Source organism: Streptomyces sp. NPDC089919 (assembly GCF_040684615.1).
Lineage (GTDB): Bacteria > Actinomycetota > Actinomycetes > Streptomycetales > Streptomycetaceae > Streptomyces.
This window is the reverse complement of record NZ_JBFBGK010000071.1, coordinates 1-45,948: the sequence shown is the minus strand read 5'-3', so window position 1 is coordinate 45,948 and position 45,948 is coordinate 1. Positions and strand designations below refer to the sequence as shown.

The following is a 45,948-nucleotide window of genomic DNA, read 5'->3' as shown; positions in this document are numbered from 1 at the left end:
CCCTGCGGCAGGCCCACCCCTGGGACTTCGCGGCTTCGCCGTGCCCTTCGGGCATCCCAGGCCCGGGCCTGCCTCCGGACCAGCCTGCCACCCCCTGTCAAGGGGCTCCCCCACACACCACGGACGGCCTGGGGAGGCGTAGAGGGCCGAGGTACGCGTACCGGGAAGCGGTCAGGCGAGGGCGGCGGCGCGGAGGGCGGCGGCCGTGAGGCGGTCGTTCTCGGGGGCCACGCCGCCGGGGAAGGCGAACCGCCGCCGGGTGTAGGCGTAGGCGACCCCGGTGGCCGGGTCCGCAAAGGCGTTCGCCCCCGCCGCACCGCTGTGGCCGAAGGCCACCGGCCCGGCCGCGGGCTGGCGCTCGAAGCCCAGCCCGAAGGCGTCCTTCCCGCCGGTCACCGCGTCCGTGCCGGGCGTCCCCAGGGCACCCCAGACCGCGGCCGTCGCCGGCTCCAGCAGCCCGTCCAGGATCGCCGCGTACATCCCGGCCACGCCCCGGGCCGTGCCCACCCCGCCGGAGGAGCCGGGGCCGAGGGCCCGGACCCGGGGGTCGTTGCCGAACTCGACCGAGTCCACCGGCACGGCGCAGTGCCAGTTGAAGGCCACCTGCATCAGTTCGGCCGGCGGCCCCTCGGCGGCCCGCTGCGCGAGCTGGGCCTCGGTCGGCAGCATCGGCAGGATCGGCGCCCAGCGCTCCTCCAGCTCCGCCGGCAGCCCCAGGTGGAAGTCCAGCCCGAAGGGCGCCCGGACCCGCTCCTCGAAGAGCTCCTGGACCGTGCGCCCGGTGGCCCGCCGGACCACCTCGCCGGTCAACGCGGCGATGACGTAGGCGTGGTAGCCGTAGCGCGTGCCGGGTTCCCAGTACGGCGCCGCGCCCGCCAGCCGGTCCGCCAGCAGCCGGTCGTCCGCGAGCTCCGCGACGGTGAAGCCGTCCGGTACGCCGATCAGCCCGGAGCGGTGCTCCAGCAGCCCGCGCAGCGTCAGCCGCTCCTTGCCGTGCCCGGTGAACTCCGGCCAGTAGGACGTGACCGTGCGGTCCAGGTCCAGTACGCCGTCCTGCACCAGCAGGGCGACCACCAGGTGTGCGGCGCCCTTGGTGACCGAGTAGACGGAGCCGAGGGTGTCGCCGTCGGTGTGCTCGCCCGACCAGAGGTCCACCACCCGGCGGCCGTGGTGGTGGACCACCAGCTGCGCCTCGGGGGAGTGGGCCTCGCCCGCGACGAAGGCCGCGAGTTCGTCGCGTACCGGCTCCCAGCCCACCGCCACCGTGCCCCGTACTGCCGTGCTCATGCCCTGAACCCCTGTCGCCCGATGAGGTGCCGCCGCCCTTGCGTGGACCGTACATCCGGAACGGGCGGTGCGCCGGGGGGAGTTCCGTCCGGGGCCGCCACGGAACGGGAATGTCCGGATCCGGACCCTGCGCGGCCGAACGGGTGAATGCGGCGGAGGTGCAGTTCCGGCCCGGGCGACGGGCCGTTGTCCCGGGTATGACGGCTCCCTCGCGCCTGCGCCTCGCCCTGCTGACCACCGCCGCCGCCACGGCCCTGCTCGCCGCGGCCGGCACCTCGGCCGGGACGGCCACGGCCGCGCCGCCGGACCCGTACACCCAGGACCCCTCGGGCGGTGACAAGTCGATGCGCTCGGTGCTGAGCGAGGACGGCCACCAGCGGCTGGAGGGGCAGTTCCGCTTCCACCCCGGGCTGGTCTACAAGAACAAGCCGCAGGGCGAGTGGGGCGCCGAGACGATGGACCCGGCCACCATGGCCTACGCGCCGCGGTTCGAGTTCGCGTACAAGGTCTACAGCGGCCGGCTGCTGGGCAAGCAGCTCACCACCCAGAAGGGCAAGCACGACGTCACCCTCGACGCGGAGATCGTCCCGGAGGGGGACCGGCGGGCCCCGGTCGCGCAGTTCCACGAGGCCCGGGCGGGCCGGCACCACACCCTGCGCGAGACCCACGCCGCCGGCAAGCGGATCGCCTGCGACTCGGGGAAGTACCAGGTGCGTTGGGCGGTCACCCGGACCGGCCCGGCGGGCGGCACGGTCACCGTCCGCGGCACGCTGCACTGGGACGCGAGCTGCACACAGCTGCGGGACGCGCTCCAGGGCGCGCGGTAGCGGGAGGAGGGGGGTGCCCGCGGGCGCCTTGTGGGCGCGGGGCGGGCGGGGCCGGGGGCATCGGGTCGACGCCGCGGCCGGCCGGTGTGCTGCGGGGCGGGCCGGTCAGCCGCGGGAGGCTGCGCGGGCCTTCTCGGCGATGTCCTCGAGGACGGCCTTCGGGTCGGCGTCCGGTGCCACGGCACGGCCGATGTTGCGCTTGATGGTGTCGCTGACCGCCAGCCAGGACGGTGAGTTCACCGGGTAGAGCTGGGCGCCCCGTAGCGCGGTCAGGAACTGCGCGTCCGTGCTGTCGGCCCCGGCCAGCTTCGAGGCGGAGGTGGCGCTGGTGGTGGAGGGCAGCAGGTCGTAACGCCGGGCGAACTCACTGAGGTTCGCGTCCTCGTAGACGAAGTCGAGGAAGCTGCCGATGCGTTCGCCGTTGCCGTTCTTCTTGAAGGCCATCATCCAGTCGGCGACGCCCATCGTCGGCGGGGTCTCGCCGGAGGAGGCCACCCAGTCGGCGACCGGCATCGGGACGCTGCCCACCTGGATGCCGCGGCGGCCGGCCTCGTGGGAGAGCGAGGGGTAGCCGTTGAGCATGCCGACCTCGCCGCGCAGGAACGCGTCGAAGGCGTCCTGCCGGTTGACCGAGGCGGGCGGCCGGGGGCCGGTCAGACCGGGGGTGACCAGGTTGTCGCGCAGCCAGCGGAAGGTCTGGATGTTGGGCTCGGAGGCGATGCTGTAGCCGCCGCTGCTGTCCGCCCAGCCACCGCCGTTGGCCAGCTCCCAGATCATGGACTCGGCGTGGGCCTCCTCGGGGCCCAGCGGCAGCGCGTACGGGACCGGCACGCCCTCGCGCTTGAGCGCCTTGGCCGCGGTCTTGAGCTCGGACCAGGTCTTCGGCGGCTCGATGCCGGCCTTCGCGAACAGCTTCTTGTTGTAGAAGAGCAGCCGGCTGCTGGCCACGAACGGCAGGCCGTACATCGTGCTGCCGATCGAGCCGGCCTCGGCCAGCGGGGGCAGGAAGTTCGCCTCGGCGGACACCGACAGCAGCTCGCTGGCGTCGTAGAGCTCGCCCTGCACGGCGAAGTCCGAGTACGCGCCCATCAGCGCCATGTCCGGCGCGTGGCCGTCCTTGACCATCTTGGTGACCTCGCGGTCCACGTCGGTCCAGGGCAGCAGGGTGACCTGGACGGTGGTGTCCGGGTGCTGCGCGTGGTACGCGGCGGTGATCTTGTCCCAGTACGCCTTGGCGCTGGTGGCCGGGGTGTCGCCGTATTCGGCGGCGACGAGCCGGAGGGTGTCGCCACCGTCCCCGGATCCGGCGGACGTGCCGCAGCCGGTGAGTGTCGTGCCGAGCAGGCCGAGGGCCGCCGCCGTCACGGCGGCGCCGAAGAATCTTCGTCGCACGGTCGATGTCCCCTGAATTTCTTTCCGGTTCGGAGGCTGCTTTTGGGCAGCTCTGTGTCGCTCAGGGTTGCCGTGTCCCGCGGTGGCCCGTTGCGCCGGAATTCTCTCCCGGGAATCAGGGGATGGCTGCTTTTGGGCGGCAGGTGTGGGCAATGCTCCAACCACCGGAATTGCGGCTGGTGTTTTCCGATATGTGATCGGCATTCCCGACGCGCGTAGACCGTCCAGCAGGTGAGAACGGCCGGGAACGAGGGCGTCGAGGGTCAGCCCTGGGCGCCGGCGTACGGGTCGGGTTCGCCGGTCTCCGGATTCAGCCCGGCCAGCCAGCGGCGCTGCGCCTCGCGCCAGTTCACGAAGGACTGCGGGCGTTCGCTGTCCCAGAAGACGAGACTGACGGGATTGACGTCGAATTCGTCGGCGAAGAGGCGGCGCAGGAACTCGGCCATGCCGTACGGATAGAGGGCGAACTCCTCGGCGGTGTGCCGGCCGCACACCAGGACCGGCCAGCGGTCCGGGTCCGGGTCCTCGGTGTGCCAGCACAGTATGTCCGCGCCCGCGGTGACGCCCCAGGCGAGGATGTGCTCGGGCGCCGACTCGAAGGCGGCCCGGCCGCCGACCGCGGACCAGGCGGTGCGGGCGTTGGCGGTCTCCTCGGCCATCTGGTCCGGGTCCCACTGGGGGCCCTGCTTGGCGAGCGGCAGCAGGATGTTGGCCTCGCCGTTGATGCCGCCGGCGCCGAAGCGGTGCATGAAGGCGACGTAGTCGGCCGGGAAGCGGGTGCCCCAGGTGGCCTCGGCGGCCCGCCAGTCGATCTCCTCGTCGGCGCCGTGGGTGGCGGGCATGATCCGCTCCAGCGCGTCGACCTGCGCGTTGCCCGTCATGACCACTCCCCGCACGCCGCCCGACCCAACCGCGCCAACTTACCGTGCCCGCCCCCTCCCCCACACCGCCCCACCGGCCCCGCCGGCCGCCCGACCCGCTCCGCTAGCGGGTGATCGTCACCACCGTGCCCCGCCGGAGGCCCCAGGCGGTGAGGCGGCCCGCCTCGGCCTCGAGGACGTGCCGGGAGCGGAGGCGCGGCAGGCCGAGCCGGCCGGGCGGCATCGTCCGGACGGCCAGCACCCGCAGGCTCCCGTCCAGGTACGCCACGTCGATGGGGAAGCGCATCCGGAAGGTGTGCACGCTCCCCGCCGGCGTCAGCAGCAGCGCCCCCTCGATCCCCGACCGCCCCAGCAGCCCCCGCGTCCGCGCCCGGTAGGAGGCCGCGACCTCCAGCGGCACCTCGCCCGCCGGCGCGCCCAGCGTCCCCGCCCCGTCCTGCCACTTCCGCCCCATCGACCCCTCCTCGTCCCGCCACCCTCGCCCCAGCGGCCCCGCGAGGACCGGTGGGCCCCCGGGCCCATGACCGTGCCCCGTCAGCATCCCTAGGGTCGGGGGGTGAGCGGAAGACTGCTGGACTCTCTCCTCGCCGCCGCGCCGGCCGCGGGCTACGGCGCCGGGGCCGGCCGGCTGCTTCCCCGGATGGCCTACCGGCTGGCGGTGGAGCCGGGCGAGCCGTGGCGGTCGGACTGCCCGCAGGGCCACCCCCTGCCCGGCTGGTTCGGCACCGCCCGCTGCCAGGGCCGCCCCTACGGCCCGGGCCCCCGCCGCACCGCCGTCCTGACCGCCGTCGTCTGCGCCCTGCTCGCCGGGGCCGCCGGGGCCGTGCCCGAGGCCGCCGTCTGGGCGCTGCTGGCCCCCTGCGCGGTGCTGCTGGCGCTGGTGGACCGGGCCGTGCACCGGCTGCCGGACGTCCTGACCCTGCCGCTCGGCGCCGCGGCCGTGGCCCTGCTGGGCGCCGCCGCGCTGCTGCCCGGGGCCGCCGGGTCGTGGCGGGGCGCGCTGCTGGGCGGCCTCCTCCTCGGAGCGGGGTACCTGACGCTGTTCCTGGTCCACCCGGAGGGCATGGGCTTCGGGGACGTCAAGCTGGCGCTCCCGCTGGGGGTCGCTCTTGGGTGGTACGGGTGGGGGGTACTGCTCGCCGGGGCCTTCCTCGGCTTCCTCTACGGCGCCCTGTACGGCCTCGCCCTTGTCCTGCGCGGCCGGGCGGGCCGCCGGACCGCGCTGCCCTTCGGTCCCTTCATGGCCGCCGGGGCCTTCACCGCGCTGTTCCTGGGCGGTCTCGGAGCGTAGTCGTGGCGCGCCGGTGCACGCAGGACGCTTTACGAAGGGTTATGGTGGAACCCCCCCCTCGGGCCGGTCCGTATCCCCCCCACGGACCGGCCCGTTTTTTCTTTTCCGGTGCCGCGGGCCGCCGGGCCCCCGCCACCGTCCCGCCGTGTCCCGGGAAACCGCAGCTCAGCGGCCGAGGGCAGCGGGAGCAGGGGAGGGCCCCCGGACCGGCTCAGCCGCGCTGGGCCCAGATGTTCGTCCCCGGCGTCGAGACCGCGTACGAGTCGATCTCCTTCAGTTCCTCCTCGGACAGCGCGGCGCCGCTCAGCGCGGCGATGTTCTCCTCGAGCTGCGGGACGCTGGACGCACCGATCAGCGCCGAGGTCATCCGCTCGTCCCGCAGCACCCAGTTCAGCGCCAGCTGGGCCAGCGACTGGCCGCGGCGGGCGGCGATGTCGTTGAGGCCGTTCAGGCGGCGGGTGACCTCGTCGGAGAGCAGGTCCGGGTCGAGGGACTTGCCCTGGGTGGCGCGGGAGCCGGCCGGGATGCCCTTGAGGTACTTGCCGGTCAGCATGCCCTGGGCCAGCGGCGCGAAGGAGATGCAGCCCATGCCCGCCTCCTCGAGGGTGTCGAGCAGGCCGTCCTCCTCCGTCCAGCGGTTGATCATGGAGTAGGAGGGCTGGTGGATCAGCGCCCGGACGCCCATCTCGCCCAGGATCCGGGCCGCCTCGCGGGTCTGCTCGGCTGTATAGGAGGAGACGCCGACGTAGAGCGCCTTGCCCTGCTGGACCGCGGAGGCCAGCGCGCCCATGGTCTCCTCGAGCGGGGTCTCCGGGTCGAAGCGGTGCGAGTAGAAGATGTCGACGTGGTCCAGGCCCATCCGCTCCAGCGAGGCGTCGAGGGAGTTCAGCAGGTACTTGCGGCTGCCCCACTCGCCGTATGGGCCGGGGTGCATGAAGTACCCGGCCTTGGTGGAGACCACCAGCTCGTGGCGGTGGGCGGCGAAGTCCTGGGCGAAGATCTTGCCGAAGTTCAGCTCCGCCGAACCGGGCGGCGGACCGTAGTTGTTCGCCAGGTCGAAGTGGGTCACGCCCAGGTCGAAGGCCCGGCGCAGGATCGCGCGCTGGGACTCCAGGGCCCGGTCGTCGCCGAAGTTGTGCCAGAGGCCGAGGGAGATGGCGGGGAGCTTGAGGCCGCTGCGGCCGGTGCGCCGGTACTCCATGGAGTCGTAGCGGGAGGCCTGCGCCCGATAGGGATTGTTATCAGTCACGTTGTCCTCCCTATCACGGACTTGTGACGTCCCGGGTTGGGCCGCCCGTCCGTACGCGCAGTAATGTGGCGCAGTCGGGGGACAGCGATTCGCACGGGGGCAAAGCACGGAGGGGCTGGAAGAACGTGAATCTGCGCGACCTGGTGTACGGGCTCTACGCACGCCGAGTGGAAGGCCGCCTGGATCACGCTGCGGTGCCCAAGCACATCGGCGTCATCCTCGACGGCAACCGGCGCTGGGCCAAGGCCTACGGCGGCAGTCCGGAGCAGGGCCACCAGGCGGGTGCGGACAAGATCTCCGAGCTCCTGGGCTGGTGCGAGGAGACCGACGTCGAGGTCGTCACGCTCTGGATGCTCTCCACGGACAACCTCGACCGCCCCGAGGTGGAACTCCGCCCCCTGCTGAACATCATCGAGAACACCGTCCGGGGCCTGGCCGCGGACGGCCGCTGGCGGGTCCACCACGTCGGCAACCTCGACATCCTCCCCTCCGGCACGCAGTCCGTGCTCAAGGAGGCCATGGAGGACACCCGCACCGTCGACGGCATACTCGTCAACGTCGCGGTCGGTTACGGCGGCCGGCAGGAGATCGCGGACGCGGTCCGCTCGCTGCTCCTGGAGCACTCCCAGAAGGGCACCTCCGTCGAGGAGCTGGCCGAGGTCATCACCATCGACCACATCTCCGAGCACCTCTACACGCGCGGCCAGCCCGACCCGGACCTGGTGATCCGCACCAGTGGCGAGCAGCGCCTCTCCGGCTTCATGCTGTGGCAGAGCGCCCACTCCGAGTACTACTTCTGCGAAGTCTTCTGGCCGGCCTTCCGCAAGGTCGACTTCCTGCGCGCGCTGCGCGACTACGCGGCCCGGCACCGGCGGTACGGCACCTGACGGGTTCCGGCCCGGCGCCACGCCGGTCACCTGCCCTTTCCCCCTGAGGCCTTCACCAGGACTTCACTCCGCGTCCGTCATATGCCATGGCATGGCCGAGGGTGTTCGAGGGAATATTCCTGGCAGGTCGACGCCCGATCCACGGGTGTCGAGTCCTCAGCGGACGGCACCCCGCCGTTCGCCCGGGAGGCCCTTTGCACCAGGACGCGCGTGCGGACCGCACGTACGAAGCGGAGGGCCGGTACTCGGCCCTGGCATTGCGGCCGATGACCGGTCCGGTCTTCATGGCCCGACCTCACTCGAGGGGGTACGTCCTTCCGTGGTGACCAGCACAAAGCGCCGCACGCCCGACAGGCGCACCTACGTTCTCGACACCAGCGTCCTGCTGGCCGATCCGCACGCCTTCAACCGCTTCGAGGAGCACGAGGTCGTGCTCCCCATCGTGGTGATCACGGAGCTGGAGGCCAAGAGGCACCACCCCGAACTCGGCTACTTCGCCCGGCAGGCGCTGCGCCTGCTGGACGACTTCCGGGTCCGGTACGGCCGCCTCGACGCCCCCATCCCGCTCGGTGACCTCGGCGGCTCGCTCCGTGTCGAGCTCAACCACTCCGATCCGGGCGTACTGCCCGCGGGCTTCAGGCTGGGGGACAACGACTCGCGGATCCTCGCGGTCGCCCGCAACCTGCAGGCCGAGGGATACGACGTCACGGTCGTGTCGAAGGACCTTCCGCTGCGCATCAAGGCCTCGTCGGTGGGGCTGCTCGCCGAGGAGTACCGCGCCGAGCTCGCCATCACCGACGCGGGCTGGACCGGCATGAGCGAGCTCGCGCTCTCCGGCGAACAGGTCGACCTCCTCTTCTCCGAGGAGCGGCTGTACGTCCCGGAGGCCGCCGAACTGCCGGTGCACACCGGACTGGTCCTCCAGTCCGAGCGGGGCAAGGCCCTGGGCCGCGTCACCGCGGACGGCCAGGTGAAACTGGTCCGCGGCGACCGGGAGGCCTTCGGCATCCACGGCCGCAGCGCGGAGCAGCGGATCGCCCTGGACCTGCTCCTCGACCCGGAGGTCGGGATCATCTCGATGGGCGGCCGGGCCGGTACCGGCAAGTCCGCGCTGGCGCTGTGCGCCGGCCTGGAGGCCGTCCTGGAGCGCCGCCAGCACCAGAAGGTGATGGTCTTCCGGCCGCTGTACGCGGTGGGCGGGCAGGAGCTGGGCTACCTGCCGGGCTCCGAGGCCGAGAAGATGAGCCCCTGGGCGCAGGCGGTCTTCGACACGCTCTCGGCGGTGGCCGGGCGCGAGGTGATCGAGGAAGTGCTCCAGCGCGGGATGCTCGAGGTGCTGCCGCTCACCCACATCCGGGGCCGCTCGCTGCACGACGCCTTCGTGATCGTGGACGAGGCGCAGTCCCTGGAGCGGAACGTCCTCCTGACGGTCCTGTCCCGGATCGGGGCGAACTCCCGGGTCGTACTCACCCATGACGTGGCACAGCGGGACAATCTGCGCGTGGGCCGGTACGACGGAGTCGTCGCGGTGGTCGAGAAGTTGAAGGGGCATCCGCTCTTCGCGCACATCACCCTCAACCGCTCGGAGCGGTCGCCGATCGCGGCCCTGGTGACGGAGATGCTGGAGACGATCTGACCGCAAAGGGGTAAAGCGGACAGTCGAGTTGGCGCCGCCCGGCAAGGCAGAGGAGCCTAGCCGGGCGGCGTCGTGCCGCACAGGGGATTTCCCAAACCTACGACCCCGTAAGCGGTGTGAGCTTTCACACGCAACGGAGAATTGCCTTGCGGCGTCAACCTCCGGCAGAGTCTTGCTTCCGTCAGGCCCCGCATACGGCACACGTGTACCTCCACCGAGGCGCACACGCAGTACCGCTAACTCCACAGACGACGCCGTATGCCGCCCGGAAGCACCACGCGGCACTCCTCTCAGGGGAGTTGTCCACGGGCCCGCACCTCCAAGTGACCGATGGCAAGTGGAGGTCAGCGCCAGGGGCACTCTTGCGTTCGCCCGGTCACCCGTGAGCGCTGCTGGAAGGAAACCGTGTGAGCCGGATCTCGGTCCGGGGATTCGCAGTGGCCTCGGCCACCGCGGTCACCACCGTCGGTGCAGTCGTCGGCGTCGCCGCCGGCGACCCGGGCGCCTCGAACGACCTCGAGACGACCGCCGCCGGGACGACTCTCCTCACTGACATCCCGGTCGGCGAGCAGGCCCAGGTCCAGACCGCGTCCGTGACGCAGCAGGCCGACGCCCTCGCCTCCGCGGCCGACGCGGACGCGAAGAAGTCCGCCGAGGAGACCGCGCGCCTCCAGGCCGCCAAGGACGCCAAGGCGAAGAAGGAAGCCGCCGAGGCCAAGGCCAAGGCCGAGCGCGAGGCCAAGGAAGTGGCCAGCCGCTCCGCCACCCGCGACCCCGACTCCTTCACGCCGCAGAGCTCGTACTCGGTCTCCGAGGTCAAGGCGATGGCCCGCCAGATCGTCGGCGCCGGCCAGTTCCAGTGCTTCAGCAACATCGTGAACCACGAGTCCACCTGGAACTACCGCGCGGTCAACGCCAGCTCGGGTGCCTACGGCCTCGTCCAGGCGCTTCCGGGTTCCAAGATGTCCTCGGCCGGTGCCGACTGGCGCACCAACCCCGCGACGCAGATCAAGTGGGGCCTGAACTACATGAACGTCCGCTACGGCAGCCCGTGCGACGCGTGGAGCTTCTGGCAGGCCAACCACTACTACTAGGCCGGCCCGGCGCCGACCTCCTCGAGGGAGCGCCCACCCCTGCTCGGCGAAGCCCCGCACCGTCCTTCGGTGCGGGGCCTTTCGCGTGTACGGTCGAGCGAGTGCGCGTCCGGGTGGGGGAAGGGAACGAGATGTCGAAGAAGCCTGGCTGGCTCCGCCGGCTCGGCCACGGTCTGGACCGGGTCGAGGCGGTGCTCGACGAACGCCGGGCCGAGGTGGAGGCCGAGACCGCGCAGCCCGAGCCGGCTCCGGCACCCGCCGCCCCGCCGCCGGACGCCGCCCCCCACCCGCAGGGTCCCCGGCCCGAGCCGGCCAGCGTGGTGCCCTGGGGCGTGCGGGTGGCCGCCGAGGCGAGCTGGCGGCTGCTGCTGGTGGCCGCGATGCTCTGGGTCGTGATGCGGGTGATCAGCGAAGTCCGGCTGGTGGTGCTCGCCTTCACCGCCGCGCTGCTGGTGACCGCGCTGCTCCAGCCCTTCGTCGTCCGGCTGCGGCGGCTCGGGGTGCCCCGGGGGCTGGCCACCGCGATCACCGCCGTCTCCGGCTTCGTGATCCTGGGGCTGGTGGGCTGGTTCGTGGTCTGGCAGGTCATGGAGAACCTGGACGACCTCTCCGACCGGGTCCGGGACGGCATCGACGAGCTGAAGCGGTGGGCGCTGGACAGTCCCTTCCACGTCACCGAGAAGCAGATCAACGACATCGCGAAGAACCTCCAGCAGACCATCACCACCAACACCGACGAGATCACCTCGGCCGGGCTCCAGGGTGTGACGGTGATGGTGGAGGTGCTGACCGGCATCCTGCTGATGATGTTCTCCACCCTCTTCCTGCTCTACGACGGCAAGAAGATCTGGGAGTGGACCCTCGGCCTGATGCCGGCCATCGCCCGCCCCGGGGTGGCCGGCGCCGGCCCCCGCGCCTGGCGCACGCTGACCGCCTACGTCCGCGGCACGGTCATCGTCGCCCTGATCGACGCCATCTTCATCGGCCTGGGCATCTACTTCCTGGACGTGCCGATGGCCGTCCCGCTGGCCGTGTTCATCTTCCTGTTCGCCTTCATCCCGCTGGTGGGCGCGGTGGTCTCGGGCGCGCTGGCGGTGGTGGTGGCGCTGGTGACCCAGGGCCCCGGCACCGCGCTGGCCGTACTGATCGTCGTACTGGCCGTGCAGCAGATCGAGGGCCACGTCCTCCAGCCGTTCATCCTGGGCCGGGCGGTACGGGTGCACCCGCTGGCCGTTGTGCTCTCGGTGGCCGCGGGTGGGATGATCGCCGGGATCGGGGGCGCGGTGGTCGCGGTCCCGCTGGTGGCGGTCACCAACACGGTGGTGGTCTACCTGCGGGCGTACTCCCGGGAGCACGAGCTGCGGATCGGACCGGGCCCGCACGGCGCCACGGCGGTGGCCGCGGCTCCGGCCGGTCAGGGGGAACCGAACGGTGATATCCGAGCCTGAGCTCGACGACTTCGAGCCGCCGGCGGGCGAGCGCCCGCTCCGGTACGAGGACCCCGCGGACCCGCCGCCCGCGGCCCGGCCGCGGCGCCCGCGGGGCCCCTGGGTGTGGGCGCTGGCCGGCGCGGTGCTGGCCTCGGCCGGCTGGGCCGGCGCCCTCTACGCGACCGGCTACGGCCGGGACGAGGGCAAGCCGCCGCTGGCGTACCGGGTCCCGGGGGACCTCTGCGAGGAGGTCAAGGCCGCGGCGCTGCTGCGGGCCTTCGGGCGCCCGATGGACGGCACCAACCACTTCGACGTGCAGCACCCCGCCGTGGACTGGTACTCCTGCGTCGGGCAGGCGCAGGGCAAGGAGACCAAGGGCTGGTTCGCGGCGTACGAGTACGACTTCACCCTCGCCGTGCACAAGGAGACGGATCCGCGGCCGGAGCTGGACGCGGACGCGGACCGCAGCTTCTGGGGCGCCGGTGAGCCGATGAAGCGGGAGGAGGTCCCGGGCCTGGGGGAGTACGCGGTCATGCTGACCGGCTCCGACGAGGGCAACCCCGAGCTGCGGGTGGTCGACGGCGGCGCGGTCTTCACCGTGCGGGCGAGCGTGAACTGGTCCTGGAACGGCGACAAGGAGCCCCAGGAGGAGCACCCGGCCGACAGCATCGACACCACCGCCCTGCAGGCAGCGATGATCGAGGACCTGCGCTCCCTGATGGCCGGCCTGCGGAAGAAGTAGCCGGGAACGGCGGAACCCCCGGCCCGCGGAGGCGGGCCGGGGGTTCACGTCCGGTGCGGGGCACTACTCGGCGAGTACGGCCTCCGCGTCGAGGGTGACGCCGACGGCCTGGATCACCGAGGCGACCTTGACGGCCTCCTGGACCGTCTCGCGGTCCACGCCCGCCTTGCGCAGCACCTGCTCGTGCGAGTCGAGGCACTGGCCGCAGCCGTTGATCGCGGAGACTGCGAGGGACCAGAGCTCGAAGTCGACCTTCTCCACGCCCGGGTTGCCGATGACGTTCATCCGCAGACCGGCCCGCATCGTGCCGTACTCCGGGTCGGAGAGCAGGTGGCGGGTGCGGTAGAAGACGTTGTTCATCGCCATGATCGCGGCGGCGGACTTGGCGGCGGCGTAGGCTTCGGGCGACAGCTTCGCCTTGGCCTCCGGCTCCAGCTCGCGCAGCACCCGCGGGGAGCGGGCGGCGATGGCGCAGGACAGCACCGCGCCCCAGAGCTGCTGCTCGGTGAGCAGGTCCTGGTTGCCGATGACCGAGCCGAGGTTCAGCTTCAGGTCCTTGGCGAAGTCCGGTATGGCGGACTTGAGCTCATCGAGCGCCATGCTCACTCACCGGCCAGGAGGGCGCCGGCGTCCAGGGTGTCCTCGCCCTTGGTCCAGTTGCAGGGGCACAGCTCGTCGGTCTGCAGGGCGTCGAGGACCCGCAGGACCTCCTTGGGGTTACGGCCCACGGAACCGGCGGTCACCATCGAGAACTGGATCTCGTTGTTCTGGTCGACGATGAAGACGGCGCGCTGCGCGAAGCCGTCGGCGCCCTGCACGCCGCAGTCCTTCATCAGCTCGTGCTTGGAGTCGGCCAGCATCGGGAAGGGCAGGTCACGCAGGTCGGCGTGGTCCTTGCGCCAGGCGTGGTGGACGAACTCGGAGTCGCCGGAGACGCCGAGGATCTGGGCGTCGCGGTCCAGGAACTCGTCGTTGAGCTTGCCGAAGGCGGCGATCTCGGTCGGGCAGACGAAGGTGAAGTCCTTCGGCCAGAAGAACACCACGCGCCACTTGCCCTCGTAGGTCTTGTGGTCGATCTGCGCGAACTCCTTGCCGGCCTCGAGGGAGACGCAGGCGGTCAGATCGTAGGTGGGGAACTTGTCACCGACAGTGAGCACAGATACTCCTGGAGCTGTGGAAAGGAACCCTTTTGGGGGCTTTCCTGAGGGGTTGGACTGTCTCACATGCTGGCACAGCCAGCATTGATTGCGGAAATAGCTAAGCTCGTTCCCTGTGATCGGAGGTACCTATCAGTGGCCGTGGGTAATAAGGGACAGAAGCAGCCGACCCTGGCGCAGCTGCGCGCCTTCGCGGCGGTGGCGGAGCACCTGCACTTCCGCGACGCCGCCGCGGCGATCGGAATGAGCCAGCCGGCCCTCTCCGGCGCGGTCTCCGCACTGGAGGAGGCGCTGGGGGTGCGGCTGCTGGAGCGCACCACCCGCAAGGTGCTGCTCTCGCCGGCCGGCGAGCGGATCGCCGCCCGGGCCCGGGCCGTACTGGACGCGGTCGGGGCGCTCACCGAGGAGGCGGAGGCGGTCCGCGCGCCCTTCACGGGCCTCCTGCGGCTGGGGGTGATCCCGACCGTGGCGCCGTACCTGCTGCCGACCGTGCTCTCGCTGATCCACCGGCGCTTCCCGCGGCTCGACCTCCAGGTCCACGAGGAGCAGACCTCCTCGCTGCTGGACGGGCTGGCGGTCGGCCGGCTGGACCTGCTGCTGCTCGCGGTCCCGCTGGGCGTCCCCGGGGTGACCGAACTCCCCGTCTTCGAGGAGGACTTCGTCCTGGTCGCGCCGCGCGACCACCCGCTCGCCGGGCGCCGGGACATCCCCCGCGAGGAGCTGCGGGAGCTGCACCTGCTGCTGCTGGACGAGGGCCACTGCCTGCGTGACCAGGCCCTGGACATCTGCCGGGAGGCCGGCCGCACCGAGGGGGCGGACGTCACCACCACCGCGGCCGGCCTCTCCACCCTCGTACAACTGGTCGCCGGGGGACTGGGGGTGACGCTGTTGCCGCGCACCGCGCTGCGGCTGGAGACCACCCGGAACGAACACCTGGCCACCGGCTACTTCGCCGAGCCCGCGCCGATGCGCCGGATCGCCCTGGCGATGCGCACCGGCAGCGCCCGGCAGGAGGAGTTCGGCGCCCTGGCGGCCGCGCTGCGCGAGGCGGTCCGGCCGCTGCCGGTCTGGCCGACCGACTGACCGCGCCCACCCGGCCGCCACGACCGGATGGGGTGGCCGCGTGCCGTACCCGCGCCCGGTCGCGCCCGGGGACGCGGACGGCCCGCGGAGCGGTGGGCTCCACGGGCCGTACGGGACCGGCGTACCGGGCGGCTACTCGGTGCGCAGGCCGTCCGGGCGCATCAGCCGCAGCAGCGGCGGCAGGCTGAGCGCGGTCACCAGCAGCACCACGCCCGCGCCGATCCCGGCCATGCCGGCCACCGACGTCCAGTCCACCGAGACCGGGACGGCGGTCATCCGCATCAGGACGGCGCCCAGGGCCAGGCCGGTGGCGGTGGCGAGGGCCAGGCCCAGGCCGATCGGCAGCGCCGTCTGCCAGAACACCGACAGCGTCAGGGTGCCGCGCCGGGTGCCGAAGGCGACCAGGGCCGACAGCAGCTTCTTGCGCTCGCGCAACTGCTCCAGCTGGGAGACCAGCATGCTCGCGCCGATCAGCAGCAGGACCAGCACCGCGCCGATGTAGAGACCGGTCCGGATGCTCGCGAAGCGGTTGCTCTGCTCGGTGCTCTTCAGGGTCATGACGGTGGCCAGCGGGTCGGCCTTGAAGGCCGAGGTGCGGGCCCGCTCCACCGCGTCCGGCGCGGCCGGGTCGAGCTGGAGGTACACGGAGGTGTACCCGGAGACCGCCGAGCCCTTGGGCGCCGCGGCCGGGGTGGCCAGGATGCCGCCGCGCTTGGTGCCGCCCGGGTCGGGCCGGCTGGTCGCGGTGCGCAGCCCCTTCGGCACGGTCCAGGCCACCGGCCCGGCGGTGTCGTTGCCGCCCACCAGCAGCTGGGTGCCCGGCTTGGACAGGGCGCGGGCGTTCGGGTCGTCGTACCCGCCCTGCAGGAGGAAGGTGTCGCCGTCCTTGCAGGAGGGCAGATCGGCGATCTCGCGCAGGGACGCGCAGCCGGCGACGGTCAGTTCGGTCGTCTTGTCCGGGTCCTTCCGGGCGGCCGCGGTGGTGGTGGTCAGCGGGGTGACCCGGGAGACGCCCGGGGTCGTCCGCAGCTTCTCCGAGACGGTGTCGGCCTGCTGGAGGATGCCGGTGTCGGACTGGCCGCCCCGGATCCACACCGACAGGGCGGCGCGGGCCGGGTCCTGGCCGGTGCGCCTGGTGTAGTCGCCCTCGACGCCCGCGAAGAGCATCTGGAGGGCGATGGCCCCGGCCACCGCGACGGCGATGCCGTTGACCAGCCGGGCGGCGGTGCCGCTGCTGAGCTGGAGCCGGCGGACCGCCAGCTGCCAGGAGACCCCGCCGCCGGAGAGCCGGGCGACGACCGCCTCCACGAGCCAGGGGAGGATCGCGGTGACGCCCACCAGCAGCAGCACCACCCCGCCGATGACCTGCCACTGGTTGAAGTCGCCGCTCTCGCGGCCGCGGCCCATCAGCGGGGCCAGCAGCCCGAGTCCGGCCACCGGGAGCACCAGCCGCCACCAGATGCGGCGGCGGGCGGGCTTCGCGGTGCGCACCACGCCGAGCGGTTCGATCACCACGCCCCGCAGGGTGAGCAGGGTGACCGCGACGGCCGCCGCGGGCACCGCGAGCACCACCAGGGCCGCCAGCCAGGGCGTCGGCGTGAGGTCGGCCGGGAAGACGCTGCGGTCCATGACGGTGAAGTGGCCGGCGAACTGCCGTACCGCGTAGAAGAGTCCGGCGCCCAGCGCGAGGCCGGCCACGGCCCCGGCCAGCGCCTCGCCGGCCGCGATCCGCCGGGTCATCCGGGCGTCGGCGCCGACCAGGCGCAGGGCGGCCAGCCGCCGGTCGCGGCGCTCGCCGCCGAAGCGGACGGCGGCGGCGACGAAGACGGCCACCGGCATCAGCAGGGCCACGAAGACCATGACCAGCAGCAGCATCAGGACCGGGTCGAGCCGTTCGGGCCTGACGTCGTTGGCGAAGCCGGTGATGCGCTTGACGGAGCTGTCGTCGCGCAGGGTGTCGGAGCCCATGTAGAAGGCGAGTTCGCCGGGGCCGATCAGCCCCTCGTCGCCGATGGTCTGGGTGACCGGGCCGTCCAGCCGCTCGCGCAGCAGCTTGCCCTCGGGCGAGCCGAGCAGGTCCTTCAGGGCGGGGGAGACGGCCAGTTCGCCGGGGCCCGGGAACTTCTTCAGGCCGGGCGGCAGCGGGGCGTCCGGGCCCTCGGGCCGCAGCTGGCCGCCGTACAGGTCCTCGCCGTGGAAGGAGGTCTGCACCTCGGCGAAGAGCAGGGTGCCGGGGCCGGCCTTCTCCGCGGTGGGTGCGGTCCAGGTGCTGCGGGCGTCCGAGCGCTGGTCGCGGGCGGCCAGCGCCCCGGGCAGCGCGGTGGTGAGCAGCAGCAGGGCCACGCCGAGGCCCACCCCGACCCCCGTGAGCAGGGTGCGGGTCCAGCCCTCCCGGCCGCCGCCGAGGGCGAACTTGGCGCCCATGCGGAGGTCCTGGAGCCAGGTCCCCACGGAGGCGCGGGGGCGTGCGGAACTCATATGGCCCGCTCCATGTCACGGGACTTGCCGTCGCGGACCACGATCTCGCGGTCGGAGTAGGCCGCGACCCGGGTCTCGTGGGTGACCAGCACGACCGCGGCGTTGGTGGCCCGGGCGGCCTCGGTGAGCAGCTGCATCACGCGCTCGCCGTTGAGGGAGTCCAGGGCGCCGGTGGGCTCGTCGGCGAAGAGCACGCGGGGGGAGGTGACCAGCGAGCGGGCCACGGCCACGCGCTGGCCCTGACCGCCGGAGACCTCGCCGGGCCGCTTGCCGGCCAGGTCCTGGACCTCGAGCTTGGCCATCCACTCCAGTGCGGCGGCCTCGGCCGGCTTGCGCTTGGCGCCGTTGAGGCGGAGCGGCAGGGCGACGTTCTCCACGCAGGTCAGCTCGGGCACGAGCTGGCCGAACTGGAAGACGAAGCCGAACTCGGAGCGGCGCAGGGCGCTGCGCTCGGCGTCGCTCATGCCGGTCAGCTCCCGGCCCTGGTAGGTGATGGAGCCCGAGTCGGGGGTCACGATCCCGGCCAGGCAGTGCAGCAGGGTCGACTTGCCGGAGCCCGAGGGCCCCATGATGGCGACGACCTCGCCCGGGTGGATGGAGAACTCCGCGCCGTCGAGGGCGGCGGTTGGGCCGTACGCCTTGCGCAGGGCGGTGGCGGCCAGCAGTGAGCCGGCCGGGTGGGTCTGGGGGAGGCTCATCGGCGTACTTCCTGGGCGAGCTGGTCGAGGCGGGCGGTGGTGAGCTCCAGCCAGCGCAGATCGGCTTCGAGGTGGAACAGGGCGTGGTCGCACACCAGCTGGTCGGCGAGGTCGCCCTTGCGCTTGCGGGTGGTGAGGATGCGCATCAGGCGCAGGTGCTCGGCGCGCTGGGTGTCCAGCAGGTCGGCGGCGCTGCGGCCGGTGAGCAGCGCGAGCACGACCTTGGTGTACAGGGTGGACTGGAGGTAGGGCTCGGGCTTCTCCGGCTGGGCCAGCCAGGCCTCGACGTCGGTGATGCCGGCGTCGGTGATCGCGTACCGCTTGCGGTCCGGGCCGCCGCCGCTCTCTATGCCGTCGACCTCGACCAGGCCGTTCTTCAGCAGGCGGGACATGGTCGAGTAGACCTGGCCGTAGTGCAGCGGGCGGTCGTGCCCGAACTTCTCGTCGAAGGCGCGCTTGAGGTCGTAGCCGTGGCGCGGGCCGGCCTCGAGGAGGCCGAGGAGGGTATGGCCGATGCTCATGCCGACGACTGTACATGCGGTGTATACCCACGCTGTATACACCGGGTGCATACTGCCGCTGATGGGGCTCGTCTTCGCAGGTCAGAGCGGTTTGTCACAATCCCGAACGGCCCCGGGGAGCGGCGAAGACCCCCGCGGGGAGCGGGGGTCTTCGAGGGCTCGGAACGGTACGGGGCCGCGCCCGGGATCAGGCGTCGGGGGCCTTGCGGGGGCGGCCGCGGGGCGCGATGGGACGCGCGTCCAGCGGGAGTCGCCCCGACTCCGCGAGGGCCTTCCGCAGCAGGAACTCGATCTGCGCGTTGGCCGACCGCAGCTCGTCCCCCGCCCACCGCGCCAGCGCGTCGTACACCTGCGGGTCCAGCCGCAGCAGCACCTGCTTGCGCTCGGCCCGCCGCGGCTTCGCCGCCCGCCCGGCGCCGGACCCGTCACCCGGTCCGGGCGCCGGGTCCGGCTCGGGGGGCACCTCCCGCGCGCCGGTCACTGGTAGAGCGTGCCCGTGTTGACGACCGGCTGGGCCGCGCGGTCCCCGCACAGCACCACCATCAGGTTCGACACCATCGCCGCCTTGCGCTCCGGGTCCAGTTCCACGATGTCCTCCTCGGCCAGCCGGGTCAGCGCCAGTTCCACCATGCCCACCGCGCCGTCGACGATCTGGCGGCGCGCCGCGACCACCGCGCCGGCCTGCTGCCGCTGGAGCATGGCCGAGGCGATCTCGGGAGCGTACGCGAGGTGGGTGAAGCGGGACTCGACGATCCGCACGCCCGCCGCCTCGACCCGCGCGTGCAGTTCGAGGGCCAGCTTCTCGGTGATCTCCTCGGCGTTCCCCCGCAGCGAGAGCGCGTCGTCCTCGTGGGCGTCGTAGGGGTACTCGATGGCGATGTGCCGGACGGCCGCCTCGGTCTGCACCGAGACGAACTCCTCGAAGTCGTCCACCTCGAAGACCGCCTGGGCGGTGTCCTCGACCCGCCACACCACGACCGCCGCCAGCTCGATCGGGTTGCCGTAGGCGTCGTTGACCTTCAGGACGGCCGTCTCGTGGTTGCGCACCCGGGTGGAGATCTTCTCCCGGGAGGTGAAGGGGTTCACCCAGCGCAGGCCGTCGGTGCGGATGGTGCCCCGGTAGCGGCCGAAGAGCTGGACCACCCGGGCCTCGCCCGGGGCCACCGAGTTGAGGCCGCCCATCATCACGAACGCGGTGACGCCGATCACGATGCCGAGGATGATCAGCGTCACCTTCACTGCGTCCTCGCCGCTGAGCGCCCCGCCCACCACCAGGCCGGTGCCGGCCAGCAGGCCCAGCAGCCCGCAGGTCAGCGCCAGTCCGCCGCCGACGCTCTTCGCCGGGTACTCCCGGATGCGTTCGTTGTCGTTCGTCATGATGTGCCCCGTTCCGGTCAGTGGTCCGGCAGTGCGACTGCCTAGCAAAGTGATATCACTTTTTCGGCTCACAGCAACCCCGGGCACACTCCTGGCGTCGGTTCCAGGTGGGGTGGGTGCTCATTCTCACGTCCTGAAAAGCAGGGATTGGCGGACCTTTGTCCATTCCCGCGGTGTTAGCTTCGTGAGCTGACGTCGGGGGGTTACCGAGCGGAGCAGGAGCGATGGGCCGAGCAGAAGCGCGACGCGCGCAGAAGCAGCGCGGGGCGCGGCGGGCACCACGTGCCCGGCAGCGGGACAAAAAGACCGGCATACGCCGGTTCTTCACGTGGAAGAAGGTGCTCGGCACCTTCTTCGGCCTCGTCCTCCTCGGCATGGCGGCCGCGGTCGGCTTCTACTTCTACCTGCCGGTGCCCCAGGCCAACGAGCAGGCGACCCTCCAGAGCAACATCTACCGCTGGTCCGACGGCTCGGTGATGGCCCGCACCGGCGACGTGAACCGCGTGATCCTGCCGATCGAGGCGATCCCCCGGCAGATCCAGAACGAGTTCATCGCCGCCGAGAACATGTCCTTCGAGAAGGACCAGGGCGTCGACGTCAAGGGCCTGGCCCGCGGAGTCCTGAACACCGTCACCGGCAAGGGCAAGCAGGGCGGCTCGACGATCACCCAGCAGTACGTCAAGAACTACTACCTGAACCAGGAGCAGACGGTCACCCGGAAGCTCAAGGAACTGGTGATCTCGCTCAAGGTCGACCAGCGGATGAAGAAGCCGCAGATCCTGGCCGGCTACATGAACACCAGCTACTACGGCCGCGGCGCCTACGGCATCCAGGCCGCCGCGCAGGCGTACTACGGCGTGGACACCGGCAAGCTCACCGTCGAGCAGGGCGCCTACCTCGCGGCCCTCCTCCAGTCGCCCAACGGCTACGACTGGGCCATCGCCACCGACCGCGGCAAGGCCTACGCCAAGGAACGCTGGAACTACGTCCTCAACAACATGGTCAAGATGGGCGAGCTGGACCCGGCCAAGCGCGCCGCGATGCAGTTCCCGGTCCCGATCAAGCCCAAGCCGGCCCCCGGCCTCGAAGGCCAGAAGGGCTACCTGGTCCAGGCCGCGGACGCCGAGCTGAACCGGCAGGGCATCACCGACGACCAGATCAAGGCCGGCGGCTGGGACATCACGCTCAACATCGACAAGAAGCACCAGGCCGCGCTGGAGAAGGCCGTCGACGACGAGCTGGAGTCCAAGCTGGACCGCAAGGGCCGCAAGGTCGACGCGGCCGTCCAGGCCGGCGCCACCTCCGTCGACCCGGAGACCGGGAAGATCCTCGCGATGTACGGCGGCCAGGGGCTCAAGGAGCACTGGATCAACAACGCCACCCGCGCGGACTTCCAGCCCGGCTCGACCTTCAAGCCGATCGTGCTGGCCTCCGCCATCCAGAACGGCGCCACCACCCAGGACGGCCGCCCGATCACCCCGAACACCACGTACGACGGCACCAGCCGCCGCCCGGTGGTCGGCAGCGACACCCCCTTCGCCCCGCAGAACCAGGACGACCAGGACTACGGCAAGAGGATCACCGTCCAGAAGGCCACGAACTCCTCGGTCAACTCGGTGTACGCGCAGATGCTGGTGGACGTCGGCCCGGCCACCGTCAAGAAGACCGCGCTCGCCCTCGGCATGAAGGACCGCGGCGCCTTCGACGAGAAGCCCGCGATGGCCCTGGGCTCCATGCAGTCCACCACCGTCGACATGGCGGGCGTGTACGCGACCTTCGACCACCACGGCAAGAAGGTCACGCCCACGATCGTCGCCTCCGCCAAGCACGAGGTCCGCAGCTTCCACAAGGTGCAGGGCGTCGGCGACCAGGCCATCAGCCGGGAGACCGCCGACACCGTCACCAAGGTCCTCAAGGGCGTGGTCGACAACGGCTCCGGCCGGGCGGTGGACTCCAGCGCCTACGAGGCGGCCGGCAAGACCGGCACCACCGAGTCCAACAAGGCCGCCTGGTTCACCGCGTACACGCCCGAGCTGGTCACCGTGGTCGCGATGTTCGGTGAGGAGCCCGGCACGGGCACCCAGGTCACCCTGACCGGCACCGCCGGCGGCGGCCGGGCCGGCGGCTCCAGCTTCCCGGCCCAGATCTGGCGGTCGTACACGCTGGCGGTCCTGGAGGGCACCGAGACCTCGCGGTTCGACCTCTCCGACGCCCTGATGGGCAAGCAGGAGGAGCCGGACCCGACGCCCAGCGCCTCCCGCTCCAAGAAGGACGAGGACCCGAGCCCGACGCCCTCGCGCTCCCGCCGGACCGAGGACCCGGACCCGACGCCCAGCCGCTCCCGCGAGCCGGACCCGGACCCCTCGCCCAGCCGCTCCCACAAGCCGCCCAAGCCCACGCCCACACCGAAGCCGACCAAGACGGACGGCGGCGGCGACAAGCCGGAGGACGACGGGCCCGTGGAGGAGTAGCCACCAGCCACGGAGGAAGGGCCGGACCCCGCGGGGTCCGGCCCTTCCTCCGTGTGCGCTCCGGCCGGTCAGCCGTCGGCGCGTCCGGTCGGCAGCGGCAGCTCGAACCAGACGACCTTGCCGCTGCTCAGCCGGGTGGCACCCCAGCGCCGGGCCATCCGGTTGACCAGGAACAGGCCCCGGCCGCCCTCGTCGGTGTCCCGCGCCCGGCGCTGCCGCGGCAGCTGCGGCGAGTCGTCGCCCACCTCGCAGCGCAGCACGTCCGTGCGCAGCAGCCGCAGCGTCACCGGTCGCTCGGCGTACCGGACGGCATTGGTGACCACCTCGCTGACCAGCAGCTCCAGCGAATCGCTCAGCTCCTCCAGGCCCCAGCGGGCCAGCGCCCGGCGGGCCAGCCGGCGGGCCCGCCCCGGGGCGGTCTCCTCCGGCTCCAGGAACCAGTACGCGACGTCGCTGGGCGCGATCCCGTCGAAGCGGGCGGCCAGCAGCGCGATGTCGTCGTCCCGGTCGCCCGGGCCGAGCATGTCCAGCACGTCGTCGCAGAGGGCCTCCAGCGGCGGCGGGTGGTCCAGCCCGGTCAGCTGGGCGGTGGTGGCCAGCCGCTCCCGCAACTGCTCGATGCCGGTCCACACGTCCCGCAGCCGGGACTCCACCAGGCCGTCGGTGTACAGCAGGAGGGTGGCCCCGGCGGGCGCGTCCAGCTCGACCGCCTCGAAGTCCACCCCGCCCACGCCGATCGGCGCGCCCGGCGGTACCCGCAGCACTTCGGCACGCCCGCCCAGGTGCAGCAGGACGGGCGGCGGGTGACCGGCGTTGGCGATGGTGATGCGGTGCGAGACCGGGTCGTAGACGGCGTACAGGCAGGTGGCCATCCGGTCCGAGCCGAGCCGCTGGGCCTGTTCGTCGAGGTGGTGCAGGACCTCGGCCGGGGGCAGGTCGAGCTGGGCCAGGGTCTGCGCGGTGGTGCGCAGCTGGCCCATGATCGCGGCGGAGGTCATGGAGTGGCCCATGACGTCGCCGACCACCAGCGCCACCCGGCTGCCCGGCAGCGGTATGGCGTCGTACCAGTCGCCGCCGACCCGGGCCGTCTCGGCCGCGGGCAGGTAGCGCGAGGCCAGCCGCACCCCGGTGGGCTGGGGCAGGCTGTGCGGCAGCATCGTGCGCTGCAGCTCGTCCGCGATGTACGCCTCGCGGCCGTAGAGCACGGCCTTGTCGATGCCCAGGGCGGTGTGCGTGGCCAGTTGCGCCGCCACCAGCAGGTCGTTCTGCTCGAAGGCGGGCCGGTCGGGACGGCGCAGGAAGACGGCCGCGCCGATCACCCGGCGGCGGCCGCGCAGCGGCGCCAGCACGGCCCGCTGGCCGCGCGGCACCGTCACCTCGGAACCCAGCAGCTCCGGCAGGGCGGCCCGCGCGGTGGGCGCGGACCCGAAGACCGGGCGCACCCCGCGCAGCACCTCGGCCAGCGCACCGCCGGCCCGGATCTCGCAGAGCTCCGCGGCCGGCAGGTCGCCCTGGGGGCCCAGCAGCGGCAGCTGGCTGAAGTCGATCTCGGCACCGGCCGCGGCGGCCTCGGTCAGGTCCTCGATGGGCCGGAGCCGGTCGGTGCGGCGCAGCCTTAAGACGACGGGCCCCACCGGGCGTTCGTCGCCCACCGGGAGCGGGTCGCGCAGGTACACCAGGATCGCGTCGGAGAAGGTCGGGACGGTGGCCCGGCACAGGCCGAGCACGATCTCGTCCAGGTCGATGCCGCGGGCGATCCGGCGGGTGGCCGCACCGACGAAGCGCAGCCGGTCGCCCTCGCGGCGGGCGGCCGAGGAGGCGTCCCCGGCGCCCGGTATGCCGGAGCCCTCGCCGGAACCGGCGTCCGTGGCACCGGGCGCGGCGCCGGAGGGGGCGGCCGCGCCGGACACGGTGCCGGCGGCGGTACCCGGGGTCGGGGCGGGCGCCGGGACCGGGCCCGCGGGGGACGCGGCACCGGCGCCGGCCGGGGCGCGGCGGGCGCCCGGGATCGAGCCGTCGCCGCCGCGGGTGGCCTGGCGGGAGGGGGCGGGCGCCTTGTCGTGGCCCTCGGAGTCGGTGGCGGCGGTGGCGGAGGGGCGCTGGCCGAGGCCGGCGCCCGCGCTCGTCCCGTGGCCGGACGGGCCGGCCGCGGGCACACCGGCAGGGCGGCCCGGCTGCGCGGGCAGGCCGAATCCGCCCGGGGCGTGGTTCGCCGCCGCGCTCGCCGCTGCCCCGGCACCCGGCTGCGGGCCCTCGTGAGAGGTGGGGTACTCCGTCACGCGTGGAATTCCGTCCGTTTGCGCTCGATGTGCGCTGCACACAACTCGGTCAGTCGCGGTATACCCGCTCAGCGGCACGGGCACCGTCGCCCGTCAACTCCGCTCCCCGCTCGTTACCTCTCGCTCGTCGGGTGATGCCCGGTCAAGTCCTGCGCACAGCATGAGAATTACGGAAGTGCAGCCTTGCGGAGGACGATCCTACGTTTGAACCCCGGGGGCGCATCAAGGGTCTCATGAGGTCATATACGCCGGGGTGCGGTCCCAGTCCCCGGGCAGAACCGGAATCTCCCAGCTCGGATCGGGTCGCCAGTCCTGCCAGCCGTCCGAGAAGGGCGCGCCCCAGGCCCTGATCAGGTCCACCGCGTCCCGGCCCGCCGCCCGGACCCGTTCGGCCCGTGCCGCGTCCAGCAGGCCCACCCGCTGGGCCTGGGCGAACTCGTCCTCGTCCAGCCACTCCCAGCTGCGGTCGGGGCGGACCGAGATGTCGAGGAAGTGGTCCTCGGAGTCGACCCCGCCGCTCCAGCGGGCCCGCGGCTCCTCGAGGTTGACGTACCAGCTCCGGAACTGCCAGCCCCGCTCCCAGAACAGCCACACCGACCAGGGGTCCCCGGGCCGGGCCAGCTTGAGGACCCCGGTGCCCCACCACCGCGCGGTGACGGTGGTGCGCGGTGCGGTGTAGCGGGTGGCCAGCGGCTCGTCCTGGACGCGGGTCCCGTCGGCGAGCACCGGCTTGACGCACTCGGTGCCCGGCGCCATCCAGACGGCCAGCAGCTCGTCGGTGTCCTGCACGACGGTCACCGGACGGCAGATGTGGACCGGGCCGGCCAGCCCCGGGGCGCTGTCACGGTAGCGCCAGAGGATCTGGTCCCCCGGCGCCCAGTGCGCGTCCCGCGGCGCGCCGTGCGCCGCGCCCTGCGCCGCGCTCGCCCGAGTCCTTGCCGTACCTGTCATGCGCAGATCTTAGGGGCGGGGCCCGGAAACACGCTGCGGTGCAGGTCACGGACGTATTTCGGCCGAATTTCGCCCTCCTGCCGACCGCCCCCGGCGGGGGCGGCCGACGGGGCGTCACCCGCGGTCGGCGGGCCGTTACGGGCGGGTCATCCGCAGGACGTCCAGGGCCTCGTCCAGCTGGTCCAGGGTGAGGTCGCCGCGCTCGACGTACCCGCCGTCCAGCACCACCTCGCGGATCGTCCGGCGTTCCGCGAGCGAGCGCTTGGCGACCTTGGCGGCCTCCTCGTACCCGATGTACCTGTTCAGCGGGGTGACGACGGAGGGGGAGGACTCGGCGTACTCGCGGGCGCGGTCGGCGTTGGCGGTGATCCCGTCCACGGTCCGGTCGGCGAGCAGCCGGGCCGCGGAGGTCAGCAGCCGCATGGACTCCAGCAGGTTCTTGCCCATGACCGGGAGCATCACGTTGAGCTCGAAGTTCCCGGCCGCGCCGGAGACCGCGACGGTGGTGTCGTTGCCGGTCACCTGCGCGGCGACCATCAGGACGGCCTCGGGGATGACCGGGTTCACCTTGCCCGGCATGATCGAGGAGCCCGGCTGGAGGTCGGGAAGGTTGATTTCGGCCAATCCGGTGCGCGGTCCGGAGGCCATCCAGCGCAGATCGTTCGCGATCTTGGTGAGCGAGACGGCGAGGGTGCGCAGCTGTCCCGAGGTCTCCACGAGCGCGTCCCGGGCGCCCTGGGCCTCGAAGTGGTCCCGGGCCTCGGTCAACGGGAGGCCGGTGGCGGCGGCGACCTCGGCGATCACGGCCTTGGAGAAGCCGGGCGGGGTGTTGATGCCGGTGCCGACCGCGGTGCCGCCCAGCGGGAGTTCGGCGAGCCGGGGCAGCGCGGACTCCAGGCGCTCGACGCCGTACCGGACCTGGGCGGCGTACCCGGCGAACTCCTGGCCCAGGGTGACCGGGGTGGCGTCCATCAGGTGGGTCCGGCCGGACTTCACGACCTGCGCGAACTCGGCGGCCTTGCGCTCCAGGGCGGCCGCCAGGTGCTTGAGGGCCGGCACCAGGTCCTTGACCACGGCGGCGGTGGCGGCGATGTGGATGGAGGAGGGGAAGACGTCGTTGGAGCTCTGGGAGGCGTTCACGTGGTCGTTGGGGTGGACGTCCCGGCCCAGCCGCTCGGCCGCGAGCGTGGCCAGTACCTCGTTGGCGTTCATGTTGGAGGAGGTGCCGGAGCCGGTCTGGAAGACGTCGACCGGAAACTGGTCGTCCCAGCGGCCCGCCACGACCTCCTCGGCGGCGCTGATGATGGCGTCCGCGATGTCCTGATCCAGTACCCCCAGGCCGGCGTTGACCTTGGCGGCGGCGGCCTTGATCCGGGCGAGAGCGGCGATGTGGCGGTGTTCGAGCCGCATTCCGGAGATCGGGAAGTTCTCCACCGCCCGCTGGGTCTGGGCGCGCCACTTGGCGTGCACGGGGACCCGCACCTCGCCCATGGAGTCGTGCTCGATCCGGTGCCCTGCCGTGCCCTGGTCCTCGGTCATGCGCGCTGCCTCCTGCGGAAGTTGAGCAAATGTCTTGTTCAGGCTATTCCCATGTCCCCTACTGGCCAGTAAATACCGGGGGTAACACTGACATCGGGGAGGCGTTTCATGGCGCGAACCACACCCAGGATCAGATCTACCTTCGCCGCCGTCGCGGCGTTCGCGGCCGCCCTCGGCGGCTTCTCGGCGATCACCCCCATGGCCCAGGCCGCCGCACCGGCGGCGGCCGTCACGCCGCTGTCGCCCGAACTCGAAGCGGTCCGGGCCGCGGAGGCGGTGAAGATCTACGGTGACGCGGCGATCCGGCCGATGGCCGACCGGAAGACCGGCCTGATCTCCCTGGGCGACAGCGAGATCTCCGGCGAGGGCGTCGGGAACTACGACCCCGCCACCAACACCCCGTCCAACCAGTGCCACCGCTCGCCCGACAGCGCGATCCACCGCACCGGCATCGCCGCCGACCTCACCTTCAACGTCGCCTGCTCCGGCGCCTACACCGGCAACATCCGGATCGGCGGCTCGAAGCAGTACGCCGACGAGCTGGTGCAGAGCGACAGCCTCGCCATCAAGGCCCGCAACACCCGCATCAAGATGGTGCTGCTGGTCGCCGGGGCCAACGACGACCTCCAGTTCGGCCCGGTCATGACCGACTGCGTCACCCGCTGGGTGCTCAGCCAGGGCACCTGCGAGCCGAAGTACGGACCTGGCTGGCAGGCCCGGGTCGACGGACTGAAGCCGAAGGTCGAGGCCACCGTCGCCGACCTGCGCACCGTCATGCGCGACGCCGGCTACGCCGACGCCGACTACAAGCGGGTCGTGATGGGCTACCCCAGCCCCATCGGGCCCGACTTCAACGACAACCCCGACTTCCCCGGCAAGCTCCCGGGCGGCTGCGCCGGATACGACTCCGACGCCGCCTGGGGCCGCAACTACGCCGTGCCCACCTTCGAGAAGGGGCTGCGCGAGGCCGCCCGGAACTCGGGCGCCGTCTTCCTCGACGACTCCCGCCTCTTCCACGGCCACGAGGTGTGCATGGAGGACACCTGGGCCCGGGGCCTCTACCTGGACCTCGGCGACCACTTCCCGTGGGACGAGAACACCGCCCGGCAGTCCTTCCACCCCAACTACCGCGGCCACGGCGCCTTCGCCGCCTGCCTGACCCAGCTCTACGCCTCCGGGCTGCGCGAGGCCTCCTGCGCCGACCCGGCCTCCACCGGCACCCCCGTCCTGGTCCCCGGCGGCTGGGACTCCCTCTTCGCCCCCCTGAAGAACGAGTCCACCGGGACCTGCGCGGACGCCAACGGCGGCGCCAGCGCCAACGGCACCAAGGTCATCGGCTGGGACTGCCACGGCGGCCGCAACCAGGGCTGGTGGTACGACGGCGCCCGCAGGTCCGTGCACGTCGAGCTCACCCACGACCGCTGCCTGGACGTGCCCGGGGCGAACTACACCGCCGGCACCGGCCTGATCCTGTGGAACTGCCACGGCGGCGCCAACCAGCAGTTCACCCGCGACGGCGGCACCCTCCGCCCGGCCGGCGCCCCCGCGCTCTGCCTGACCCTGTCCTCCGCCAAGGACCAGATCCGCCTCCAGCCCTGCGACGGCTCCCCGAAACAACACTTCGCCTGACCACCACCCGCACCCCCCACACCCGGCCGGCTCCCCGGCCGGGTGCTTCTCTGTCCGCCCGGGTGGTGTGCACCCGCTGATCCGCTCCGCGGTCCGGCCGGCGGGCGCCGCCGGGGCGGCCGTCGGAGAATGGGAGACGGGGCACCAGGACACCGGCACCCCGCAGGAGGCAGGACATGTCCGGACGCTTCAGGAGGATCGGTGCGCTCGGCGCCGCGGTCTGTGCGGCCGTCGCCCTCGGCGTCCCGGCCTCGGCCACCGCGGCCCACGCCGCGGCACTCGACTTCACCCTCTACGCCAAGGAAGTCCCCACCGACCAGAGCGCCCCGGGCGCCGACGGCCGGGCGCCGAAGCTGGGGGACACCTTCGTCTTCGCCGACGACCTCTCCCGCACCAAGGGCGGCCCCGTGGTCGGCCGGGACGGCGTCAGCTGCACCGTCGTGCGCACCGGGGACCCGGGCGAACTGCTCTGCACCGGCGCCTTCGTGCTCGACGGCGGCCCCGGTGGCCAGCTGATCGGCCAGACGATGATGGCCGGCAGCCCCTCCGAGTCGCCCGAGGCCGCCTTCGACATCGCGGTCACCGGCGGCACCGGCGACTTCAAGGACGCCCGCGGTTACATCCGCGCCACCCCCGACGGCGACTACCAGCGCATGGAGTTCCACCTCACCGGCTGAGGCCCGGCGCTCCCGGAACGGGCAGGGCCCCCGGCGGCTGCCGGGGGCCCTGGTCACGTCGTGCGGAGCCGTCAGCCCAGGCCCGGGCCGCGGACCGGGATGTGGGTGAAGGTGGGCTCGGGGGCCGGGTTCTGGAAGAAGTCGTTGCCCTTGTCGTCGACGACGATGAAGGCCGGGAAGTCCTCGACCTCGATCTTCCAGACCGCCTCCATGCCGAGCTCCTCGTACTCCAGGACCTCGACCTTCTTGATGCAGTCCTGGGCGAGGCGGGCCGCCGGGCCGCCGATGGAGCCCAGGTAGAAGCCGCCGTGGCTGCCGCAGGCGTCGGTGACCTGCTGCGAGCGGTTGCCCTTGGCCAGCATGACCTTGGAGCCGCCGGCGGCCTGGAACTGCTCGACGTACGAGTCCATGCGGCCGGCCGTGGTCGGGCCGAAGGAGCCGGAGGCGTAGCCCTCGGGGGTCTTGGCCGGACCGGCGTAGTAGACCGGGTGGTCCTTGAGGTACTGCGGCATGTCCTCGCCCGCGTCCAGCCGCTCCTTGATCTTCGCGTGCGCGATGTCGCGCGCGACGACCAGCGGGCCGGTGAGCGAGAGCCGGGTCTTGACCGGGTGCTTGGTCAGCTCGGCCAGGATGTCGTCCATCGGCTGGTTGAGGTCGATGGTCACCACGTCGGAGGCCGCGTCCAGGTGCTCCTCGGTGGTCTCCGGCAGGAAGCGGGCCGGGTCCTTCTCCAGCTGCTCCAGGAAGACGCCCTCGGCGGTGATCTTCGCGACCGCCTGGCGGTCGGCGGAGCAGGAGACCGCGATGGCCACCGGCAGCGAGGCGCCGTGCCGCGGCAGCCGCACCACGCGCACGTCGTGGCAGAAGTACTTGCCGCCGAACTGCGCGCCGATGCCGATCTTCTGGGTCAGCTCGAAGACCTGCTGCTCCAGCGCCTCGTCGCGGAAGCCGTGGCCCAGGACGGAGCCCTCGCGCGGCAGCTCGTCGAGGTAGTGCGCGGAGGCCAGCTTGGCGGTCTTGAGGGCGTGCTCGGCGGAGGTGCCGCCGACCACGATCGCCAGGTGGTACGGCGGGCAGGCCGCGGTGCCCAGCGAGCGGATCTTCTCCTCGAGGAACTTCATCATCGAGGATTCGTTCAGGACGGCCTTGGTCTCTTGGTACAGGAAGGACTTGTTGGCGCTGCCGCCGCCCTTGGCCATGAAGAGGAACTTGTACGCCCCGCCGTCGGTGGCGAACAGCTCGATCTGCGCGGGCAGGTTCGAGCCGGTGTTCTTCTCCTCCCACATGGTCAGCGGGGCCATCTGCGAGTAGCGCAGGTTCAGCTTGGTGTAGGCGTCGTAGATGCCCCGGGAGAGGGCTTCCTCGTCGCCGCCCTGGGTGAGGACGTTCTGGCCGCGCTTGCCCATGACGATCGCGGTGCCGGTGTCCTGGCACATGGGCAGCACGCCGGCGGCCGCGATGTTGGCGTTCTTCAGCAGGTCCAGCGCGACGAACTTGTCGTTCGAGGAGGCCTCGGGGTCGTCGATGATCCGCCGCAGCTGCGCCAGGTGCGCGGGGCGCAGGTAGTGCTGGATGTCGTGGATCGCCTCGGCGGCCAGCGCCCGCAGCGCCTCCGGCTCGACCTTGAGGAACGTCCGGCCGTCGGCCTCGAAGGTGGAGACACCCTCGGAGGTCACCAGTCGGTAGGGCGTGTTGTCCTCTCCCAGGGGGAGCAGATCGGAGTACGCAAACTCTGGCATGGACGGCCATTCCTCACTCGGCAGACGGCGCTGACGACCTATTGGCAGCGCAGTCCTCAAGCGTAGGACCTCCGCCGGGGACGATGCTTGTGAGGTAGGGCTCACCTGGCTCCGGTCCGGTGGCGACCGGCCTCCAGCGGGCAGTATCGCGATCTATCGTGTCTCGCTATGCTGGGGCCGTGGACCTCGAAAAGCACCCTGCCGGCGGGCCCGTGCCGCCCGCCGCCCCGGCCGCCGCGCCCTCGGTGGATCCGGTGGATCCGGCCACCGTCGCGCCGGCCCCCGCGGCCGGCGCCCCCGCCCTGCGCGCCTCGGACGCCGACCGCGACCGGATCGGGCAGCTCCTCGGCGATGCGCTCGCCGAGGGCCGGCTCACCGCCGAGGAGCACGCCGAGCGCCTGGACGCGCTGTACGCGCTGAAGACCGTGGCCGAGCTGGAGACCCTGGTGCGCGACCTGCCGGGCCCGCACCGGCCGGCCCCCGCGATGCCGGCCGCCGCGCCGTACGCCCCGTCCGTGCCGGCCGGCGGCCTCGGCGGCGAGGTGGACCGGATGATCGCGGTGGCCAGCAGCAACACCCGCCGCGGGCGCTGGCGGCCGCGTCCGCGCACCAGCGCGATCTGCGTGCTGGGCGATGTGGAGATCGACCTTTCCGAAGCCGTATTCGAACAGCAGGTCATCGAGATCCAGGTGGTCTCGGTGCTCGGGAATGTCGAAATCAAGGTCCCGGAGAACGTCACGCTGCGCGGTCACGGCGGCGGAGTTCTCGGGAACTTCGAGGTCTCGACGAACGAGAACCCGGACCCCGGGGCGCCCGTGGTGATTCTCCGCGGATTCGCCCTCCTCGGGAATGTCGAAGCGCATCCGCGCAAGGGCTACCGCCTCGCCGACCTGGCCGGACGCCTGCGCAAACGCCTCGAGGACTGAGCGGGAGCGGCCGGCCGGGGGAGGCTTTTTCCCGGCCGCGCCCGCACCGGCGAATTCCGGTCAGAGAAGCCGCGGGGCGCTCCCGGCGGGCGGTACGCAGTGCTTAAGGGTGCGTACAGCGGGTAGGGACTGTCGCATCGTCTCTCGCTCGCGAATCCGTCGTCAGGAGTAGACCGTGCTTCAACCGCCGCACCGGTCCTTGCCGGTAGCCGCCGTTCCGACTCTTCCGAACCAGCGGGTGCCCGTCAGGGATGACGACGGCCCATGGCATGCGGACGCGGTGTGCCGCCGGGACGAGGCCGGCCTGTTCTTCGCACCGTCCAAGGAACCGACGGCCGCCCGGCTCTCCCGCGAGGAGGCCGCGAAGCGGGTCTGCGCCCGGTGCCCGGTGATGGTCGCCTGCCGGGAGCACGCGCTGCTCCAGCCGGAGCCGTACGGCGTCTGGGGCGGCCTGACCGCCGCCGAGCGCCGGGTGGTGCTGGCCCGCCGCCGGCGCCGGGCGGGCGAGCTGCGGCAGAACCCGTCCCCCGCGGCCGCCGCGGGCTGACCCGAGGCACCCGTACGACCCGTAGACCCGTACGACCCGCAGGACCGGTACGACGACACGGCAAAGGGGCGGACCCCCCGCACGGGGTCCGCCCCTTGCCGCGTCGCCGGCCGGCCCGGTGCCGGGCCGGCCCCGGTGTCCTACTGGGCGCGGTCGAAGTCGATGGCGCTGTACGCGCGCAGCTTCGAGAGCCGGTGCGTGGAGTCGATCTGCCGGATGGTGCCGGACTTGGAGCGCATGACCAGCGACGAGGTGGTCGCGGTCTCGGAGCGGTAGTGCACCCCGCGCAGCAGCTCGCCGTCGGTGATGCCGGTGGCGACGAAGAAGACGTTGTCGCCGGAGACCAGGTCGTTGGTGGAGAGCACCCGGTCCAGGTCGTGGCCCGCGTCCAGGGCCTTCTGGCGCTCGGCCTCGTCCTTGGGCCACAGCTTGCCCTGGATCACACCGCCCAGGCACTTTATGGCGCAGGCCGAGATGATGCCCTCGGGGGTGCCGCCGATGCCCATCAGCAGGTCGACGCCGGTGCCCTCGCGGGCGGCCATGATGGAGCCGGCCACGTCGCCGTCGGAGATGAACTTGATCCGGGCGCCGGTCTCGCGGATCTCCTTGACCATGCCCTCGTGGCGGGGGCGGTCCAGGATGACGACCGTGGTGTCCTCGACGGCCATGTTCTTGGCCTTGGCGACCCGGCGGATGTTCACCGAGACGGGGGCGTTGATGTCGACGAAGTCGGCGGCCTCGGGGCCGGTGACCAGCTTCTCCATGTAGAAGACCGCGGAGGGGTCGAACATGGTGCCGCGGTCCGCGGCGGCCAGCACCGCGATGGCGTTGGGCATGCCCTTGGCGTTGAGGGTCGTGCCGTCGATCGGGTCCACGGCGATGTCGACCTCGGCGCCGGTGCCGTCACCGACCCGCTCGCCGTTGAAGAGCATCGGGGCCTCGTCCTTCTCGCCCTCGCCGATGACGACCACGCCGTTCATCGAGACGGTGGAGACGAGGGTGCGCATGGCGCGCACGGCCGCGCCGTCGGCGCCGATCTTGTCGCCGCGCCCGACCCAGCGCCCGGCGGCCATGGCGGCGGCCTCGGTCACCCGGACCAGCTCCAGAGCCAGGTTGCGGTCGGGGGCCTCGGGGGAAACCACGAGCTGGGGCGGCAGGTTGTGCTCGGTCATCGGAGCGCACCTTTCTGTACGGCGACGGCCGGTCTATAGAGGGTCCTGCGACTCTATCGTCAGGTCGATAAATTGAGCAGAGGGGGGCACGTATGAGCGGCATATCGGCATCCGCCTGGTATATGCCCTCTTTGTCCCACGACATGACCGGGACCCCGTGAAAGATCGCTCCAGTGGATGGGGGACGATGGGTCCGTGGCAGGTAAGAGTGGCAAGCAGACGATCTGGGACATGGTCCGGTCGCTGGCGGTCATCGGCATCGTGGTGGCCGCGATCTACGTGTTCATCCCGCACGACGACTCCGCCGACCCGGTGCGCACGGTCGACTACCGCGTCGAGCTGATCACCGCCCGGCGCGCGGCGCCGTACCCGGTGGCGGCCCCGGTCGGGCTGGCGGACGAGTGGCGCGCGACCTCGGTCTCGTACGAGCGCAAGAGCGGGAACGCCTGGCACCTGGGCTTCCTCGACCCCGAGGGGCAGTACGTCGCCGTCGAGCAGTCGACCGAGCTGCCGCGCACCTACCTTCCCCGGGTGACCCAGCAGGCCCAGAAGACCGAGAAGACCCAGCAGGCCGGCGGGCAGAGCTGGCAGGTCTGGGAGGGCGAGCACTACAACGCGCTGGTGCGCGAGGACCGGGGCGCCACGACCGTGGTCACCGGGACCGCGCCGGTGCAGCAGCTGGCCAAGGTGGCCGGGATGCTGGAGGCCAAGAAGGGCTGAGCCCCGGCCCGCAGCGGCAACGACCGAGGCCGCCCCCGTTCCCGGGGGCGGCCTCGTCGCGTGTCCGCCGCGCCGGACGGTGCGCCGGACGGTGCGTCAGACGGTTCAGATGGTGGTGACGACCTGGTCGAGCTCCAGGCGCGGGGAGCGCGGGAACCACGCGTCCTCGCCCGGCTTGCCGATGTTGACGACCATCAGCACGGTGTGGTCGTCGTCCAGGAACTCCTTCTGGATGGCGGCCTGGTCGATGCCGGTCATCGGGCCGGCGGCCAGGCCGGCGGCGCGGATGCCCAGGATGAAGTACGCGGACTGCAGCGCGGCGTTCAGCGACGCGGCCTGCTCGCGCTCCGAGCGCTCCGAGTAGAAGACCTCGGCGGCGTTCGGGAAGAACGGCAGCAGGTACGGCAGCTCCGCCTGGAACTCGTTGTCCGCGGAGAGGATCGCGACCAGCGGGGCGGTCAGCGTCTTCGGCGCGTTCTTCTCGTGCATGTGCTGCACCAGGCGCTCGCGGGCCTCCTGGGAGCGGACCAGCGTGATGCGCAGGGGGCTCTGGTTGAAGGCGGTCGGACCGAACTTGATCAGGTCGTATATCGCCTGGATCTGCTCGTCCGACACCGGCTCGTCGGTGAAGGTGTTGGCGGTGCGGGCCTCGCGGAAGAGGAGGTCCTGCGCGGCGGGGTCGAGAACGAGGGACATCTGATGCCTTCCATGCGTACGGGTCGAAGCGACGTGAACGATTTCGGCACCGGGCGCACGGACATGACCTCCCTGCGCAGGTGGTCATCCCCCGAGATCGGAGCGGTCGGTTCCGGTCTCCTCGCGCCCCTCGCCCTGCTCCCGTGCGGCCAGCGCCGAGTCCAGCCGGGCCCGCGCGCCTTCCAGCCAGTCGCGGCAGACCGTGGCCAGCTGCTCGCCGCGCTCCCACAGCGCCAGGGACTCCTCAAGCGTCGTACCGCCCGCCTCGAGGCGGCGCACCACCTCGATGAGTTCGTCCCGGGCCTGCTCGTAGCCCAGTGCCGTATCCGTCTCGGCCATCGCTGATCACCCTAAATCCGTATCCCAAACGGAAGCTCTGCCTCCGTACGAAAGGTCAAGCCGTGGCCGAGTCGCCGTCGACCCGCACGGCGAACTCCCCCTCGGCCACCCGCGCCCGCAGCGGTTCGTCCGCCCCGACCTCGGCGGGGGAGCGGACCACGTGTCCGTCCGCCCGCTGGAGCACCGCGTACCCGCGCTCCAGGGTCGCCGCCGGGGAGAGCGCCACCACCCGCGCGCGGGTGTGCGACAGCTCGGAGTCCGCCCGGTCCAGCAGGTGCCCCAGCGTCCGCCGGCTGCGCGCCAGCAGCGACTCCACCTGCTCCTCGCGGTCCTCGATCATCCGCTGCGGATGCACGAACACCGGCCGGGCCAGCGCGTGCGCCAGCCCCCGCTCCTCCCGGTCCAGCAGCGCCCGCACCGAGCGCAGCGCCCGGTCCCGCAGCATCCCGACCCGGTCCAACTCCTCACCGACGTCCGGTACGACCTTCTTCGCCGCGTCCGTCGGGGTGGACGCCCGCAGGTCCGCCACCAGGTCCAGCAGCGGCGAGTCCGGCTCGTGCCCGATCGCCGAGACCACCGGCGTCCGCGCCGCGGCCACCGCCCGGACCACCTGCTCGTCCGAGAACGGCAGCAGGTCCTCCACACTGCCCCCGCCGCGCGCCACGATGATCACGTCGACCTCGTCGTGCGCGTCGAGCTCCTGCACCGCCCGCACCACCTGGGGCACCGCATGGACCCCCTGCACCGCGACGTTGCGCACCTCGAAGCGGACCGCCGGCCAGCGCCGCCGGGCGTTCTCCAGGACGTCCCGCTCGGCGGCCGAGGCCCGCCCCACCACCAGCCCGATCAGCTGCGGCAGGAACGGCAGCGGCCGCTTGCGGTCCAGGGCGAACAGCCCCTCCCCGGCCAGCGACCGCTTCAGCCGCTCCAGCCGGGCCAGCAGCTCGCCGATCCCCACCGGCCGTATCTCCGTGGCCCGCAGGGACAGCTGCCCGCGCGGGGCGTACCACTCCGGCTTGGCCAGCACGACCACCCGCGCGCCCTCCTGCACGGCGTCGGCGACGTCGTCGTACACCTGGCGGTAGCAGGTGACGCTCACCGAGATGTCGTGCGACGGGTCGCGCAGGGTCAGGAAGACTACCCCCGCGCCCGGCCGCCGCGACAGCTGCGTGATCTGCCCCTCCACCCACACCTGGCCCAGCCGCTCGATCCAGCCCCCGATGAGCCGGGACACCTGGCCGACGGGCAGCGGCGCCTCGGCCGACGTATTCAGACCCATGCAGGCAGGCTAACCGGCCCCGCCGACAGCGCCGCGGTCCCCGCGCCCGGGCGGCAGGTCCCCGCGCCCGCGCTGCACCACCAGCAGCACCAGCCCCGCCGCCAGCCAGACCGCGCCCACCACCTGCGCCGTACCCGCCGCCTCGACGATCACCGCCACCGTCACCGCCGCACCCAGCACCGGCACCACCAGGTGCCGCCACCAGTCCGGCCGCCCGCCGCCCCGCCGCACCACGAACCAGCCCACCACCGAGGCGTGCAGCAGCGTGAAGGCGGTCAGCGCCCCGATGTCCACCACGGACACCAGGTGGTCCAGCCCGTCGTCCCGGCGGGCCGCCCACACCGCCGCCGCCAGCGTCACCGCCGCCGCCGTCAGCAGCGCCCGCCGCGGCACCCCGCCCGCCGTCCGGGCCAGGACGCCCGGCAGCCGCCGCTCCCGGGCCATCGCGAACAGCAGCCGGCCGGCCGCGGCCTGCCCCGCCAGCGCCGCGAAGGCCGCCCCGACCGCCTTGCTGACCGCCACCAGGTCGTGCAGCCAGCGGCCCACCGACGCGTCCACCGCGTCGTAGAAGGCCGGCCCCTGCTTCGCCGGATCCGCCGCCAGCTCCGCCGCCGACACCGGCTCCAGCAGCGCCGCCAGATACGTCTGCGCCACGAAGAGCACCCCCGTCAGCGCCAGACAGAACAGCACCGCCCGCGCCACCTTCGCCGAGCCTCCGGTCACCTCCTCCGCGAACGACACGATCGCGTCGAACCCCAGATAGGAGAGCACCGCCACCGACACCGCCCCCAGCACCGCAGCCGCCGAGAACCCCGCCGACCCGTCCCCCGTCAAGGGCGACAGCCAGCCCCGCTGCGCCCCGTCCCGCACCAGCACCGTCACCGCCGCCACCAGGAACACCAGCAGCACCACGATCTCCATCACCAGCACCGCGAACCCCACCCGCGCGGCCACCCGCACGCCCCACAGGTTCAGCGCCGTCGTCACCAGCACCGCCAGCGTGGTCCACACCCACCGCGACACCCCCGGCACCAGCGCGTGCAGCGCGATCCCCGAGAACAGGTACGCCACCGCCGGGATCAGCAGGTAGTCCAGCAGCGCCATCCAGCCCGCGATCAGCCCGGCGCCCTCGCCCAGCCCCTTGCGCGCGTACGTGAACACCGACCCCGCCTGCGGGGCGACCCTGACCATCTGCGCGTAGCTGAAAGCGGTGAACGCCATCGCCACCGTGGCGACCACGTAGACCAGCGCCACCGCCCCGTGCGACCGGGCGTCGAGCGTGCCGAAGACCCCCACCGGGGCCATCGGCGCGATGAAGAGGAGCCCGTACACCACCAGGTCCCGGAAGCCGAGGCTCCGCCGGAGCCCGCCCTCCTCGCCGGAGACCGGGGCGGCCTCCCGGGCCGCGGTCACAGCCGGACCCCGCTGACGTCCTGCGCCGCCGTCATAGTGCCTCCGCAAGCCGGTCCCCGGGACGATCTTGAGCTCCAGTCTGGGGCACGGACACGCTCTTCGGCCTGCTGCGGGCGGCCTTACGATGGACGGCATGACTGCTCCCGCTTCCCGCCGTGTCCTGCTCGCCGCCCCTCGTGGCTACTGCGCGGGCGTGGACCGTGCCGTCATCGCCGTCGAGAAGGCCCTCGAGCAGTACGGCGCCCCCGTCTACGTGCGCCACGAGATCGTGCACAACAAGTACGTCGTGCAGACCCTGGAGAAGAAGGGCGCGATCTTCGTCGAGCGGACGGAGGAGGTGCCCCCCGGCAACATCGTCATGTTCTCCGCGCACGGCGTCGCCCCCGTGGTCCACGAGGAGGCCGCCCGCGGCCGGCTCGCCACCATCGACGCGACCTGCCCGCTGGTCACCAAGGTCCACAAGGAAGCCATCCGCTACGCGGGCGAGGACTTCGACATCCTCCTCATCGGCCACGAGGGCCACGAGGAGGTCATCGGCACCTCCGGCGAGGCCCCCGACCACATCACCATCGTGGACGGCCCCCACGACGTCGAGAAGGTCACCGTCCGCGACGAGTCCAAGGTCGTCTGGCTCTCCCAGACCACCCTCTCCGTCGACGAGACGATGGAGACCGTCGACGCCCTGAAGACCAAGTTCCCCCTCCTGGTCTCGCCGCCCAGCGACGACATCTGCTACGCCACCTCCAACCGCCAGGCCGCCGTCAAGGCCATGGGCGCCGACGCCGACCTGGTCATCGTCGTCGGCTCCAAGAACTCCTCGAACTCCATCCGCCTGGTCGAGGTCGCCAAGGACGCCGGCGCCCGCGCCGCCCACCTCGTCGACTTCGCCCGCGAGATCGACGAGGCCTGGCTCGAGGGCGTCACCACCGTCGGCCTCACCTCGGGCGCCTCGGTCCCCGAGGTCCTGGTCGAGGAAGTCCTCGAATGGCTCGCCGCCCGCGGCTACGCCGACGTCGAGATCGTCAAGACCGCCGAGGAGTCCATCACCTTCTCGCTCCCCAAGGAGCTGCGCCGCGACCTCCGCTCCGAGGCCGCGGACCTGGTCGCCGACCAGTAGGACACGGCACCCCCGCACGCGAGGAGCGGGCACCGGCGGCGAAGGCCGACGGTGCCCGCTCCTGCGTTGTCCGGGACCCGCGTCCTCCGTGTCGGGGACACCGCACGGCACCGGTCGGCCGTCGGCCACCGGGCGCAAGCGGCTCCCCCGTCCGACGGGGATCCCGCCGGGCCGGTGGCCTCCGGGACCCGGCAGGGGCAGGCATCAGCCCCGCCAGTCCGGGACTTCCGAAGGAGCCACCTGCCCATGTTCCCCACGTACCCCCGCAAGACGACGGCCCTGCTCGCCCAGGCCCTGTGCGCCGGCGCCCTCACCACCGTCGTGGCCACCGCCCCGCCCGCGGCCGCCGCCACCAGCGTGCCGTGCAGCGCCACGGCCCTGTCCACCGCCATCGCCAACGCCAACACCGCGGGGAGCGGCGACCTGGCGCTGGCTCCCGGCTGCACCTACACCCTCACCACCCCGCTGCCGGACATCACCGCGACGCTCACCATCAACGCCCGGGCCGCCACCCTCACCCGCGCCACCAGCGCCCCGGACTTCGGCATCCTCGTCGTCCGGCCCGGCGGCAGCCTCACGCTCAGCACCGCCACCGTCAGCAACGGCCGCGCCCCCGACTTCGGCGGCGGCATCGCCAACCGCGGCGGCGTCCTCAAGGTGACCGGCAGCATCATCCGCGCCAACCACGGCAACTACTCCGGCGGCATCGGCGGCTCCACCGGCGCCACCACCACCATCCAGAGCAGCTCCATCACCGGCAACAGCGCCACCGTCAACGGCGGCGGCCTCGCCAACGACGGCACCATGACCATCAGCGGCAGCAGCATCACCGGCAACACCGCCGGCGGCGTCGGCGGCGCCGTCGCCAACGACGGCACCCTGACCATCAGCGGCAGCTCCGTCGCGACGAACACGGCCAACCGCGCCGGCGGCATCGCCAACGTCGGCGGCGGCACCACGAAGATCACGGCCGGCTCGGTCCGCGGCAACACCGCCGCCCTCGCCCCCGGCGGCATCCTCAACACCGGCGGCACCGTCACGCTCTCGGTCAGCGTGGTCGCGAGCAACACGCCCACCAACTGCGCCGGCAGCGACGTCCCCGTCACCGGCTGCACGGGCTGAGGCGGGGCCCGCGGCCCCGGCACTCCCGTACGAGTGTCCCGGCGCAGGCCGTGCTGCCGACCGGGCCCGGTTTCCGTACGGTGATCCCATGCAGATCTTCGGCGTGGACATCGGCGGATCCGGCATCAAGGGCGCACCCGTGGACCTGGAGCGCGGCGACCTCGCGCACGAGCGCCACAAGGTCCTGACCCCGCACCCGGCCACCCCCGAGGGGGTGGCCGACTGCGTGGCGGAGGTGGTCTCGGCCTTCGACTGGTCCGGCCCGGTCGGGGTGACCTTCCCCGGCGTCGTCACCGACGGCATCACCCGGACGGCCGCCAACGTCGACAAGGGCTGGGTGGACCTGGACGCCCGCACCCTGCTCTCCGGCCGGCTCGGCGGCCTGCCCGTGACGGTCCTCAACGACGCCGACGCGGCCGGGGTGGCCGAGATGACCTTCGGCGCGGGCCGCGGCCGGACCGGCACCGTCATCCTGCTCACCCTCGGCACCGGCATCGGCAGCGCCGTCTTCACCGACGGCCGGCTGCTCGCCAACACCGAGCTGGGCCATCTGGAGCTGCGCGGCCACGACGCCGAGACCAAGGCCTCCACCCGCGCCAAGGAGGAAGAAGACCTCAGCTGGGAACACTGGGCCAAGCGCGTCCGCCGGTACCTGGCGCACGTGGAGATGCTCTTCTCGCCCGAACTGTTCATCATCGGCGGCGGCGTCAGCCGCAAGGCCGAGAAGTTCCTCCCGCTGCTGGACGGCATCCGGGCCGACATCGTCCCCGCCCAGCTCCAGAACAACGCCGGCATCGTGGGCGCGGCGATGGCGGCCCGCCGGGCCACCCAGGTCTGAGGAGTCCGCCCCGGCGGCTACCGCGTACGCTGCGGCAGCCGCCGGCGGCCGATCAGCACCGCCTTGCGCACCACCGCGATCAACGCGGCCAGCAGCGTCCCCGCGTACAGCCAGCCGGCGTGCAGCGCGAGGGCGGTCACCACCCCCATCAGCTGCCCGCCGAGCCCGCCCGAGCCCCCGGCGATCGGCCAGACCCCGGCGGCGAAGGCGATCGGCACCGCGATCGGCGCGGTGATCAGGTCCGCCGGCCGCACCCACAGCGCGGTCGCCGCCGCCACCGGCACGAAGAGCAGCCCGTACGCGATCATCGAGCCGTCGAAGAGCAGCCAGTCCAGCCCGGCTACCACCACCATCGCGGCACAGGCGAACAGCCCCCCGCCCAACCCCGTCAGCCGCGGTCGGGGCAGCCGGCGCAGCAGCGGCACCACGGGACGCCCCGGCCGGCCACCCGCCCCGGCCCGCACGGCGGACTGGCCCGGCTGCGGGGGCAGCCCGGCGGGCCGCCGGCCCTGGGGCCGTCGCTGGGGGTGATACGGCGATCGCGTCCTGTGTTGCTCCACCCGACAAAACTAGGCGGCGGGGGCCCGCCAGGCCCCCTGGACACGTCGACCGGTACTCATCGGAAAGTAAACTGTCCGACGGCCCGGCTCCGGGCCGGGTGTCCAACCCCTCCAGCTCACGGGAAGTCGTCAACGTGTCGCTCACGATCGGAATCGTCGGTCTGCCGAATGTCGGCAAGTCGACCCTGTTCAACGCCCTGACCAAGAACGACGTGCTGGCGGCCAACTACCCGTTCGCCACCATCGAGCCCAACGTCGGCGTCGTCGGTGTCCCGGACCCGCGCCTGGCCGTGCTGGCCGGCATCTTCGGCTCCCAGAAGGTCCTCCCCGCGACCGTCGACTTCGTCGACATCGCCGGCATCGTCCGCGGCGCCAGCGAGGGCGAGGGCCTGGGCAACAAGTTCCTCGCGAACATCCGTGAGTCGGACGCGATCTGCCAGGTCATCCGCGCCTTCAAGGACGAGAACGTCGTCCACGTCGACGGCAAGGTCTCGCCCAAGGACGACATCGAGACGATCAACACCGAGCTGATCCTGGCCGACCTCCAGTCCATCGAGAAGGCGGAGCCCCGCCTGACGAAGGAGTCCCGCCTCCAGAAGGACAAGGTCGCGGTCCTGGCCGCGGTCGTCGAGGCGCGCAAGATCCTCGAGGAGGGCCACACCCTCTTCTCGAAGGGCATCACCAAGGGCACCGAGCAGGGCGACCTGCTCCACGAGCTGCACCTGCTCACCACCAAGCCGTTCCTCTACGTCTTCAACGTGGACGAGGACGAGCTGGTGGACGAGGCCTTCAAGGCCGAGCAGTCCGCCCTGGTCGCGCCGGCCGAGGCGATCTTCCTCAACGCCAAGCTGGAGGCCGACCTGGCCGAGCTGGACGACGAGGAGGCCCTGGAGCTCCTTCAGTCCGTCGGCCAGGAGGAGCCCGGCCTGGCCACCCTCGGCCGCGTCGGCTTCGCCACCCTGGGCCTGCAGACCTACCTGACGGCCGGCCCCAAGGAAACCCGCGCCTGGACCATCAAGCAGGGCGCCACCGCCCCCGAGGCCGCCGGCGTCATCCACACCGACTTCCAGCGCGGCTTCATCAAGGCCGAGATCATCTCCTTCGCCGACCTCGTCGACTGCGGCTCCGTCGCCGAAGCCCGCGCCAAGGGCAAGGCCCGCATGGAGGGCAAGGACTACGTCATGCAGGACGGCGACGTCGTCGAGTTCCGCTTCAACGTCTGATCCACATGTCCCGGAGTGTGCGGCGCGCTGCTCACCACCGGGAGGGGCTGGGCTCTCATGGAGCCCAGCCCATTTATTTCGCGACTCGGTTTATTTCGGCGAGTAGTCGAGGCATTGGGATAGGGTCTAATCTGATGCGACGATTCGCGACTAGGCATGGGGGGTCGGGGTGACCGAGGCCATCTCGCACAACGAGCTGATTCCGATCGAGAGTCAGACGAAGACGATACAGACCTGCTTCCAGCAGTGCCTGTACGAAGTTCCCAACTTTCAGCGCCCCTACAGTTGGTCGCAGGACCAGCTCATGGATTTCTGGGACGACGTGATCCTGGCGAAGGGCGATTTCTTCTTCGGCTCCACGGTCACGTGGGTCAGTAAGAAGAGAGACCTCTTCAACGACACGTACTCGATCATCGACGGCCAGCAGAGACTGACCACGAGTGCGATCCTGCTCTCCGTGGTCCGAGACGCCTTCAACCAGGTCGCTGAGAAATACGACGACGTTGAGGGGTTCGACGTAGACGTGGCTTCCAGTCAGGCAGCCACGACTCAGAAATACCTGATGGTGCAGGATGATGACGGAAAAAACTACCCCATCCTGCGTCGATCTGAAAACATGTTCTATGAGGTAATTCAGAACCCTAACGCCATTCCGTCTGGGGTTAAATGGAATGAGAGCGCAAAGCGCATTGGGGAAGCGCGAGAGTTCTTCGAGGAGAAGGTGATTGGCGCCGTCAAGGATATGGCGCCAGCTGACCAGGTCGAACGCCTCAAATCAATCAGATCGAATGCCCTGAAGGCGCGCGTAATTCAGGTGGAGCTTGCTTCCGAGGAAGACGGCTTCCTCGTGTTCGAGACGCTTAACACCCGTGGCGCGGATCTGCGGCTTGCGGACCTCGTCAAGAACCTTCTGATCCGCGGTGGAGCAACCGAGGCCGCTGACCGACAGGCCATTGCGGACAGGTGGGATCGGCTCGTCGAACGCGTTCAACTGGATCGCTTGAGTAGCGATCTCGTGGACAGGTTTATCTGGCAGTCTTGGAACTCGAGGCGAGAAGCTGTAAAGGAACCCGAGCTGTTCAAGGAGATCAGCCGCCTGGTGAGCGGTGATCCTGCTGCCCACATCTCCTATCTGCGAGAGCTGGAAGCGGACGCAGAAACGTACGAGGGTCTAGAGGCCGAGCACGTACAAGTCCAGCTCAAAGTCCCTGGTATGCGTAACGCGTTCGCGATCCCGGAGTTCGTGGACAGCGTTCGGGCCCTCGCCATCTTCAACGTCTCGGTAGCGAACTCCATGGTCCTCGCCGTAGCGCGCAAGTACCGAGAGACACACTTGATCAAACAGGCGCAGGTTATCGAGGTGTTGCGCCTCGTCGAGTCGTTTCACTTCCAATACACCGCGCTGACGAACAGTGGTTCGACGGGCGGCACGCGCAGCCGGTACAACCGCTTCGCCGTTCGCCTAGAAGCTGCCACCTCCATCAACCAAGTTGTGGAGGCGATCGAAGACCTGAGAGTCAAGCTCGGCGCCAGCCTGCCGGCCCGAGCCCGAGCGCACCAAGCGTTCTGCTCGCTCTTCTATGCGCCCAACCTGCAACTTAACCAGGCGCAGAAGCCGCGATCGCGCAAGATCTTCATCGCCTACGTGTTGATGTCGTTCGCGAAGCTGGAGAAGCTACTGCCTGCGGGCCAGAACCTCTCGACGTGGTCGATCGAGCACATCAAGCCCCAGTCGATGGCGACGACCGAGTACACCGACCCGGTCTACTCGGTGGGCAACCTGACGCTGTTGACGGAGCGGCTCAACAACTCCCTCGGGGACGCATCCCTCCTCGACAAGGCTGTCGCGCTTAAGAAGGGCCGTGCCTACTTCGATCCGCGACTTGAGGAGTGGGCGGCCACCGGCGCCGACACTCCGTCCGACGCCCAGATCGCTGAGAGGGCGCAGTTCCTGGCGGACGACGCGTTGGATCGGGTCTGGAAGCTGTAACCCGTACTGCTTGACTGTGGCCGACCAGCCCTACTCGGCCACAGTCAAGCGGCGGCAGGCGTTCTGCTGCTGCTGCTGTGAGCCTGTGGCCGGGTCGCTTCCGGGTCTACACCTGCCTGGACATGCGGGAGGCCGCCCCGCAGCTCACTTCCTGGCGCCTGTCGCCCGGGTTGACATGGTGATCGCTGTTCCGTAGTGTTCTCCGAGTTGTCCGACGTGAGCGCCGACCCCGGTCGGTCCCCGGACAGTCATTCCGCAAGCACCCAATCGAACGAACGATGCACTTTGTCGTCTCGTTTTCATGCGTATTTGCGAATGAGGAATCCGTGTCCGAAGGGCACGCCCCCGATTAGCTCGGGAGCGAGGAATCCGCTACTGTCTCACTCGTCGGAAGGGCCCAACAGCCCGGAAGGCAAACCCCGCTGACTGGGAGTCAGGCCCGAAAGGATCTGATAGAGTCGGAAACGCCGGAAGGGAAAAGCCGCGAAAGCGACTGGAACCGGAAAGCACCGAGGAAATCGGGTCCGGAAAGATCTGATAGAGTCGGAAACGCAAGAACGAAGGAAGCGCCCGGAGGAAAGCCCGCGAGGGTCAGTACAAAGGAAGCGTCCGCACCTTGAGAACTCAACAGCGTGCCAAAAATCAACGCCAGAAGTTGATACCCCGACTCACTTCGGTGAGTTGAGGTTCC

At 71.6% G+C, this 45,948-nt stretch carries 42 protein-coding genes; 19 read left to right on the top strand and 23 right to left on the bottom strand.

The features are described from left to right. Window positions 1–171 precede the first annotated feature (171 nt). Window positions 172–1,287, bottom strand: coding sequence for a serine hydrolase domain-containing protein (locus AB0O40_RS25435; RefSeq protein WP_365046054.1), 1,116 nt, complete (start codon window positions 1,285–1,287; stop codon window positions 172–174). A 197-nt stretch (window positions 1,288–1,484) separates the two neighbouring features. Between AB0O40_RS25435 and AB0O40_RS25430 the strand changes: the two genes are divergently transcribed. Continuing rightward, window positions 1,485–2,114: a hypothetical protein gene (locus tag AB0O40_RS25430; protein WP_365046051.1), complete on the top strand. Its 630-nt coding sequence runs from the start codon at window positions 1,485–1,487 to the stop codon at window positions 2,112–2,114. Between the two features lie 105 nt (window positions 2,115–2,219). On the opposite strand, the gene AB0O40_RS25425 is transcribed toward AB0O40_RS25430, so the two are convergent. The 3 genes from AB0O40_RS25425 to AB0O40_RS25415 form a co-directional block, all read right to left on the bottom strand. Beyond that, window positions 2,220–3,506 carry an extracellular solute-binding protein gene (locus AB0O40_RS25425; RefSeq protein WP_365046048.1) on the bottom strand — a complete coding sequence of 429 codons (1,287 nt, stop codon included), beginning with the start codon at window positions 3,504–3,506 and terminating at the stop codon, window positions 2,220–2,222. A 263-nt stretch (window positions 3,507–3,769) separates the two neighbouring features. After that, a complete protein-coding gene (locus AB0O40_RS25420) occupies window positions 3,770–4,387 on the bottom strand; it encodes an SMI1/KNR4 family protein (RefSeq protein ID WP_365046045.1) in 618 nt (205 codons plus the stop codon). Between the two features lie 103 nt (window positions 4,388–4,490). After that, window positions 4,491–4,841 (bottom strand): DUF192 domain-containing protein, encoded by a 351-nt coding sequence (locus tag AB0O40_RS25415; protein WP_365046042.1) that lies wholly within the window; start codon window positions 4,839–4,841, stop codon window positions 4,491–4,493. A gap of 117 nt (window positions 4,842–4,958) precedes the next feature. Here AB0O40_RS25415 and AB0O40_RS25410 point away from each other — a divergent pair, with 117 nt between their 5' ends. Continuing rightward, complete coding sequence (locus AB0O40_RS25410) at window positions 4,959–5,678, top strand: A24 family peptidase (protein WP_365046060.1); 720 nt, start codon at window positions 4,959–4,961, stop codon at window positions 5,676–5,678. Window positions 5,679–5,889: 211 nt separating this feature from the next. On the opposite strand, the gene mgrA is transcribed toward AB0O40_RS25410, so the two are convergent. After that, window positions 5,890–6,927: an L-glyceraldehyde 3-phosphate reductase gene (gene mgrA, locus AB0O40_RS25405; protein ID WP_365046039.1), complete on the bottom strand. Its 1,038-nt coding sequence runs from the start codon at window positions 6,925–6,927 to the stop codon at window positions 5,890–5,892. Window positions 6,928–7,052: 125 nt separating this feature from the next. Between mgrA and AB0O40_RS25400 the strand changes: the two genes are divergently transcribed. The 5 genes from AB0O40_RS25400 to AB0O40_RS25380 all read left to right on the top strand — a co-directional run bounded on the left by AB0O40_RS25400 (window position 7,053) and on the right by AB0O40_RS25380 (window position 12,716). After that, a complete protein-coding gene (locus AB0O40_RS25400) occupies window positions 7,053–7,814 on the top strand; it encodes an isoprenyl transferase (protein WP_365046036.1) in 762 nt (253 codons plus the stop codon). Between the two features lie 319 nt (window positions 7,815–8,133). Then, window positions 8,134–9,450, top strand: coding sequence for a PhoH family protein (locus tag AB0O40_RS25395; protein WP_365046033.1), 1,317 nt, complete (start codon window positions 8,134–8,136; stop codon window positions 9,448–9,450). A 407-nt stretch (window positions 9,451–9,857) separates the two neighbouring features. Further along, on the top strand, window positions 9,858–10,544 hold the full coding sequence (locus AB0O40_RS25390) for a transglycosylase SLT domain-containing protein (RefSeq protein WP_365046030.1): 687 nt from the start codon (window positions 9,858–9,860) through the stop codon (window positions 10,542–10,544). 131 nt (window positions 10,545–10,675) lie between these two features. Beyond that, entirely contained in the window at window positions 10,676–11,992 is a 1,317-nt protein-coding gene (locus AB0O40_RS25385) for an AI-2E family transporter (protein WP_365046027.1), read from the top strand. Further along, window positions 11,976–12,716 carry a hypothetical protein gene (locus AB0O40_RS25380; RefSeq protein ID WP_365046024.1) on the top strand — a complete coding sequence of 247 codons (741 nt, stop codon included), beginning with the start codon at window positions 11,976–11,978 and terminating at the stop codon, window positions 12,714–12,716. The genes AB0O40_RS25385 and AB0O40_RS25380 overlap by 17 nt, the downstream gene beginning before the upstream one ends. A 63-nt stretch (window positions 12,717–12,779) precedes the next feature. Here AB0O40_RS25380 and AB0O40_RS25375 read toward each other — a convergent pair whose 3' ends face one another. Next, window positions 12,780–13,316 (bottom strand): alkyl hydroperoxide reductase, encoded by a 537-nt coding sequence (locus AB0O40_RS25375; RefSeq protein WP_365046021.1) that lies wholly within the window; start codon window positions 13,314–13,316, stop codon window positions 12,780–12,782. A gap of 2 nt (window positions 13,317–13,318) precedes the next feature. Continuing rightward, a complete protein-coding gene (locus AB0O40_RS25370; protein ID WP_365046018.1) occupies window positions 13,319–13,873 on the bottom strand; it encodes a peroxiredoxin in 555 nt (184 codons plus the stop codon). 135 nt (window positions 13,874–14,008) lie between these two features. On the opposite strand from AB0O40_RS25370, the gene AB0O40_RS25365 reads away from it, so the two are divergent. Next, on the top strand, window positions 14,009–14,956 hold the full coding sequence (locus tag AB0O40_RS25365; RefSeq protein WP_365046015.1) for a LysR substrate-binding domain-containing protein: 948 nt from the start codon (window positions 14,009–14,011) through the stop codon (window positions 14,954–14,956). A 132-nt stretch (window positions 14,957–15,088) separates the two neighbouring features. On the opposite strand, the gene AB0O40_RS25360 is transcribed toward AB0O40_RS25365, so the two are convergent. The 5 genes from AB0O40_RS25360 to AB0O40_RS25340 all read right to left on the bottom strand — a co-directional run bounded on the left by AB0O40_RS25360 (window position 15,089) and on the right by AB0O40_RS25340 (window position 20,030). Further along, window positions 15,089–17,434, bottom strand: a complete 2,346-nt coding sequence (locus AB0O40_RS25360) for an FtsX-like permease family protein (protein WP_365046012.1) — start codon at window positions 17,432–17,434, stop codon at window positions 15,089–15,091. After that, window positions 17,431–18,132: an ABC transporter ATP-binding protein gene (locus tag AB0O40_RS25355; RefSeq protein ID WP_365046009.1), complete on the bottom strand. Its 702-nt coding sequence runs from the start codon at window positions 18,130–18,132 to the stop codon at window positions 17,431–17,433. The genes AB0O40_RS25360 and AB0O40_RS25355 overlap by 4 nt, the downstream gene beginning before the upstream one ends. After that, window positions 18,129–18,653 (bottom strand): PadR family transcriptional regulator, encoded by a 525-nt coding sequence (locus tag AB0O40_RS25350; protein ID WP_365046006.1) that lies wholly within the window; start codon window positions 18,651–18,653, stop codon window positions 18,129–18,131. Before AB0O40_RS25350 ends, AB0O40_RS25355 begins: the two co-directional genes overlap by 4 nt. Before the next feature lie 187 nt (window positions 18,654–18,840). Then, window positions 18,841–19,134: a hypothetical protein gene (locus AB0O40_RS25345; RefSeq protein ID WP_365046004.1), complete on the bottom strand. Its 294-nt coding sequence runs from the start codon at window positions 19,132–19,134 to the stop codon at window positions 18,841–18,843. After that, window positions 19,131–20,030, bottom strand: a complete 900-nt coding sequence (locus AB0O40_RS25340; protein WP_365046001.1) for an SPFH domain-containing protein — start codon at window positions 20,028–20,030, stop codon at window positions 19,131–19,133. The genes AB0O40_RS25345 and AB0O40_RS25340 overlap by 4 nt, the downstream gene beginning before the upstream one ends. Before the next feature lie 224 nt (window positions 20,031–20,254). On the opposite strand from AB0O40_RS25340, the gene AB0O40_RS25335 reads away from it, so the two are divergent. Next, window positions 20,255–22,501 (top strand): transglycosylase domain-containing protein, encoded by a 2,247-nt coding sequence (locus AB0O40_RS25335; protein ID WP_365045998.1) that lies wholly within the window; start codon window positions 20,255–20,257, stop codon window positions 22,499–22,501. A 68-nt stretch (window positions 22,502–22,569) separates the two neighbouring features. On the opposite strand, the gene AB0O40_RS25330 is transcribed toward AB0O40_RS25335, so the two are convergent. The 3 genes from AB0O40_RS25330 to AB0O40_RS25320 all read right to left on the bottom strand — a co-directional run bounded on the left by AB0O40_RS25330 (window position 22,570) and on the right by AB0O40_RS25320 (window position 27,270). Beyond that, a complete protein-coding gene (locus AB0O40_RS25330; protein WP_365045995.1) occupies window positions 22,570–24,780 on the bottom strand; it encodes an ATP-binding SpoIIE family protein phosphatase in 2,211 nt (736 codons plus the stop codon). A 231-nt stretch (window positions 24,781–25,011) separates the two neighbouring features. After that, the gene (locus tag AB0O40_RS25325; protein ID WP_365045992.1) at window positions 25,012–25,731 is read right to left on the bottom strand and encodes a DUF402 domain-containing protein; all 720 of its coding nucleotides are present in this window, start codon (window positions 25,729–25,731) and stop codon (window positions 25,012–25,014) included. 135 nt (window positions 25,732–25,866) lie between these two features. Continuing rightward, on the bottom strand, window positions 25,867–27,270 hold the full coding sequence (locus AB0O40_RS25320; protein WP_365045989.1) for a class II fumarate hydratase: 1,404 nt from the start codon (window positions 27,268–27,270) through the stop codon (window positions 25,867–25,869). Between the two features lie 108 nt (window positions 27,271–27,378). Between AB0O40_RS25320 and AB0O40_RS25315 the strand changes: the two genes are divergently transcribed. Together AB0O40_RS25315 and AB0O40_RS25310 are read left to right on the top strand one after the other, a co-directional pair. Beyond that, window positions 27,379–28,899: a ricin-type beta-trefoil lectin domain protein gene (locus AB0O40_RS25315; RefSeq protein WP_365045986.1), complete on the top strand. Its 1,521-nt coding sequence runs from the start codon at window positions 27,379–27,381 to the stop codon at window positions 28,897–28,899. Window positions 28,900–29,075: 176 nt separating this feature from the next. Then, window positions 29,076–29,576 carry a dirigent protein gene (locus AB0O40_RS25310; RefSeq protein ID WP_365045983.1) on the top strand — a complete coding sequence of 167 codons (501 nt, stop codon included), beginning with the start codon at window positions 29,076–29,078 and terminating at the stop codon, window positions 29,574–29,576. A 71-nt stretch (window positions 29,577–29,647) separates the two neighbouring features. Here AB0O40_RS25310 and AB0O40_RS25305 read toward each other — a convergent pair whose 3' ends face one another. Next, window positions 29,648–31,315: a fumarate hydratase gene (locus tag AB0O40_RS25305; RefSeq protein WP_365045980.1), complete on the bottom strand. Its 1,668-nt coding sequence runs from the start codon at window positions 31,313–31,315 to the stop codon at window positions 29,648–29,650. 179 nt (window positions 31,316–31,494) lie between these two features. Here AB0O40_RS25305 and AB0O40_RS25300 point away from each other — a divergent pair, with 179 nt between their 5' ends. Beyond that, the gene (locus AB0O40_RS25300; RefSeq protein WP_365045977.1) at window positions 31,495–32,241 is read left to right on the top strand and encodes a DUF1707 domain-containing protein; all 747 of its coding nucleotides are present in this window, start codon (window positions 31,495–31,497) and stop codon (window positions 32,239–32,241) included. Window positions 32,242–32,416: 175 nt separating this feature from the next. Continuing rightward, complete coding sequence (locus tag AB0O40_RS25295; protein ID WP_365045974.1) at window positions 32,417–32,788, top strand: WhiB family transcriptional regulator; 372 nt, start codon at window positions 32,417–32,419, stop codon at window positions 32,786–32,788. A 140-nt stretch (window positions 32,789–32,928) separates the two neighbouring features. On the opposite strand, the gene glpX is transcribed toward AB0O40_RS25295, so the two are convergent. After that, a complete protein-coding gene (gene glpX / locus AB0O40_RS25290) occupies window positions 32,929–33,960 on the bottom strand; it encodes a class II fructose-bisphosphatase (RefSeq protein ID WP_365045971.1) in 1,032 nt (343 codons plus the stop codon). A 195-nt stretch (window positions 33,961–34,155) separates the two neighbouring features. Here glpX and AB0O40_RS25285 point away from each other — a divergent pair, with 195 nt between their 5' ends. Next, complete coding sequence (locus AB0O40_RS25285; RefSeq protein WP_365045969.1) at window positions 34,156–34,680, top strand: DUF4245 domain-containing protein; 525 nt, start codon at window positions 34,156–34,158, stop codon at window positions 34,678–34,680. Between the two features lie 105 nt (window positions 34,681–34,785). Here AB0O40_RS25285 and AB0O40_RS25280 read toward each other — a convergent pair whose 3' ends face one another. The 4 genes from AB0O40_RS25280 to AB0O40_RS25265 form a co-directional block, all read right to left on the bottom strand. After that, complete coding sequence (locus AB0O40_RS25280) at window positions 34,786–35,376, bottom strand: malonic semialdehyde reductase (protein WP_365045966.1); 591 nt, start codon at window positions 35,374–35,376, stop codon at window positions 34,786–34,788. Window positions 35,377–35,460: 84 nt separating this feature from the next. Further along, on the bottom strand, window positions 35,461–35,715 hold the full coding sequence (locus AB0O40_RS25275) for an exodeoxyribonuclease VII small subunit (RefSeq protein ID WP_365045964.1): 255 nt from the start codon (window positions 35,713–35,715) through the stop codon (window positions 35,461–35,463). 55 nt (window positions 35,716–35,770) lie between these two features. After that, entirely contained in the window at window positions 35,771–36,994 is a 1,224-nt protein-coding gene (xseA, locus tag AB0O40_RS25270) for an exodeoxyribonuclease VII large subunit (protein ID WP_365045961.1), read from the bottom strand. A 9-nt stretch (window positions 36,995–37,003) separates the two neighbouring features. After that, on the bottom strand, window positions 37,004–38,542 hold the full coding sequence (locus AB0O40_RS25265; RefSeq protein ID WP_365045958.1) for an APC family permease: 1,539 nt from the start codon (window positions 38,540–38,542) through the stop codon (window positions 37,004–37,006). On the opposite strand from AB0O40_RS25265, the gene AB0O40_RS25260 reads away from it, so the two are divergent. The 3 genes from AB0O40_RS25260 to ppgK all read left to right on the top strand — a co-directional run bounded on the left by AB0O40_RS25260 (window position 38,541) and on the right by ppgK (window position 41,484). Continuing rightward, on the top strand, window positions 38,541–39,524 hold the full coding sequence (locus AB0O40_RS25260) for a 4-hydroxy-3-methylbut-2-enyl diphosphate reductase (protein WP_365045955.1): 984 nt from the start codon (window positions 38,541–38,543) through the stop codon (window positions 39,522–39,524). The two genes, AB0O40_RS25265 and AB0O40_RS25260, sit on opposite strands and share 2 nt — an antisense overlap. Before the next feature lie 246 nt (window positions 39,525–39,770). Further along, complete coding sequence (locus tag AB0O40_RS25255) at window positions 39,771–40,646, top strand: hypothetical protein (RefSeq protein ID WP_365045952.1); 876 nt, start codon at window positions 39,771–39,773, stop codon at window positions 40,644–40,646. A gap of 88 nt (window positions 40,647–40,734) precedes the next feature. Further along, window positions 40,735–41,484 carry a polyphosphate--glucose phosphotransferase gene (ppgK, locus tag AB0O40_RS25250; protein ID WP_365045949.1) on the top strand — a complete coding sequence of 250 codons (750 nt, stop codon included), beginning with the start codon at window positions 40,735–40,737 and terminating at the stop codon, window positions 41,482–41,484. Window positions 41,485–41,501: 17 nt separating this feature from the next. On the opposite strand, the gene AB0O40_RS25245 is transcribed toward ppgK, so the two are convergent. After that, a complete protein-coding gene (locus tag AB0O40_RS25245) occupies window positions 41,502–41,948 on the bottom strand; it encodes a DUF6542 domain-containing protein (protein WP_365046057.1) in 447 nt (148 codons plus the stop codon). 230 nt (window positions 41,949–42,178) lie between these two features. On the opposite strand from AB0O40_RS25245, the gene ychF reads away from it, so the two are divergent. After that, window positions 42,179–43,267, top strand: coding sequence for a redox-regulated ATPase YchF (ychF, locus tag AB0O40_RS25240; protein WP_365045946.1), 1,089 nt, complete (start codon window positions 42,179–42,181; stop codon window positions 43,265–43,267). A gap of 169 nt (window positions 43,268–43,436) precedes the next feature. Continuing rightward, window positions 43,437–45,257 (top strand): DUF262 domain-containing protein, encoded by a 1,821-nt coding sequence (locus AB0O40_RS25235; RefSeq protein ID WP_365045943.1) that lies wholly within the window; start codon window positions 43,437–43,439, stop codon window positions 45,255–45,257. Between the two features lie 433 nt (window positions 45,258–45,690). On the opposite strand, the gene AB0O40_RS25230 is transcribed toward AB0O40_RS25235, so the two are convergent. Continuing rightward, window positions 45,691–45,948, bottom strand: a 258-nt coding sequence (locus AB0O40_RS25230; RefSeq protein WP_365045941.1) for a hypothetical protein, incomplete at its 5' end; no start/stop codon positions are given.

Coding starts and splice junctions, on each gene's coding strand:
- AB0O40_RS25435 (WP_365046054.1), bottom strand. CDS start 1,287: ATGAGCACGGCAGTACGGGGCACGGTGGCGGTGGGCTGGGAGCCGGTA.
- AB0O40_RS25430 (WP_365046051.1), top strand. CDS start 1,485: ATGACGGCTCCCTCGCGCCTGCGCCTCGCCCTGCTGACCACCGCCGCC.
- AB0O40_RS25420 (WP_365046045.1), bottom strand. CDS start 4,387: ATGACGGGCAACGCGCAGGTCGACGCGCTGGAGCGGATCATGCCCGCC.
- AB0O40_RS25415 (WP_365046042.1), bottom strand. CDS start 4,841: ATGGGGCGGAAGTGGCAGGACGGGGCGGGGACGCTGGGCGCGCCGGCG.
- AB0O40_RS25385 (WP_365046027.1), top strand. CDS start 10,676: ATGTCGAAGAAGCCTGGCTGGCTCCGCCGGCTCGGCCACGGTCTGGAC.
- AB0O40_RS25375 (WP_365046021.1), bottom strand. CDS start 13,316: ATGGCGCTCGATGAGCTCAAGTCCGCCATACCGGACTTCGCCAAGGAC.
- AB0O40_RS25360 (WP_365046012.1), bottom strand. CDS start 17,434: ATGAGTTCCGCACGCCCCCGCGCCTCCGTGGGGACCTGGCTCCAGGAC.
- AB0O40_RS25355 (WP_365046009.1), bottom strand. CDS start 18,132: ATGAGCCTCCCCCAGACCCACCCGGCCGGCTCACTGCTGGCCGCCACC.
- AB0O40_RS25350 (WP_365046006.1), bottom strand. CDS start 18,653: ATGAGCATCGGCCATACCCTCCTCGGCCTCCTCGAGGCCGGCCCGCGC.
- AB0O40_RS25340 (WP_365046001.1), bottom strand. CDS start 20,030: ATGACGAACGACAACGAACGCATCCGGGAGTACCCGGCGAAGAGCGTC.
- AB0O40_RS25335 (WP_365045998.1), top strand. CDS start 20,255: ATGGGCCGAGCAGAAGCGCGACGCGCGCAGAAGCAGCGCGGGGCGCGG.
- AB0O40_RS25325 (WP_365045992.1), bottom strand. CDS start 25,731: ATGACAGGTACGGCAAGGACTCGGGCGAGCGCGGCGCAGGGCGCGGCG.
- AB0O40_RS25320 (WP_365045989.1), bottom strand. CDS start 27,270: ATGACCGAGGACCAGGGCACGGCAGGGCACCGGATCGAGCACGACTCC.
- AB0O40_RS25315 (WP_365045986.1), top strand. CDS start 27,379: ATGGCGCGAACCACACCCAGGATCAGATCTACCTTCGCCGCCGTCGCG.
- AB0O40_RS25310 (WP_365045983.1), top strand. CDS start 29,076: ATGTCCGGACGCTTCAGGAGGATCGGTGCGCTCGGCGCCGCGGTCTGT.
- AB0O40_RS25305 (WP_365045980.1), bottom strand. CDS start 31,315: ATGCCAGAGTTTGCGTACTCCGATCTGCTCCCCCTGGGAGAGGACAAC.
- glpX (WP_365045971.1), bottom strand. CDS start 33,960: ATGACCGAGCACAACCTGCCGCCCCAGCTCGTGGTTTCCCCCGAGGCC.
- AB0O40_RS25280 (WP_365045966.1), bottom strand. CDS start 35,376: ATGTCCCTCGTTCTCGACCCCGCCGCGCAGGACCTCCTCTTCCGCGAG.
- AB0O40_RS25275 (WP_365045964.1), bottom strand. CDS start 35,715: ATGGCCGAGACGGATACGGCACTGGGCTACGAGCAGGCCCGGGACGAA.
- xseA (WP_365045961.1), bottom strand. CDS start 36,994: ATGGGTCTGAATACGTCGGCCGAGGCGCCGCTGCCCGTCGGCCAGGTG.
- AB0O40_RS25260 (WP_365045955.1), top strand. CDS start 38,541: ATGACTGCTCCCGCTTCCCGCCGTGTCCTGCTCGCCGCCCCTCGTGGC.
- AB0O40_RS25265 (WP_365045958.1), bottom strand. CDS start 38,542: ATGCCGTCCATCGTAAGGCCGCCCGCAGCAGGCCGAAGAGCGTGTCCG.
- AB0O40_RS25255 (WP_365045952.1), top strand. CDS start 39,771: ATGTTCCCCACGTACCCCCGCAAGACGACGGCCCTGCTCGCCCAGGCC.
- ppgK (WP_365045949.1), top strand. CDS start 40,735: ATGCAGATCTTCGGCGTGGACATCGGCGGATCCGGCATCAAGGGCGCA.